This is a genomic window from Photobacterium chitinilyticum (assembly GCF_004104355.1).
In the GTDB taxonomy this organism is placed as follows: domain Bacteria; phylum Pseudomonadota; class Gammaproteobacteria; order Enterobacterales; family Vibrionaceae; genus Photobacterium; species Photobacterium chitinilyticum.
In genome coordinates this window covers 1-57,671 of sequence record NZ_RJLM01000015.1, presented here as the reverse complement: position 1 = coordinate 57,671, position 57,671 = coordinate 1, and the positions used below count along the sequence as shown (strand labels likewise).

50 protein-coding genes and 1 tRNA gene are annotated in these 57,671 nt (G+C 49.0%); 18 read left to right on the top strand and 33 right to left on the bottom strand.

Features of this window, described 5'->3' with window-relative positions:
* Window positions 1-69 precede the first annotated feature (69 nt).
* The 11 genes from lpxD to rpsB form a co-directional block, all read right to left on the bottom strand.
* Window positions 70-1,095: a UDP-3-O-(3-hydroxymyristoyl)glucosamine N-acyltransferase gene (gene lpxD / locus EDI28_RS22230; RefSeq protein WP_128786075.1), complete on the bottom strand. Its 1,026-nt coding sequence runs from the start codon at window positions 1,093-1,095 to the stop codon at window positions 70-72.
* A gap of 144 nt (window positions 1,096-1,239) precedes the next feature.
* Window positions 1,240-1,749, bottom strand: coding sequence for an OmpH family outer membrane protein (locus tag EDI28_RS22225; protein WP_128786074.1), 510 nt, complete (start codon window positions 1,747-1,749; stop codon window positions 1,240-1,242).
* An 18-nt stretch (window positions 1,750-1,767) separates the two neighbouring features.
* Entirely contained in the window at window positions 1,768-4,191 is a 2,424-nt protein-coding gene (bamA, locus tag EDI28_RS22220) for an outer membrane protein assembly factor BamA (protein WP_128786073.1), read from the bottom strand.
* Window positions 4,192-4,227: 36 nt separating this feature from the next.
* Window positions 4,228-5,583 carry a sigma E protease regulator RseP gene (gene rseP / locus EDI28_RS22215; protein WP_128786072.1) on the bottom strand — a complete coding sequence of 452 codons (1,356 nt, stop codon included), beginning with the start codon at window positions 5,581-5,583 and terminating at the stop codon, window positions 4,228-4,230.
* Window positions 5,580-6,776 (bottom strand): 1-deoxy-D-xylulose-5-phosphate reductoisomerase, encoded by a 1,197-nt coding sequence (ispC, locus tag EDI28_RS22210; protein WP_128786071.1) that lies wholly within the window; start codon window positions 6,774-6,776, stop codon window positions 5,580-5,582. The genes rseP and ispC overlap by 4 nt, the downstream gene beginning before the upstream one ends.
* Window positions 6,777-6,961: 185 nt before the next feature.
* Complete coding sequence (locus EDI28_RS22205) at window positions 6,962-7,810, bottom strand: phosphatidate cytidylyltransferase (RefSeq protein ID WP_128786070.1); 849 nt, start codon at window positions 7,808-7,810, stop codon at window positions 6,962-6,964.
* Window positions 7,811-7,883: 73 nt separating this feature from the next.
* A complete protein-coding gene (gene uppS, locus EDI28_RS22200; protein WP_128786069.1) occupies window positions 7,884-8,648 on the bottom strand; it encodes an undecaprenyl pyrophosphate synthase in 765 nt (254 codons plus the stop codon).
* Between the two features lie 80 nt (window positions 8,649-8,728).
* Window positions 8,729-9,286 carry a ribosome recycling factor gene (frr, locus tag EDI28_RS22195; RefSeq protein ID WP_128786068.1) on the bottom strand — a complete coding sequence of 186 codons (558 nt, stop codon included), beginning with the start codon at window positions 9,284-9,286 and terminating at the stop codon, window positions 8,729-8,731.
* Between the two features lie 70 nt (window positions 9,287-9,356).
* Entirely contained in the window at window positions 9,357-10,100 is a 744-nt protein-coding gene (gene pyrH, locus EDI28_RS22190; RefSeq protein ID WP_128786067.1) for a UMP kinase, read from the bottom strand.
* A 92-nt stretch (window positions 10,101-10,192) separates the two neighbouring features.
* Window positions 10,193-11,038 carry a translation elongation factor Ts gene (gene tsf / locus EDI28_RS22185; RefSeq protein ID WP_128786066.1) on the bottom strand — a complete coding sequence of 282 codons (846 nt, stop codon included), beginning with the start codon at window positions 11,036-11,038 and terminating at the stop codon, window positions 10,193-10,195.
* A gap of 114 nt (window positions 11,039-11,152) precedes the next feature.
* Window positions 11,153-11,884, bottom strand: a complete 732-nt coding sequence (rpsB, locus tag EDI28_RS22180; RefSeq protein WP_128786065.1) for a 30S ribosomal protein S2 — start codon at window positions 11,882-11,884, stop codon at window positions 11,153-11,155.
* Window positions 11,885-12,208: 324 nt separating this feature from the next.
* Here rpsB and map point away from each other — a divergent pair, with 324 nt between their 5' ends.
* From map to EDI28_RS22165, 3 genes are all read left to right on the top strand, one after another.
* The gene (gene map, locus EDI28_RS22175; RefSeq protein ID WP_128786064.1) at window positions 12,209-13,036 is read left to right on the top strand and encodes a type I methionyl aminopeptidase; all 828 of its coding nucleotides are present in this window, start codon (window positions 12,209-12,211) and stop codon (window positions 13,034-13,036) included.
* 97 nt (window positions 13,037-13,133) lie between these two features.
* Entirely contained in the window at window positions 13,134-15,755 is a 2,622-nt protein-coding gene (gene glnD / locus EDI28_RS22170; protein WP_128786063.1) for a bifunctional uridylyltransferase/uridylyl-removing protein GlnD, read from the top strand.
* A gap of 169 nt (window positions 15,756-15,924) precedes the next feature.
* Window positions 15,925-16,305, top strand: coding sequence for a DUF3461 family protein (locus EDI28_RS22165; protein ID WP_128786062.1), 381 nt, complete (start codon window positions 15,925-15,927; stop codon window positions 16,303-16,305).
* An 80-nt stretch (window positions 16,306-16,385) separates the two neighbouring features.
* Here EDI28_RS22165 and EDI28_RS22160 read toward each other — a convergent pair whose 3' ends face one another.
* From EDI28_RS22160 to EDI28_RS22150, 3 genes are all read right to left on the bottom strand, one after another.
* Window positions 16,386-16,862, bottom strand: a complete 477-nt coding sequence (locus EDI28_RS22160) for a flavodoxin (RefSeq protein ID WP_233353492.1) — start codon at window positions 16,860-16,862, stop codon at window positions 16,386-16,388.
* A 91-nt stretch (window positions 16,863-16,953) separates the two neighbouring features.
* On the bottom strand, window positions 16,954-17,694 hold the full coding sequence (truC, locus tag EDI28_RS22155) for a tRNA pseudouridine(65) synthase TruC (protein ID WP_128786061.1): 741 nt from the start codon (window positions 17,692-17,694) through the stop codon (window positions 16,954-16,956).
* A gap of 3 nt (window positions 17,695-17,697) precedes the next feature.
* Entirely contained in the window at window positions 17,698-18,018 is a 321-nt protein-coding gene (locus EDI28_RS22150; protein WP_128786060.1) for a YqcC family protein, read from the bottom strand.
* A 382-nt stretch (window positions 18,019-18,400) separates the two neighbouring features.
* Between EDI28_RS22150 and EDI28_RS22145 the strand changes: the two genes are divergently transcribed.
* The 4 genes from EDI28_RS22145 to EDI28_RS22130 all read left to right on the top strand — a co-directional run bounded on the left by EDI28_RS22145 (window position 18,401) and on the right by EDI28_RS22130 (window position 22,635).
* On the top strand, window positions 18,401-19,444 hold the full coding sequence (locus EDI28_RS22145) for a DUF3549 family protein (protein WP_164918610.1): 1,044 nt from the start codon (window positions 18,401-18,403) through the stop codon (window positions 19,442-19,444).
* Window positions 19,445-19,476: 32 nt separating this feature from the next.
* Entirely contained in the window at window positions 19,477-19,779 is a 303-nt protein-coding gene (locus EDI28_RS22140) for a DUF3301 domain-containing protein (protein ID WP_128786058.1), read from the top strand.
* A 2,319-nt stretch (window positions 19,780-22,098) separates the two neighbouring features.
* Window positions 22,099-22,329: a DUF2789 domain-containing protein gene (locus tag EDI28_RS22135; RefSeq protein WP_128786057.1), complete on the top strand. Its 231-nt coding sequence runs from the start codon at window positions 22,099-22,101 to the stop codon at window positions 22,327-22,329.
* A gap of 33 nt (window positions 22,330-22,362) precedes the next feature.
* A complete protein-coding gene (locus tag EDI28_RS22130; RefSeq protein ID WP_128786056.1) occupies window positions 22,363-22,635 on the top strand; it encodes a hypothetical protein in 273 nt (90 codons plus the stop codon).
* Window positions 22,636-22,691: 56 nt separating this feature from the next.
* Here the strand turns inward: EDI28_RS22130 and EDI28_RS22125 are convergent, their stop codons facing one another.
* Complete coding sequence (locus EDI28_RS22125; protein ID WP_128786055.1) at window positions 22,692-23,465, bottom strand: Zn-ribbon-containing protein; 774 nt, start codon at window positions 23,463-23,465, stop codon at window positions 22,692-22,694.
* 3 nt (window positions 23,466-23,468) lie between these two features.
* Complete coding sequence (gene syd / locus EDI28_RS22120; RefSeq protein WP_128786054.1) at window positions 23,469-24,023, bottom strand: SecY-interacting protein; 555 nt, start codon at window positions 24,021-24,023, stop codon at window positions 23,469-23,471.
* Window positions 24,024-24,086: 63 nt separating this feature from the next.
* Here syd and queF point away from each other — a divergent pair, with 63 nt between their 5' ends.
* The 5 genes from queF to xni all read left to right on the top strand — a co-directional run bounded on the left by queF (window position 24,087) and on the right by xni (window position 31,500).
* Window positions 24,087-24,932 carry an NADPH-dependent 7-cyano-7-deazaguanine reductase QueF gene (queF, locus tag EDI28_RS22115; protein WP_128786053.1) on the top strand — a complete coding sequence of 282 codons (846 nt, stop codon included), beginning with the start codon at window positions 24,087-24,089 and terminating at the stop codon, window positions 24,930-24,932.
* 106 nt (window positions 24,933-25,038) lie between these two features.
* Complete coding sequence (locus tag EDI28_RS22110; RefSeq protein ID WP_128786052.1) at window positions 25,039-27,318, top strand: tetratricopeptide repeat-containing diguanylate cyclase; 2,280 nt, start codon at window positions 25,039-25,041, stop codon at window positions 27,316-27,318.
* A 132-nt stretch (window positions 27,319-27,450) separates the two neighbouring features.
* Window positions 27,451-29,010, top strand: coding sequence for a GGDEF domain-containing protein (locus EDI28_RS22105; protein WP_128786051.1), 1,560 nt, complete (start codon window positions 27,451-27,453; stop codon window positions 29,008-29,010).
* Between the two features lie 233 nt (window positions 29,011-29,243).
* Window positions 29,244-30,617 (top strand): nucleotide 5'-monophosphate nucleosidase PpnN, encoded by a 1,374-nt coding sequence (gene ppnN / locus EDI28_RS22100; RefSeq protein ID WP_128786050.1) that lies wholly within the window; start codon window positions 29,244-29,246, stop codon window positions 30,615-30,617.
* 109 nt (window positions 30,618-30,726) lie between these two features.
* On the top strand, window positions 30,727-31,500 hold the full coding sequence (gene xni / locus EDI28_RS22095; protein ID WP_128786049.1) for a flap endonuclease Xni: 774 nt from the start codon (window positions 30,727-30,729) through the stop codon (window positions 31,498-31,500).
* 85 nt (window positions 31,501-31,585) lie between these two features.
* On the opposite strand, the gene rlmM is transcribed toward xni, so the two are convergent.
* The 5 genes from rlmM to EDI28_RS22070 all read right to left on the bottom strand — a co-directional run bounded on the left by rlmM (window position 31,586) and on the right by EDI28_RS22070 (window position 35,003).
* Window positions 31,586-32,668 carry a 23S rRNA (cytidine(2498)-2'-O)-methyltransferase RlmM gene (rlmM, locus tag EDI28_RS22090; protein WP_128786048.1) on the bottom strand — a complete coding sequence of 361 codons (1,083 nt, stop codon included), beginning with the start codon at window positions 32,666-32,668 and terminating at the stop codon, window positions 31,586-31,588.
* A 9-nt stretch (window positions 32,669-32,677) separates the two neighbouring features.
* Window positions 32,678-33,067, bottom strand: a complete 390-nt coding sequence (locus EDI28_RS22085) for a DUF423 domain-containing protein (RefSeq protein WP_128786047.1) — start codon at window positions 33,065-33,067, stop codon at window positions 32,678-32,680.
* Window positions 33,057-33,743 carry an alpha/beta fold hydrolase gene (locus EDI28_RS22080; protein ID WP_128786046.1) on the bottom strand — a complete coding sequence of 229 codons (687 nt, stop codon included), beginning with the start codon at window positions 33,741-33,743 and terminating at the stop codon, window positions 33,057-33,059. Before EDI28_RS22080 ends, EDI28_RS22085 begins: the two co-directional genes overlap by 11 nt.
* Complete coding sequence (locus tag EDI28_RS22075; RefSeq protein ID WP_128786045.1) at window positions 33,736-34,644, bottom strand: transcriptional regulator GcvA; 909 nt, start codon at window positions 34,642-34,644, stop codon at window positions 33,736-33,738. Before EDI28_RS22075 ends, EDI28_RS22080 begins: the two co-directional genes overlap by 8 nt.
* Before the next feature lie 134 nt (window positions 34,645-34,778).
* On the bottom strand, window positions 34,779-35,003 hold the full coding sequence (locus EDI28_RS22070) for a hypothetical protein (RefSeq protein ID WP_128786044.1): 225 nt from the start codon (window positions 35,001-35,003) through the stop codon (window positions 34,779-34,781).
* 34 nt (window positions 35,004-35,037) lie between these two features.
* Between EDI28_RS22070 and csdA the strand changes: the two genes are divergently transcribed.
* Complete coding sequence (gene csdA, locus EDI28_RS22065; RefSeq protein WP_128786043.1) at window positions 35,038-36,258, top strand: cysteine desulfurase CsdA; 1,221 nt, start codon at window positions 35,038-35,040, stop codon at window positions 36,256-36,258.
* 273 nt (window positions 36,259-36,531) lie between these two features.
* On the top strand, window positions 36,532-36,957 hold the full coding sequence (csdE, locus tag EDI28_RS22060; RefSeq protein WP_128786042.1) for a cysteine desulfurase sulfur acceptor subunit CsdE: 426 nt from the start codon (window positions 36,532-36,534) through the stop codon (window positions 36,955-36,957).
* Between the two features lie 50 nt (window positions 36,958-37,007).
* Here csdE and tcdA read toward each other — a convergent pair whose 3' ends face one another.
* From tcdA to EDI28_RS22045, 3 genes are all read right to left on the bottom strand, one after another.
* Window positions 37,008-37,817: a tRNA cyclic N6-threonylcarbamoyladenosine(37) synthase TcdA gene (gene tcdA / locus EDI28_RS22055; protein WP_128786041.1), complete on the bottom strand. Its 810-nt coding sequence runs from the start codon at window positions 37,815-37,817 to the stop codon at window positions 37,008-37,010.
* Between the two features lie 78 nt (window positions 37,818-37,895).
* A complete protein-coding gene (gene mltA, locus EDI28_RS22050) occupies window positions 37,896-38,990 on the bottom strand; it encodes a murein transglycosylase A (RefSeq protein ID WP_128786040.1) in 1,095 nt (364 codons plus the stop codon).
* Window positions 38,991-39,163: 173 nt separating this feature from the next.
* Window positions 39,164-39,565 carry a DUF2850 domain-containing protein gene (locus EDI28_RS22045; RefSeq protein ID WP_128786039.1) on the bottom strand — a complete coding sequence of 134 codons (402 nt, stop codon included), beginning with the start codon at window positions 39,563-39,565 and terminating at the stop codon, window positions 39,164-39,166.
* A 251-nt stretch (window positions 39,566-39,816) separates the two neighbouring features.
* Between EDI28_RS22045 and argA the strand changes: the two genes are divergently transcribed.
* A complete protein-coding gene (gene argA, locus EDI28_RS22040) occupies window positions 39,817-41,142 on the top strand; it encodes an amino-acid N-acetyltransferase (RefSeq protein ID WP_128786038.1) in 1,326 nt (441 codons plus the stop codon).
* Window positions 41,143-41,210: 68 nt separating this feature from the next.
* Here the strand turns inward: argA and recD are convergent, their stop codons facing one another.
* The 4 genes from recD to EDI28_RS22020 all read right to left on the bottom strand — a co-directional run bounded on the left by recD (window position 41,211) and on the right by EDI28_RS22020 (window position 51,786).
* Window positions 41,211-43,325 carry an exodeoxyribonuclease V subunit alpha gene (recD, locus tag EDI28_RS22035; protein ID WP_128786037.1) on the bottom strand — a complete coding sequence of 705 codons (2,115 nt, stop codon included), beginning with the start codon at window positions 43,323-43,325 and terminating at the stop codon, window positions 41,211-41,213.
* Window positions 43,318-46,920 carry an exodeoxyribonuclease V subunit beta gene (gene recB / locus EDI28_RS22030; RefSeq protein ID WP_128786036.1) on the bottom strand — a complete coding sequence of 1,201 codons (3,603 nt, stop codon included), beginning with the start codon at window positions 46,918-46,920 and terminating at the stop codon, window positions 43,318-43,320. The genes recD and recB overlap by 8 nt, the downstream gene beginning before the upstream one ends.
* A 326-nt stretch (window positions 46,921-47,246) precedes the next feature.
* Entirely contained in the window at window positions 47,247-50,693 is a 3,447-nt protein-coding gene (gene recC, locus EDI28_RS22025; protein WP_128786035.1) for an exodeoxyribonuclease V subunit gamma, read from the bottom strand.
* A 115-nt stretch (window positions 50,694-50,808) separates the two neighbouring features.
* Complete coding sequence (locus EDI28_RS22020) at window positions 50,809-51,786, bottom strand: TDT family transporter (RefSeq protein WP_128786105.1); 978 nt, start codon at window positions 51,784-51,786, stop codon at window positions 50,809-50,811.
* A gap of 178 nt (window positions 51,787-51,964) precedes the next feature.
* On the opposite strand from EDI28_RS22020, the gene EDI28_RS22015 reads away from it, so the two are divergent.
* A complete protein-coding gene (locus EDI28_RS22015) occupies window positions 51,965-52,870 on the top strand; it encodes a LysR substrate-binding domain-containing protein (RefSeq protein ID WP_128786034.1) in 906 nt (301 codons plus the stop codon).
* Here EDI28_RS22015 and EDI28_RS22010 read toward each other — a convergent pair.
* A complete protein-coding gene (locus tag EDI28_RS22010) occupies window positions 52,845-53,531 on the bottom strand; it encodes a DNA-3-methyladenine glycosylase I (RefSeq protein WP_128786104.1) in 687 nt (228 codons plus the stop codon). The two genes, EDI28_RS22015 and EDI28_RS22010, sit on opposite strands and share 26 nt — an antisense overlap.
* 83 nt (window positions 53,532-53,614) lie before the next feature.
* Between EDI28_RS22010 and EDI28_RS22005 the strand changes: the two genes are divergently transcribed.
* Window positions 53,615-53,914, top strand: coding sequence for a YebG family protein (locus tag EDI28_RS22005; RefSeq protein WP_128786033.1), 300 nt, complete (start codon window positions 53,615-53,617; stop codon window positions 53,912-53,914).
* A gap of 229 nt (window positions 53,915-54,143) precedes the next feature.
* Window positions 54,144-55,175, top strand: a complete 1,032-nt coding sequence (gene dapD, locus EDI28_RS22000; RefSeq protein WP_128786032.1) for a 2,3,4,5-tetrahydropyridine-2,6-dicarboxylate N-succinyltransferase — start codon at window positions 54,144-54,146, stop codon at window positions 55,173-55,175.
* A gap of 87 nt (window positions 55,176-55,262) precedes the next feature.
* On the opposite strand, the gene EDI28_RS21995 is transcribed toward dapD, so the two are convergent.
* The 4 genes from EDI28_RS21995 to EDI28_RS21980 all read right to left on the bottom strand — a co-directional run bounded on the left by EDI28_RS21995 (window position 55,263) and on the right by EDI28_RS21980 (window position 57,604).
* A complete protein-coding gene (locus EDI28_RS21995; protein WP_128786031.1) occupies window positions 55,263-55,589 on the bottom strand; it encodes a DUF2799 domain-containing protein in 327 nt (108 codons plus the stop codon).
* Between the two features lie 70 nt (window positions 55,590-55,659).
* The gene (locus EDI28_RS21990) at window positions 55,660-56,856 is read right to left on the bottom strand and encodes an MFS transporter (protein ID WP_128786030.1); all 1,197 of its coding nucleotides are present in this window, start codon (window positions 56,854-56,856) and stop codon (window positions 55,660-55,662) included.
* A gap of 185 nt (window positions 56,857-57,041) precedes the next feature.
* On the bottom strand, window positions 57,042-57,341 hold the full coding sequence (locus EDI28_RS21985; RefSeq protein WP_128786029.1) for a hypothetical protein: 300 nt from the start codon (window positions 57,339-57,341) through the stop codon (window positions 57,042-57,044).
* A 186-nt stretch (window positions 57,342-57,527) separates the two neighbouring features.
* Window positions 57,528-57,604: transfer RNA gene (locus tag EDI28_RS21980), tRNA-Asp, on the bottom strand.
* Window positions 57,605-57,671: the final 67 nt, after the last annotated feature.

The following is a 57,671-nucleotide window of genomic DNA, read 5'->3' as shown; positions in this document are numbered from 1 at the left end:
CGGTATGATTTTAACGCAAAACGGCCTACACGGTGTGCAGGCCTGTTTCAGCGATGAAATTGGCAGCAATTAGCTGTTTTCTTCCAATTTCTTTTCAACGGTTTTAAGACGCTTGTTCATCTCGTCTATTTTCATTACCCGAGCAGCCGTTTTGCGCCACTCGCGGTTTGGCTGTAATGGGATACCGGAGGAGAACATACCTTTCTCCTCGATGCTACGCATCACCATTCCCATACCAGTAATCGTTACGCCATCAGCTATCTCTATGTGGCCATTGAGCACTGATGCGCCGCCGATAATACAGTACTTACCAATCTTGGTACTACCTGCAACAATAGTACCACCCGCCATCGCTGTACCATATCCGATTTGTACATTATGGGCGATTTGCATTTGGTTATCGATGATCACATTGTCTTCGATAATCGTATCGTCCAATGCGCCGCGGTCAATTGTAGTACACGCGCCGATCTCAACGCGGTTACCGATTCGAACAGATCCTAGTTGTGGGATCTTCACCCACTCACCTTTGTCATTCGCATATCCGAATCCGTCAGCACCAATAACAGTACTGGATTGAACCAAACACTGCTCACCCAGCACGACATTGTGGTAAATGGTAACGTTGGCCCATAATTTAGTATCGGCACCAATAACCGCATTTTTGCCAATAAAGCAGCCAGCGCCAATTTGCACGTTATCGCCCAGCTGAGCGCCGGATTCAATCACTGCATTATGGCCGATAGCGACCCCCTCACCGATAACCGCATCGTCGGCAATATACGCCGATGGTGCAATGTCAGTAGCTGCTACAGGGGTGGTATCTAATAACTGAGCGATCAGCGCATAACCCAAGTACGGGTCTTGCATTACCAGTGTATTGCCTTCAAAGAAAGACACATCGCCCTCTTTCAGCATCACGGCCGATGCCTTGCACTGTGCAAGATGCTTGCGATATTTACTGCTAGACAAGAACGTGATCTGTCCTTCCCCAGCCTGCTCCATACCAGCAATAGACTCAATAACTACAGTGCCATCTCCGCGTAGCTCTGCACCCAGTTTAGCTGCTATTTCAGCAAGAGTAATTCCAGCCATTATTTACCTTATTTCTTTGTAGTTGTTCAGCATCAAGTACCAGCGCTATACAGCAAGACGAAAGTGCAGACTGCAACAAAGTCAATCATACACCTTCGACTCGGCCTAGCTAGATAGGTACCAGCAAAGCTGAATAATTACCGTTTATTTAACTGCAGAGATCACCTTGGAGGACAAGTCATCTTTCGGGCTAGCATGAAGTACAGCGTTCGCATCTAGGATAATGTCATAGCCTTCGCGCTTAGCGACGTCCTGGATAGCCTTACGAATTTTTTGCACCAGCTTTTGCTCTTCTTCTGCACCACGACGGCGTTGATCTTCCTGCAAAGCTTTAGCTTTCAGTTTGTAATTTGACTCTAGTGAAGCCATCTCACGCTGTAGCTTAGTGCGATCGCTTGAGCTCATCAGCTCACCATCACGCTTCATCTTGTCCACTTTGGTTTTCATGCGACTTTCAATACCGCGAAGTTCGTCAATGCGATCTTTAAATTCACCACGCAGTTTTTCGGCCACATTATACCGTTTTGCCAGCTGAGCCATAGCCTGACCAGTTGCGACATAGCCAACTTTTTGTGCTGCTTCCGCGGCATTCGCATACATCGATGAAGAAAGAATCACCAGGCTAAGACTTGCCGCTTTAATCCACTGTTTCAAAAAGTATCTCCTCAAATTTTAGAATGTTCGTCCAATAGTGAAGGTAAAGAACTCTTCATCATCACCATCGTATTTCTTGATCGGACGAGCAACCGAGAATACGAGCGGCCCCATCGGTGACATCCACTGTAGGGCGGCACCATATGACGCACGGATCAATGACGGATCGGAATAGTCATTCAAGTACCTGCCGTCACCACTGGTTACATCATATTCCGTATCCCACACTGTACCGGCATCAACAAAGATGCTGGTTCGAATTTGGTTACGGACTTCATCCGAAGCAAACGGCGTCGGAACAATCAGCTCAGCACTAGCCAAGGCTGTAGCATTACCACCGGCGGCGTCATCAGTACCTGTAGCACAGTCGTTATTGCCACCACCACCGATCCCGCCAGCTTCACAGCCTCCGACATACACGGCTTTCGGACCAACGGTATTGGAGCGGAAACCACGCAGGGTCGAGAAGCCACCAGCATAGAAGTTTTCATAGAACGGCAGCAACTGATCACTGCCGTTGTCTGTTGTGCCATAGCCATTACCGTAACCCAGCTTACCGCGGAGCAATAGGCTGAAGTCATGCCCTTCGTTGAGCGGGAAGTACTGACGGACATCATACTGCGCCTTGAAATACTGGGCATCCGAACCAGGGATCGTCATCCGGAACGAGGCGCGCTGATGATTACCTGCCGTCGGGAAGTAACCACGGTTAAGGTTATTACGGGTCCAAGATACCGACCAGTCGAAATCATCAAGTTCAATCACGTTGTCGCCGCGGTCAAAACCATGAATCGCCTTGAACTTCTCAATCTGAGCATATTCCTGGGTATTTGAGATCTTATTATGATCATAACCTAGGCCAAACTCGAAAAAGTTAAGTTCATCGAACGGGAAACCCCATGTCAGGCTGGTCCCGTAGCTCTGGTTGGTATAATCAGAGATGTTAGCATCCGAGGCTTCGAACTCGTTGTAGTAGATCTTACCGCCGAGGCTGATGCCATCGAGAGTAAAGTACGGGTCGCGGTACTCCAGGCTGACGTTCTTCTGGTAGTCATTCATCATCGCATTGATACCAAAGCGATTGCCGGTACCGAGGAAGTTATCCTGCTGGATCCCAGCCTGGAAGCTAATACCGGATTCCGTACCATAGCCCACACCGAAATTAATGTTGCCGGCATTGGCCTCTTTGACGTTGTACTTAATATCTACCTGATCATCAGTGCCCGGAACTCGTACTGTCTGGACATCGACGTTTTCAAAGAAACCGGTACGGTTTAGACGCTCTTTGCCACGCTCGATTGATTTCGAGTTTAGCCAGCCGCCTTCCATTTGACGCATCTCACGGCGCAGCACTTCGTCTTTAGTCGAGGTATTGCCTGAGAACGAAATATTTCGCACATAGATACGCTTGCCCGGATCCACATTGACAGTCAATGCCACCTGCTGGTTTTCATCATCAAAATCAGGAATCGTGGTTACTTGCGGGTAGGCATAACCGAGTTCACCCAGCTTACGCTTAACCGCTTCTTCCAACGCCGTGACTTTTGCACCGTTGTAGACTTCACCGGCACTGATTGTAACCAAACTCTCCAGATCATCGACCTTGCCGACCAGCTCACCGCGGAACTTCACGTCCTTCACGCTGTACTGCTCACCTTCATCGACTTTCAGTGTGATATACACGCCTTTCTTGTCCGGCGAAATAGCTACCTGGGTCGCATCAAGCTTGTACTTGAGGTAACCGCTGTTCAAATACTTGGAGCGCAGCGTTTCCAAATCACCAGCAAGCACCTGCTTCTGATACTTTTCATCAGCCAGGAAATTCCACCAAGGTACTTCCGCCTGCAGGTTGAATTTATCTTGAAGCTCTTCATCGGAAAAAACGTCATTACCGATAAAGTTGATTTGCTGGATTTTGGCCGAGACACCCTCGGTAAAGACAAACTTCAGGTCAGCACGATTTCGCGGCAGCGGAGTAACAACCGCCTTTACCGTCGCATTATATTTACCGACGCTATAATAGAAGTCTTCAAGCCCTTTTTCTATCTTGCTCAGAGTCGTACGATCTAATGCTTCACCAATACTGATCCGCGAAGCATCAAGATTTTCTTTAAGCTGCTCTTCCTTGATAGCTTTGTTGCCAGAGAAGGTGATATTGGCAATAGTCGGACGCTCAAGGACTTTAATTAACAGCGTATTTCTATCACGGTAGACTTTAATATCTTCAAAATTTCCAGAAGCAAAAAGCGCCTGAATCATTTCCGAAACATCACGCTCATCAACATCGTCACCCACTCGGACCGGCATTTTCAACAATGCCGCACCCAGCGTAACGCGCTGCAAGCCTTCGAAACGAATATCATCAACTACAAATTGTTCCGCGCTCTGCGCAACACTACTACCGAGTAAAAGTGATGCGACCAACAGTTTTTTCATCGCCATTAGTGTTCTGATTATTCCTTGCTAAAAACGCACTTATTAAAGGCGGGTAAAATCATTGAATAGCGCTACGGCCATTAACGCAACCAAAATGGCTGATCCCACTCTGTAGCCTATATCCTGAACACGTTCAGAAACAGGACGACGAGTTACCGCTTCAATGGCGAAGAACATCAAGTGTCCACCATCTAGCACTGGCAGCGGTAACAAATTAACAATACCTAAGTTCACACTGATCAAGGCCAGAAAGCCTAGGAAATACACCACCCCATAATCGGCGGTCATCCCAGCACCTTTAGCTATCGAGATCGGGCCACTTAGATTTTTGATTGCAACATCACCCGTAACCAACTTAGTTACCATATCAAACGTTAGAGTAACCAGCTGCCACGTTTTTTCTGCAGCCTTGCCAACAGCTTCAACGGGGCCATATTGCAAATTAATCCGGTATGATTCCGGCCAAGGCTCAACCTTCGGCGCAAAACCGGCGTAGCCGATAACGTCACCGTCACGCTGTGTTTTCGACTCTGGCGTGAGCGTAAGCAATACCATCTCCCCCTCACGTAGCACTTCCATGCCAAGAGCCTGAGAAGGATGGGAACGTATCGCATCAACGACCTGCTGCCACTCAGTTACCGGAGTAGCATTGATTGCTACAATTTCGTCATTTAACCTCAAACCGGCCGCTATTGCTGCGCCATCATCAACAAGTTGTGAGATCACGAGTGTAATTGCCGGTGAGTAAGGTGCAATGCCCAAAGATGTCAGTACCCGCTCTTCGTCCGGGTCAAACGACCAGTTCGTTAGATCAAGTATACGCTGCACTTCGTACTCAGTATCAGGCTCGGTGACAGTGACGACCATCTCTTCGTCACCGATATGAGAAATCATCGCCATATTAACGGATTCCCAATCAGCGATTTGGATTCCTGAAATAGATTTTAGTTCCATCCCATTGCTAATTCCTGCTTCTGCAGCAATAGATTGCGGAGCAATGTCACCAATCACCGGGCGCACAGCCGGTACCCCAATCAAGTAGACAACCCAATAGGCAAAGACTGCAAAAAGGAAGTTAGCAAACGGACCAGCTGCTACAATGGCACTGCGCTGCCATAGCGCCTTGTTGTTGAAGGCCTGATTCTTTTTCTCTTCAGGTACATCATCAACACGTTCATCGAGCATTTTGACATAACCGCCCAACGGGATCATAGCCAACGTATATTCGGTACCGTCCTTACCCACCTTACGCCATAAGGCCTTGCCGAAACCAATCGAAAAACGTTCGACAAATACTCCGCAACGACGGGCTACCCAGAAGTGACCAAACTCATGAACGGCAATTAATATCCCCAGAGCGAGTAAAAATGCCCCTAGGTTCCACAATATTCCCATCATACAGATACCTTTCTAATCACTTCCTGCGCTAAAAAACGAGCCATTCTATCCAGCTCAATGACACTTTCCAAGTCAGTCGGCTCGGTCATTTGCGCTAGATCGAGAACCTGGGTAGTCACTTGTGCGATATCGGTAAACCTTAGCTGATTATTCAAAAAAGCAGCCACTGCTTCTTCATTGGCTGCATTTAAGGCCGTCGTTGCAGCCTGTCCGGCATAACACGCTTCCATAGCCAGTTTCAGGCAAGGATACCGCTTAAAATCAGGCTGCAAGAAAGTAAACTCACCCACTTTGCTAAAATCTAGCGGTGCCACACCAGCATCTACTCTTTCAGGATAGGACATCGCGCAGGCAATAGGCGTTCTCATATCAGGCAGCCCCATCTGCGCCAGCACCGAGCCATCTTTGTATTGAACCATAGAGTGGATAACTGACTGCGGGTGGATGATCACGTCCATTTGCTCGCGAGAGGCATTGAATAGCCAACGTGCCTCGATATACTCCAGCCCCTTATTCATCATTGTGGCTGAATCAACGGAAATCTTTGGCCCCATCGACCAGTTTGGGTGGGCAATGGCCATTTCAGGTGTCACTGCGGCAAGCTCAGCCACATCGCTATAACGAAACGGGCCACCAGAACCTGTTAGTAAAATCTTTCTGATCCCGTGCTTTTCCAGATCACAATGGCCCATCGCGCGCTGGATCTCTGCAGGCAGACTCTGAAATATAGCATTGTGCTCACTGTCTACCGGCAATAGTTCGGCACCATACTGCTGACAGGCGTCTATGAACATCTGCCCAGACATAACCAGGGCTTCCTTGTTTGCCAGCAAAATGCGCTTGCCCGCTTTTACCGCAGCCATGGTAGGCAGCAAACCAGCCGCACCGACAATGGCAGCCATGACAGTATCAACTTCATCAAGAGCTGCTATCTGACTCATTCCAGAGGCACCAGCAAGAACCTCTGTCGGAATATTATGCTGCTTCAGTACTACACTTAGCTCTGCTGCCGCTGATTCAGACGCCATTGCGACATACTTCGGCTTCCATTGCAGGCATAACTCGAACATTTTTTGGCTATTCGAACCTGCGGCCAGTGCAACTACTTCGAACAAATGCGGACTTTGTGCCGCAACCGCCAACGTACTGCTCCCGATAGAGCCCGTCGCACCAAGAATCGCTAACTTACGCATAAAATCACTTTCTTCAGCCGTGAAGAGCCGCCCATAATTGGCAGCTCAGTAAAACAGGGATCCGCTAAGATCTTATTTGCCCTGTTGGACAAGTTTGCTCGTTTGTTAACCATTGCCAAGCGGCTCATACGATGAGTAAGCACTCTTTCATTATGGCTGACATCACACAGCAAAAACTGGCTATATCATACTAGCCAGAGGTAGAGCAAAGCAAAAACAGGAAGGGCGGCCGTCAAGCTGTCAATACGGTCAAGAATCCCGCCGTGTCCGGGGAGGATACTACCGCTGTCTTTAATGCCAGAGGCGCGCTTGAACATACTCTCAACCAAGTCACCAAGTACAGAAGCAACCACCGTAACTATTGCAATCACCAACAAGCTACCCAGGCTGACAAAAGGAATGTCCATCAGGGCTGCGCCCCCCCAGGTAACTAATACAGCCAGCACAGCACCACCGACAAGGCCTTCGATCGTCTTGTTCGGACTCACGGCCGGTGCCATCTTATGCTTGCCGAAGCGTTTGCCTGAGAAATAAGCGCCCGTATCAGCCGACCATACCAAGAAGCAAACCAGCATCACCAGCTGGGCACCATGATAAGGCGATTCGGTATAATTGACGGCGCGGAGCATCAAGATACTCCAGAAGAAGGGGATCAGGGTCAGTAGGCCAAAAAGATATTTCAAAGATGTGGATTTGGACCAGAGCGCTGAACTAGAAGGGTAAGTCACTGCTAACATAGAAGCGACCAGCCACCAGATCCCGCCAACCAGCAACATATACTGATGCGACGGAGCCAGAACGGACAAGGTTGCCACATCCGTCGGCATAATGATAATTGATGCCCCCAAAGCAATAGCGGGTACCAACATCGCGCCTAAGCGCGACTTCGTATCAACAAATTGTGTCCATTCCCAAAAACCGACCATGGTAATCGCGGCTACAGCGAAAACAAAAGCAGGGAAAGGTAAAAAAAAGATCCCTGCTATTACTAACGGCGCGAGGATTAGTGCGGTAATAATACGTTGCTTAAGCAAGCTGCGTCCTCTCGTTTTTCATTATATGTTAGTAACGACTTAGCATTTCTATGTTGCTGTCTGTCTATTGCTACTATTGTTGTAATAAAGCCTGCACCTGCTCGCCAGTGCATCCAAAGCGGCGCTCACGGTTGACATACCATGCAACGGCATTCGCCAGGCTTTGCTCGTCAAAATCAGGCCAGTGCTGCTCGGTAAAGTACAGCTCGGCATACGCCATCTGCCATAACATGAAGTTACTGATGCGGCATTCGCCACTGGTACGGATCAGCAGGTCTACTTCAGGTAAACCTGACGTCGACAAACCTTGCGCCAGCATATCTTCGGTAATATCCTCGGCCGTCAGCCCCTGCTCGGCAACTTGATGGGCCAGGCGCTTAGTCGCCTGCAAAATATCCCACTGGCCACCATAGTTAGCTGCGATATTCAGCACCATACCGGTATTACTGGCAGTCAGCGACTCAGCTTCAGTTATTTTCTTCTGCAACCGTTGGCTGAAACGGGTAGTATCGCCAATGATCCGTAACCGTATATTGTTCTTGTGCAGACGTTTCACTTCGCGACCTAACACCGTCATGAAGAGCTCCATCAACAATGACACCTCATCTTCCGGGCGACGCCAGTTTTCGCTACTGAAGGCGAAAAGTGTCACCACCTGAATACCGAGGCGACTTGCCGTCGAGACAGTCTTACGTACGGCTTCTACGCCAGCCTTATGGCCAAACACTCGAGCTTTGCCCTTTGCTTTAGCCCAGCGACCATTGCCATCCATGATGACAGCAATATGCTTAGGCAAACTATCAGCAGAAAGTGCAGTTTCGATTGTATGCTCTGCCATACATCTCCCTCAAAAAAAAAGCGCCGTGCTGCACGCACAGCGCCTCAAACCTGGTAAAGCTAATATAGGCACTTAGCGCCTTATACTTCCATTAGCTCTTTTTCTTTCACTTCAAGAACAGCATCAATATTTTTAACCGCTGCATCTGTAAGCTTTTGAATTTCATCTTGCGCGCGACGATCGTCATCTTCTGAAATTTCTTTCTCTTTCAGCAACGCTTTAACATCAGCGTTCGCATCACGACGAATGTTACGGATAGCAACGCGGCCCTGCTCAGCTTCTGCACGAACAATCTTAACCAGATCGCGACGACGCTCTTCCGTCAGCGGCGGCAATGGAACACGGATAACCGTACCCGCAGACATTGGGTTTAGGCCCAAGTCAGACATCATGATCGCTTTTTCGACTTTCTGCGTCAGCTCTTTATCAAACACTGTGATTGCCAGTGTACGTGAGTCTTCAGCAACAACGTTTGCCAGCTGCTTAAGCGGCGTGTTGGCACCGTAATACTCTACGTAGATAGTATCAAGCAAGCTCGGATGAGCACGACCCGTACGTACTTTAGCCAATTGGTTTTTCAGCGCTTCAACGCTTTTGCCCATGCGCTCTTGCGCATCTTGTTTAATTGCATCAATCACGATTAATACCCTTAATGATTCGGTAATCGCGGGAGCGCCTACGCTCCCGTTCGGAATGAGTCGACAGAACTTACTTGATAGAAGCTTGGCCGTTCGAGATCAAGGTGCCTTCTTGCTCACCCATTACCACACGGCGCAGTGAGCCTGGCTTATTCATGTTAAAGACACGAATTGGCATGCCGTGGTCACGAGCAAGTGTAAATGCCGCTAAGTCCATCACTTTCAGTTCTTTATCAAGAACGTCATTGTAACCAAGCTTATCATAAAGAACAGCTTCTGGGTTTTTAACTGGATCATCTGTGAATACACCGTCAACTTTTGTCGCTTTCAGTACCACGTCAGCTTCGATTTCGATACCGCGAAGGCAAGCTGCAGAATCAGTAGTAAAGAACGGGTTACCCGTACCAGCGGAGAAAATGACTACGCGGCCCTGGCGTAGCTGGCTGATCGCATCAGCCCAGTTGTAGTTGTCACACACGCCGTTTAGCGGAATTGCAGACATCACTCGAGCGTTCACATAGGCACGGTGCAACGCATCACGCATCGCCAGGCCATTCATCACAGTTGCTAGCATACCCATGTGATCGCCCACAACTCGGTTCATACCTGCTTCTGCAAGGCCAGCACCACGGAATAGGTTACCACCACCGATAACCAGGCCAACTTGCACACCTAGCTCAATAAGTTCTTTGATTTCCTGAGCCATACGGTCAAGAACTTGCGCATCAATACCAAAACCTTCGTCGCCCTGCAGTGCTTCACCACTGAGTTTCAGCAAAATTCGTTGATAGGTCGGTTTAGGATTTGTGGTCATTAGGTTTACCTTCCAGGCTTACAAATAGAGATATGGAGTTGTAAAAAGACCGCAGCCTTGGCTACGGTCTTTGGAGTTCGTTTCAAGAAGGATTAACCCTTCTGAACAGCTGCAACTTCTTCAGCGAAGCTCATTTCTTGAGCTTTCTCGATACCTTCACCCACTTCTAGGCGAATGAAGTTAGTTACTGTTGCGCCTTTAGCTTTAAGCATTGCGCCAACAGTTTGAGAAGGGTCCATGATGAACGCCTGGCCAGTTAGAGAAACTTCGCCAGTGAACTTCTTCATGCGACCAACAACCATTTTCTCTGCAATCTCTTGTGGCTTGCCAGATTCAACAGCGATAGCAACTTGAATTGCTTTTTCTTTCTCAACTACGTCTGCTGGTACGTCTTCTGGGTTAACGAACTCAGGCTTAGACGCTGCAACGTGCATTGCAACGTGCTTAATAGTTTCTTCGTCTGCTTCACCAGCAACAACAACACCGATACGGTCGCCGTGACGGTAAGAACCAACTTTAGCGCCTTCGATGAACTCAACACGACGGATGCTGATGTTCTCACCGATTTTAGCAACTAGAGCGATACGAGTCTCTTCAAACTTAGCTTGAAGAGCAGCAATATCTAGACGCTCTGCAAGTGCAGCGTCAAGAACTTGGTTAGCAAATGCTAGGAAGCCCGCATCTTTTGCTACGAAGTCAGTTTGGCAGTTAACTTCAAGAAGAGCAGCAACACCGTCTGCATCTTTGATTAGGATCGTGCCTTCAGCAGCAACGTTACCTGCTTTTTTAGCAGCCTTAGCAGCGCCACTCTTACGCATGTTTTCGATCGCTAGCTCAATGTCAGCGTTCGCTTCAACAAGCGCTTTTTTACATTCCATCATGCCTGCGGCAGTACGCTCACGCAGTTCTTTAACTAGGGCAGCTGTAACTGTTGCCATTGTTATATCCTCAGTTTTGAATACTTGGTATAAAAATCAGGGGCCGATATAGGCCCCTGGTAACCATACTTAGCTTACACAAGGTAACTTAAGATGCTCTAAAGGAGCTGGCTATTATTCAGCTTCAGCTACGAAACCATCTTGCTCAGCTTGAACAACGATGTCTTGGTTACGTGCTTCAGTTACAGTTTGTGCTACAGCACCAGTGTAAAGCTGAATAGAACGGATTGCATCATCGTTACCAGGAACAATGAAATCAACGCCGTCTGGGTTAGAGTTAGTATCTACTACTGCAAATACTGGGATACCCAGGTTGTTAGCTTCTTTAATAGCAATGTGCTCGTGATCAGCATCGATTACGAACATTGCGTCTGGAAGGCCACCCATGTTCTTGATACCGCCAAGTGACTTCTCAAGCTTCTCCATTTCACGAGTACGCATTAGCGCTTCTTTCTTGGTTAGCTTGTCGAAAGTACCGTCAGTAGACTGAACTTCTAGGTCTTTTAGACGCTTGATTGACTGGCGAACAGTTTTCCAGTTAGTCAACATGCCGCCCAACCAGCGGTTGTTCACGTAGAACTGATCACAGTTAATCGCAGCTTCTTTAATTGATTCGCTGGCTGCACGCTTAGTACCAACAAAAAGAACTTTACCCTTGCGAGCAGAAATCTTGTTGATTTCAGCAAGAGCGTCGTTGAACATTGGTACAGTTTTCTCAAGGTTGATGATATGTACCTTGTTACGAGCACCAAAAATGAATGGCTTCATTTTTGGGTTCCAGTAACGAGTTTGGTGACCGAAGTGAACACCAGCCTTAAGCATGTCGCGCATTGATACAGTTGCCATTGAATATTCCTCTATGGGGTTAGGCGTCCACATATCCCATTCTACCGACCCATGATTTGCATTACTGCAAACCTGCAGCCTCGCGAAAGACTGATGAGCACCCCGGAGAACGTGCCGATATGTGTGAGTGATTAATATAAAGTATGTGTAATTTAAACCAGCAGGGTCGAAACACAAGTTAGCTAATTACGGCGCGCTTTATACCATATTTTACCAACCAAAATCTAGCCTAATTATAGTTGAGGCTGCCAAACTTGGTTTCCATCCAGCGTCCTCACTGTTAACATATAACCAATAGAAAACAGTCAACGTAGAGAAGATTGGATGAGCATCAAGATAAAAACGGCTGATGAAATTGAAAAAATGCGCATTGCTGGCCGTTTGGCTGCCGATGTGCTGGAAATGATCGAACAGCACGTAAAAGCCGGTGTGACGACCGAAGAGCTGGATCGTCTCTGTCATGAGTATATTACCAACGAGCAAGGTGCCGTTCCCGCACCGCTCAATTATCATGGTTTCCCAAAATCAATCTGTACATCTATCAACCATGTAATCTGCCATGGTATCCCTGCCGAGCAGGACGAGGCCGTTAACGGTAAGTACAATAAGCCAGCAATTCTGAAAGACGGAGATATCATCAATATTGATATCACTGTCATCAAAGACGGCTACCACGGTGACACCTCCAAGATGTTCGAAATCGGCGAGGTATCGCTGGAAGACAAGCGTCTATGCCGCGTCGCGCAAGAGAGCCTTTATCATGCAATGAAAAAGGTAAAACCTGGTGCCAAATTGGGCGAAATCGGTACAACTATCCAGAAATTCATCAAAAACGGCAACAGCCGCTTCTCGATAGTGAAAGATTTCTGCGGTCACGGTATTGGTAACGAGTTCCACGAGGAACCGCAGGTCGTTCACTACAAAAACAACGACCGAACTGTCCTGAAGGCGGGTATGTGCTTCACTATCGAACCAATGATCAATGCCGGCAAGTTTGGCTGTGATGTCGATGATAACGATGGCTGGACAGTTTACACGGTAGACGGCAAGAAATCGGCCCAATGGGAGCACACCCTACTGGTCACCGATACTGGCTGCGAAGTGCTGACCCTGCGCAAGGAAGAGAGTATTCCTCGCCATATGCACAACTAACATCAGATAACCTTGAAAAACCGGCCATCAGGTCGGTTTTTTGTTCCGTTGCGGTTATAGTAGTAGAAATACGACTCATAACATAGCACGGACTGCGATGATAGATACTTCCTCAGCCTCTGAACAAATCCCCCCTGAGCCCCTCTCACAAGAAGCCTTGCGCAGTGAGCTTGAGCAATTTACTACACAGCAGAAACAGCTGTTCGCCAATCACACGCCAATCACCGAACTGGTAGAATCCCGTGCTGGTTTTATCGATAGTCTGTTACAGCGATTATGGCTGCATTACAGCCTCGATAAACACCGCGAGCTAGCACTGATTGCCGTAGGCGGATATGGCCGGGGCGAGCTCCATCCGCTTTCCGATGTCGATATTTTGCTACTCAGCGAGCATCGGCTGGACGAGTCGACAGGCAGGACGGTCAGCGAATTCCTTACTTTCCTGTGGGATCTCAAGCTGGAGGTGGGCCATAGCGTTCGTACCATTGACGACTGTTTTGAAATCGGTCTTGAAGACTTGACAGTCGCTACCAACTTACAGGAATCACGCCTGCTGTGTGGCAATCCTGATACTTTTCAGTACCTGGAAGAAAAAATTAATTCCGGCAAGTTTTGGCCAAGTGAAGCGTTTTACCAGGCGAAGCTGGAAGAACAAAAGGTTCGCCATGCCCGCTACCACGACACCACCTATAACCTCGAACCGGATATCAAATCCAGCCCCGGCGGACTGCGCGACATCCATACTCTGAGCTGGGTTGCCCGGCGTCATTTTGGGGCCACCAGCCTGCTGGAAATGAGTCGTTTTGGCTTTTTGACCGATGCCGAATACCGTGAGCTGGTCGAATGCCAAGACTCACTGTGGCGTATTCGCTTTGCCCTGCACAGCGAGCTCCGACGTTACGATAATCGCCTGACCTTCGAGCATCAGGCCTCGGTTGCCGAAAAGCTAGGCTATACCGGCGAGGGGAACCGTCCGGTAGAGATGATGATGAAGGAGTTCTACCGGACCCTGCGCCGAGTATTGGAACTCAACAAAATGTTATTGCAACTATTTGATCAGGCCATTATTAACAAAGGACAGATCACAGATGCAATCCCCTTAGATGACGACTTTCAGCTTCGAGGCCACCTCATCGAAGCGACCAAGCCCGCCTTGTTTCAGGCTCGGCCTGAAACTATTCTCGATATGTGCCTGCATGTTGCACGAAACGCCGAGATTGAAGGAATTGCAGCCCCGACTTTGCGCCAGCTTCGAACGGCCCGACGACGCCTGAACCGTTTTTTGGTCGATATCCCCGAAGCACGGGAAAAATTCATGGAGCTGGTTCGCGAGCCCAACGCCCTGCAAAGGGCATTTCGCCTGATGCACCGACACGGTGTGTTATCTGCTTACCTTCCCCAATGGAGCCAGATCGTAGGCCAGATGCAGTTCGACCTGTTCCACGTTTATACCGTTGATGAACACAGTGTCCGGTTGCTCAAAAACCTCAACAAGTTTAGCGATCCGGACAACCGTCAACGCCATCCGATCTGCTGCGAGGTGTATCCGAGGATCGCCAAAAAAGAGATCCTGCTTCTGGCTGCGATCTTCCATGATATCGCCAAGGGACGCGGTGGCGACCACTCCGAGCTCGGCGGTATTGAAGCCTATGATTTCTGTATCCAGCATGGTCTCTCCCGTCCCGAAGCCAATTTGGTCAAATGGCTGGTCAACAAGCATCTGCTGATGTCAGTCACAGCCCAGCGCCGTGATATATACGATCCTGAAGTTGTCACTGATTTTGCCATGCAGGTGCGGGACGAGGAGCGACTTGATTATCTGATCTGCCTCACCGTTGCCGATATCTGTGCAACCAACCAGGAGCTATGGAATAGCTGGAAGCGTACCCTGCTGGCCGAGCTCTATTACTCGACGCAAAAAGCCCTTCGCCGCGGGCTGGAAAATCCGCCGGATGTCCGTGAGCGGATCCGCCATAACCAGCAAATGGCATCTGCGCTTCTGCGTAGCCAGGGTTTTGCCCCACGTGAAATCGAAGTCTTGTGGCAACGCTTCAAGGCTGATTATTTCCTGCGCCACACCCACAAGCAGATAGCCTGGCATGCCGAAGCAATCCTGACCCATGAAGATCCTGACAAGCCATTAATCTTGCTGAGCAAGAAAGCGACTCGCGGAGGTACCGAGGTCTTTGTTTATAGCAAGGACAAGACCAAGCTATTTGCGCTTGTAGTCTCGGAGCTGGACAAAAAGAACCTCAGTGTCCACGACGCCCAAATCATGAATAGCAAAGATGGCTATGCCCTCGATACCTTTATAGTACTGGATCCGACCGGCAAGGCACTGAATGAAAACCGTCATAATACCGTACGCCGGGCGCTGGTAAGTGCCTTGACCCAAATGAAGTCAGAACGCAAGAAAAAGCGCGCACCACGTAAGTTGCTTCATTTCCATGTCAAAACCAAAGTTAATTTTCTACCGACCAAAACGGGGAAGAAAACCATGATGGAATTGATTGCCCTTGATATGCCGGGCCTGCTCGCTCGTGTCGGTTCGGTTTTTGCCCGGCAAAAAGTGATCTTGCAGGCAGCTAAAATCACCACGATTGGCGAAAGGGCTGAAGACTTCTTTATCTTGGTCAACGAGGACGGGGCCCAGCTCAGTGAAGAGCAACAGCTGCAACTCAAAGATGCCCTGATTACTCGGCTCAACGCCGCTAAATAATCATTCAAATCACTCACCAGCTTTCCCCAGCTATCAAGATCCCCTAGCCACTTACCACTGGCTCGGGGGAATCTCGATCTCGCCCACACATTAAGTGCTACATCAGGACGCTGTCGTCTGTAATTGCTACATTCTTTAACACAACAGTCCATAAGAATGAGGCCCCTCTATGTACCCAAACCTCACCAGTATCGGTATTGAAAATCCGGAAACCATCGAGCGTTACAGCCTGCGCCAGGAAGCAACCAACGACATTCTGAAAGTGTATTTTGCCAAGCAAAAAGGCGAGCTCTTTGCCAAAAGTGTCAAATTCAAGTTTCCGCGCCAGCGGAAATCAGTCGTCGTTAACAGCGGCAACCGTGAATATAAAGAAATCACTGAAATCAACCGTAACCTGACCTTTGTGATTGATGAGCTTGATCAGCTAACCAATAAAAAGCATACGGACGTTGATGTTAAGAAGAAAATACTGAAAGATTTACGACACCTTGAGCAGGTCGTTACCCATAAAATTGCCGAGATCGAGGCCGATTTGGAAAAATTAAAATAATCCTGACTTGCACTCCTGACCGTAACCTCAGGAGTGCCGATGACAGGCAGAGTTAATTTTGAGGTTTATCGATTAAAAGCTTAAGCGACTCGCTCAATAAACTGCTCTAGCCAAGGCATAACAACTTCTTGCGCATCAAAGTTAACACAGGCATCAATATCCAGGCGTTCATTGACAGGCTTTGCCTGAAGTTGCACCAGCAGCTCATCAAACTGACGTCCAGCTCCACAATATCGTTCCTCGCCGTAGCTTGAGTCACCCATCGAAATCACACCGTATTCCAACCCTGTCAGCAATGGAAACTGCTCATTCAATGCTTGGTAAAGCGGCAATAAGTTATCAGGGATCTCGCCCTGCCCCGTCGTCGAGGTGATCACCAGCGCAGCATCATTTTGGTAGTCGAGAAAATCCTCTATCTGCGGTTCAAGAAACAGCTGCGCCACATGCCCCCTGACAATCAGCAGCTCTACGACTTCCTGAGCGACGTCCTCTGCCCCTCCGTATACCGATCCTACAAAAACACCTACCTTTGCCATCGCTTCCGGCCTCGCTGCCATTATGTATTCCTTCAACTAATGTGGCTGGTTGTCTGGCCTGATGCAAATAAAAGTCACTGATTACGCGATGTCGCCCATTAAATTCTGACTGTTAGGTTTTGGACGCCATCAGTGCCACAGACCAGTCAAATGCTACCATCACCCGATTCCAGGCTTCATCGGTACAGGCTCTAATATCAAGCTCCTCACCGGTAACAGGGTGCTCAAGCTGCAGGCGAGAGGCATGCAACATCAAACGACGGCACTCATAGTTGTCCCTGAACATACGGTTATGACGACCATCACCATGGTTTACATCTCCGATGATATGGTGGCTTAAATGGTGCATATGACGACGTAATTGATGCTTGCGGCCAGTTTCTGGTTTCATTTCCACCAAGCTATAGCGGCTGGTTGCATAGCGACCGACAGGAATATCGGTTTCGACAGTCGCAACGGGCTGGTATGCCGTTACTGCCTCTTGAGCCTCCTGTTCTTCCGCGGCATTTTTATCCGCAATTTTATCCAGTTCCTTTTTGAGTGGATAATCTAAAACCGCCGCTTCTTTTACCCAGCCGCGTACTACGGCATGATACGTTTTATGGATATCTCGACCGGCAAATTTTGGCATCATTAACGCAGCGATTTCGCTCGACAGCGCAAACAGCAGTACACCGGAAGTCGGGCGATCCAACCGATGCAAGGGAAAGACATGCTGTCCAATCTGGTCGCGCAATGTCTGCATGACAAAAACCGTTTCATGGCTATCTAACCAAGAGCGATGAACCAGCATTCCGGCAGGCTTGTTTACAGCAACTAGGTACTGGTCTTGATAAAGGATCTCTAATTCCATCGTTTATTTTGCTCTGAACAGGTGATCGAAATTGCGGGTAACACGATAAACCGCAGTATTATCAGATTGGCCTTTCATAGCTTCTTCTACATAGGGGGAGATTTCAAAATGTATCGGCAACGGTGCATTCAGTGCTACCAGCTGCTTCATCTGGGGAATAAAGATCCACTGTAGCCACTGACTACAGCTCAGGGTATCTATGGCAAAGGGCTCGGAGCTGGCTAAAGCAGACGGATCCGGTGACTCGCCCTCCCAGATGTCAGCTTCCCGCATGACGGTTTCAAGCCGATCCAGCAATTGTTGGGTGTGATGGTATTTATCCATCGTCATTCTCCCTAGAAGAAACTACTTATACCAAACTAAACAATAAAGCGCGCAAGGATACCATCTTAGCCGCAGAGTCCATATACCCAAGCGACCTCAAGAGGCAGAGTTCAGAGTGAATTCAGTGTGTTCAATTCAAGGAAAATAAGTGCTGGAATGGCTAGCCCTTTCAAACTTATTTGACACTGAAATGGGCACACTGATTCACTCCCTAAGGGCAAGTTTTATTGGTACCTATGCAGTGTTGCTGATTTTTAACGTAGAGCAACTATGTTTTCAAATCAGCGCCTTGCTTAGGTACCAATAAATTCTTGCTGAACAAGCATCTTGAGGTCGCTTGGGTATATAATCAGGGCATCATTTAAGAGTAAGCATAATATCCATGGATAAATTTCACACCCTGACCCAACTACTGGATAACGCTGGTTGCCAGTACAAAATCTATGATCTTGGCCGCCGCGTCAGCGAAATCGATATTGACCAATTCAAGGCTGTCGAAGAAAACCGTCAACCCTATCCATGGCCACTGCAACAGCACGCTCACCTGTCTATCTCTTTTTGGCAACAAGGCAACCCACCTTGGATTTGGTTCCTTCGCCTGCCACTTGATGAACGAGGCTTATTGAAGCAGGCCGCTGTAGGCGATTTCATCAAATATGTCATTGAAGCAATGGGGGCGACATTAAACAGTGCTCCAACAGAAGAAGAGCAGGAAAAACTAGCGGCAAACCCATATACCTTCAAGCCCAATGACGACAAAATGGCTATCTTCCATGCCCTTCTGCGCCATCAGCTTTCACTACCGGCCAGCCAGTATTATGAGCATGCCCAGCATTACCTAACGGGCGATACCGGTTGGGAGCAATGGCAAGGCGTAGGCCTTCAAGGCCTGGCGGACGTTTGCGCCCGTATAAAGCAAGAAAACAACAGTACTTTGCTGCGAAAAGCACTCATGAACCTGCCAATGCCCCCTCTGTATGCTCTGCTAGGTTGCCTTGAACACTGCACTCTCCCCGAAAACCTCAGCCAGCGTATCGCGGAACGCCTTGAAAACGAGACCGACCAACCAGAGCCTGACCTATTCCTGATTTCAGCCCTGATCCGCGCACTATCGGGCAGTGACAGTATCCTGCTAAGCCAGCAGTTAAAACAGTTACTTGCTGTTCAGAAACTATGTCACCCTGAGGTTCTAGTGGCTATCGCCGGTCGCTGCTGGAACGGCCTCGCTGATACCGACCTTGCCAGCCAATTTCTGCTACGCCTGGCAGAAACCGAAGACCAGGCCTTGTTCAACCAGCTCTTTGCCGATTTAGTTATGCAGCCGATTCTTCGTGGGATCATGCTTCAGGTACTGCACGGTCAGGCAGATCCAGCCTTGGTTGAGGCCATTACCAAGCTGCAGCAACATGCCCGTGGGCAAGTCTGATCAAATAATTAATCAAAAGGGATAAGTAGGAAATGGATAACTTACTGGGCATCTTAACGCTCGCTTTGTTAGGCTACCTGTTCTGGCAACAGCGCCGTCAGACTGAATTTGCCCAGCGTTTTATCGAGCAACGCTGCGATAACCTGGGGCTACAACTGCTAACCATTGCCCGGGGCTCACACAAGCTAAAAGATAAACAAGGGCACTGGGGCTGGCACACCGTATACTGGTTTGAATTTTCTGCAAGCGGACAAGATGCCTATCAGGGGTATGTAGTAATGAAGGGCTTTCACGCGATGCATTTCCATGTCCCGCCACATCATATGCCGGAATAGTAACAATAGTGATAAATGGGGTTCAAAGAATTGCTTATTAAAAATGGCTTAAGTTAAGCAGGAATGAGTTAATACTTATACTGGTTGGTATGGATAGCCAAAAAAGAACGGGCGCGACTTGCGTCGCGCCCTTAGGTCTTACATGCAGCATTCCCGCTACTATGGTGCTCCCTGCATCATTCCTTTGAATTGCTGTAATCCGTCAGCATATTCCTTTTATTCTTCGTCCTGAAGTGATCCTTCGGTCTCCTGACCCGTCAGTACTTCCTGTCCTGACTCTCTTCATCCATCCTGGAGGTGTCCCTGACTTCATCCTGAAGTGGTCCTTGTGTCATCCTGACCAGCAACCATCCTGCCTGCTGTTAACCGAATCCTTCGGCTGTTCCCTTCACAGTCCATGTTCGATATATCATCCTGATACACCGGTCTCTTCCTGAGACTGCCAAACTCCGTGGCTTTTTCCTGTTCCGTTCCGTCAGTTCCTTCCGACACCATTAAGATTACGCTAACCCGGTAAGAAATGAACTACAGCAGAAGATAATATTCTTAAAATGAAAACATCCTGCGACTACAACCATCAAAATTAAACAAAAAAATCAACAATATAGACAAAGAGAAGAGTCATCAGCCAATACATTTCTCCCTTTTATCCCACAGCTTTGTAAGAGATCTCGCACAAAGAAGTGGGGGAATAGAGGTAATAGATTAAGATGCGAGATGCGAGATGCGAGATGCGAGATGCGAGATATTTTCGCTGGGGCCTACAGTGCTGTAAACCTGATCTTCAGCGTAGAGCACACATAAAAGAACGGGCGTGACTTTCGTCACGCCCTTAGGTCTTACATGCAGCAATCCAGCTACTGAGGTGCTCCCTGCATCCATCCTTGAAAATGCTATATCCTTTAACAGTAATCCCTACTCTCATCCCAGAGTTGTCCTTCGGTAGTTCCTTGACCCGTCGAAGCATCCTGTTCCGACTCTCTCTTCCTTACCTGGAGGTGTCCCTAACTTCGTCCCGAAGTAAATCCTTAAAGCCTCTATCCTAGAGGTGTCCCTAACTTCATCCTGAAGTGAGTCCTTTGTGTCATCCTGACCAGCAGATGTCCCATCTACTGTCGCAATCCTTGTCGTGTCCAATACCGTCCTGGCGAGCGAGCTATCCGCGCTGGCTCTCCTCATCCTAAGGTAAGCCACATCCTGCAGCTTCTTCTAGTCCGTTATGCCGTTTCCCTTCGACAGAGGAAATATTACTCGGTTTACGTTTCCAAACAACATGGTGAAAATTACATTTTTGCTCAAAAAAATGAAATACCAATATGCAACAAGTCTAAACTATTGAATTGTAATAACTTAATTATCACCGTACAGTTATATGAGATAGAGGCAAACCACCTTTTCCCACACCTATGTAAGAGATCTCTCACAAGCATAGTAGGCCATATCCAGTAACCGATTTCATCAGAGGAATAGTTTGCCTAAATTACCATCAGCAAACTAATAATCGGCTGAAGTAAGATTCACGTTATGAATAGCGTGTATTTTGCAAAGCAACTCAATCGTAGATGAACATTTTCTGGAGAGGGAAATAGCTAGATATTTATTGAGATTGACACGTTTAGACAGGGTTCACGGCGAAGAGTACACATAAAAGAACGGGCGCGACTTGCGTCGCGCCCTTAGGTCTTGCATGCAGCATTCCCGCTACTATGGTGCTCCCTGCATCATTCCTTTGAATTGCTGTAATCCGTCAGCATATTCCTTTTATTCTTCGTCCTGAAGAGGTCCTTCGGTCTCCTGACCCGTCAGCACTTCCTGTCCTGACTCTCTCATCCATCCTGGAGGTGTCCCTGACTTCATCCTGAAGTGGTCCTTGTGTCATCCTGACCAGCAAACATCCTGCCTGCTGTTAACCGAATCCTTCGGCCGTTCCCTTCACTGTCCATGTTCGATATATCATCCTGATACACCGGTCTCTTCCTGAGACAGCCAAACTCCGTGGCTTTTTCCTGTTCCGTTCCGTCAGTTCCTTCCGACAGGGTTAATATTACGCTTTCCTTGCAGCAGAACAACGCAGTCAAACAGAAATTATCAGCCTTCCACTCTCTCCCCAATCGACAAAAACAACATTAAACACCTAAAAAACAACAATTTAAAAGGATTTACATCAGTATTCCCGCAACATAATCTCAGGTATCTCCTACGCCTTTGTAAGAGATCTCGCACAAGAGCAGCAGATATGTGGAGGAAATTATTCTCTATACTTATCTCAGGCAAGTGGAAGTAAACGAGTAATAACACTATTTTTCGATGGAGTGAGCGATGGAAACCTTTAATCACAACCTGTCTAGCCTCTTTAGCCAGCTAGGCTTGAATAGTTCTAACGAGTTTATTGAATCTTTTTTGAACGATCATCATCTCGAACAACACGAACAGCTATCAGAAGCCAACTTTTGGCAGCCATCTCAAAAACGTTTTATCAAAGAATCACAAGATCAGGATGCCGATTGGTGTGAAGTGATTGATCAACTCGATGCTTTGCTACGAAAATAAGCACATGTCTCTCTACCAACGTCAGGAAGCGTTATGTCGTCAGAAATCACCCGGGCCCTGGAACAAGCTATTGCGTCGCTGATCGCAGAAGGAAAAGAGCCGTCGGTGGCCCTTATCAAATCTCGTCTAGCTGAGCCGTTACCCATGCCGCTCATTATCAAGGCGCTGCAAGCCTGGAAGAAAAATGCAAAAGTTCCGCAAATTGAAAAAAGTGCTCCCCCGTTAAATCAGGAAGAACGTATCAAACAACTCGAAGCTCAAGTGGCGGCACTGACAACAAGATTAGAACTGTTGGAACAACGATAGTCTTAGGGCAATTCAGGACATCTCGATGCCCTGAATTGCTTTATATGGCATTCTGCTTACTGAAAATCCCAGGAAAGATTGGAAACAATCCGGCATTCATCGCATCTAAAATGAAAGATCCCGTGCAGGGGCTCCTCAACATGCCATTCCCCGCCACATTGAGGACACGGACGCGCTTTTTCGGCCTCCAAGCTCTGCCCTCCGACCTGATACTGATAATAATAGGTCGGAATTTTAGTGATATATTCAATACGGCCACGCAAGTCCCACCCACGCCGGAATAAGTCGCTGTCCACATCGCGTATCTCATGCAGCGCAGCATGTTCAGCCTGACAACCACCCGCCATCTGAATTTCATCACAGGCCTGCCACTCGGTCTGCCACTTCACCACAGCTTTGTGATCGCCATTGAGTGTCGGGGCAATCCGGTACAACGGGATTGGCATCAGCGTTTCACCGCACCTTAGCGGTGAACAGGTATGAACATAAGTAGTATAAATAACCTGCCATGACGGCGAGAAGTTTTCAGCTGCAGCTTCAGAATTAATATCCCGCCCCAACACTTTTATTTTCGGCGCGAGCAAGCTTGCCTGGCTCAGGCGCTTAATACACGCCTTAACATGATCACTATGAAACTGGGAATGCAAACTGTCTTGCTCCGGACACACGACCCGTACCCGAAACACTCCGTCATCCATCACGATCGGAAACTCACGTCCAAGCACCTGACCATTGTAACGCAACGCATCCAGCAGGCCGTTCACCGCCATATCAACAGCTGATACGGTCGTATTGTCAAAACACTCGAATTGCAGCTCAACAACAAACATAAATCAGCACTCTCTTACAACCGGTTCCAACTGCTGTAGGAACGTTTCGACATCTGCCGCCAATACATCACGCCTATCCTTACCCAAGGTTTCCAAGATCACCTGTCCCGTCAGATTGCAGATGGAAACCACCTGTTCCTCGGCTTTCATTACACCAATAAAAACAGTGGGTTTCAGCTTCAACCGTCTCTGCATAACCAAGTGGCCCAAGATGTTTTCTTGCAACCGCAAGCCGTCGTCTGCGCTAAACACCTGGAGCAAGTCAAACTCCAGTTCACGAAACCTGGCTGCCATATCACCACTGAACTGCGCACCATAAAAAACGGTGATATCTTCATGCAGCCGTAATTCTATTCCTTTTTCCACCCCTGACAGATCGCCCATCGGTTCACGCGCAACCGGTTTCCAAGTCACTTCATAACCAGAATCTGTTTCAACACATGGTGACTCTAGCCCAACCAAGTCTTCGCTCCTGGGAAAACCTTGACCGGCATCACACCAAGCCTGCAAGAAACGGGACGAAAAGTCAGATAAAGCAACCGCAACAGGATGATTCATTCGCAACCTCATTAAAGATTAAGTACACTTCGCATATTCTAATCCAAGTGTGTCCAGGACAGTATGAGCAAATATAAAGACGCTAAAGAATTAGCAGGGTTAACTCTCGGGCAGAGCACCGAATATAAAGATCAGTATGACCCATCACTACTTCAGCCGGTACCTCGTAGCCTCAACCGCGACGATTTAGCATTGGGAGACAGCCTGCCATTTACCGGTTACGACATCTGGACACTGTATGAGTTGTCTTGGCTCAATAGCAAAGGCTTGCCGCAAGTGGCCATCGGCGAAGTACGCCTGCCGGCATCCAGCCCTAACCTAATCGAATCCAAGTCATTCAAGCTCTACCTCAACAGCTTTAACCAAACCCGATTTGCCAGCTGGCAAGAAATCGCCGATACGCTGCAAAAAGATTTGTCCGCCTGCGCCGGTGCTGATGTTGATGTTACGGTTCAGCCACTGGAAGATTTCGATAATCAGCCGATTGTGAACTTCACAGGCAAGTGTATCGATAATCAGGATATCGAGATTTCAGATTATGAGTTCAATCCAGCCTACCTTGAAGGTGCGGCTGAGGGCGACATCATCACCGAAGAGCTAAACAGCCACCTACTTAAGTCCAACTGCCTGATCACCAGCCAACCGGACTGGGGCAGTGTTAAAATTTCGTATACAGGCAAAAAGATCAATCGAGAAAAACTACTCCGTTATCTGATCTCTTTCCGTAACCATAACGAATTTCACGAACAGTGTGTCGAGCGTATCTTCACCGATTTGCAAAAATTCTGCCAACCAGAACTGCTCACTGTTTACGCCCGCTATACCCGTCGGGGTGGCCTGGATATCAACCCATACCGCACCAATCAGGGCAAAACACCGAGCGATAACTTCCGCCTAGCTCGCCAATAATCCTACCTTGGTAGAATAAGTCCAGCAAAAACGAGTACTTTGCTGGACTTGATTCCCTAAGCCAGTAATATTAAGACCTACTGTTTTTTTAGGTTTAAGAATAAGTATGTGTCTGAGCCGTTGGCTGGTAAGTATGCTGGTGATCCTAGCAACGTCCTTTACTGCAAATGCAAAAATCTATACCACGCCAATTCTGGCTGATGCCAATGAGCTGCTCCAGACCAGACCAGACAAATCACTTGAGATGACCACACGCTATCTCGAGCAGCGCCGCCTAAGCGATCCCAAAGAGCTGTCCCGGGTTCATGTCAATGACGAAACCGATCACACCATCCGTACTCCGCTGAATACTATTAATGCCTTGCAAATCAAAGCCAGAGCTTTCTCTCTTCTCAGCCAGCCTGAAGAAGCGATCAGCACCGTCAAAACAGCAGAGCAGCTGGCTACCGAAAACGATCTGTCTTTTACTACCCTTGAAACTCGCCTGATCCATGCCCGTATTTACTGGGATAACCTGAAAAACAGTGCCACAGCGCTGAGCATGCTCGATCAAGTCGATAAAGAGATTGAGCAATCAAAGGCGCTTCAGCTTACCAAGCAAATAAAAGTGCTGCAGTATCAATCTCTGCTGCAACGAGCAGTCATCGAATCGCATCTCGACAACGAGAATAAGGCCGAAAAGCTATTTATCAAAGCCAAACGCTATCTGATGAACCTCGATGACGGCAACGAGGTCATTAACTATCAGCTAACTATCGGGCACCATTACCTGCAGCACCGCCATTTTGACCTAGCGCTAGATCGCTTGCTCGGGGGCTACTGGCTGGCTGTCGAACAAGAAAACAATGCCAAGGTCGCTCTGGCCAATTTCGAGCTTGCCAATCTATTTGAACAGCGCAAAGTCTTTGACAAAGCGCTAGAGCATGCAACCCAGGCCGGTGAGTTCTTCGAGCACTTTAACCAAACACTTCCGTTAGCCAAAACGCTGGCATTAATCGCTTCGATTTACGAGCAGCAAGGACGCTTCAATCTTGCCCTTGTCCATTACTTCAACGCCTTGGATCAGGAGAATCAACTCAGACATGATATTCGATCGGCTCGGCTGCGCCTCAATATCGCCCGAATATATTTACAGCTCTATAACTATCCCAAGGCTGAGCAGTACCTGCAACATACCCGCCAACTTGCGACGCAGAGCAACAACGAGGCGATTCAGGCTGAAGCCCTGCTCCTACAGGGTAAGCTGGAACTGGCGGAAGGACTGACAGAAAAAGCAGTTTCGACCCTTCAGTCAGGCTTGATTGCTGCCAGCCGGATTGGCGACTTGGATCTGCAGTTAATGGGCGAGACCGAACTTTCGGCCGCATTCGAGCAGAAAAATGACTACTACAACGCCCTACTCAGCCAACGCCGTTATGAGCAGTTATTCTCGAGTAAGCAAGAAGATCAGGTCAAAAGCAATGTGGAAGTATTCAAGCAACAGCAGCGGATGCTGGAGCGATCGCTACAATTAGAAGAAATGGAAAGGCAGCAGTTTGAAAGTGAAAAAGCCTTGTATAAGCAGAAGAATGTCACCATTTTTCTGCTCAGCGTTATTTTGGTTACCCTAATTGTCCTGCTGCGCCGCCACCGCATTGCCAAACAGCTCCAAACGCGTTTGTTGCGCCTACGGACTGAATTTTATACCCACCCACGGAGTGGGTTACGTAATTTGCGTATGCTTACAGCCCGCCTGCCAAACTCCCTGCAGCAAAGCAGTGCCAACTTCGAGCAATGGCACTTGGGCGAAATCATCAATGAACCGCTCAGCGATAGATTGCGTTTTGCCTTGTTTGAAATCCCTTTCCTCAAGCAGATTTATCTTGAGCATGGCTATCAAAGAGGCCTGGAAATAGAACGTCAGTTCGGTGAGTACCTCAAGCAGCAGGTTTGTGATCCGGCTCGCCTGTATCACTTCTCGGATGCAATGTTTCTCTATATCGAACCAAACTCGCGTCTGGATACCGATCCGGAGCAGCTCGCCGGTTCAATCCAGCAATTAGTTGATAGCTTCCTGGAGAAGCGCCAAATTGATAACCGAGTACGCATCGGTATGGCTGAGTATCCTTTCTTGCCTCGGGCTTATACCGCAATTAATGATCACGAGCTGCTGGATATCTTGCTCATGGCAGCCAATGCCGCCCGCCTCATCAGTAAAAAAGAACCCGGAAGTCAATGGGTACACCTCAGTGCGATTGACGCAGCGCCTGCGGCCAGTTTTGCCAGCGATAATATCCGCAAGGCCTGTACCCAGGGTATTGACAATGGGTTAGTCAAAGTACAGAGTTCGTCGACCGACGACATCATCTGGAATAATGATCACGATTCTGACACAAATGTCATTTAGACTGCTGCAGTTATCAGCCAAATCGCCGATAACAATGAATTGTTCGACCAATTTTGCTAGCATGTCTAGTCGCCCGCAGACTAACGTGCTGATAAGAAAGGGTCCACTTCTGTAAGGTAATTTTTCGACAACGTGACTGATATTAACGCCGTAGCTTCTGAAGTGAGTAAGTTGAGGCTACGTTTAGACCAAGCTCAATTATCGTATCGCGATGCTTCTTTGAAGTCTCGTCGGGAAATTGTGATACTTAAGCGTTTGATCAGCCGTTTATCTGTTGCCTGTCGTGGGCTAGATGGAGAGCTGGATCAAAAACTTGACGAGCTACGTACCGAGCTGGAACGGCATAAGGATGTCAGTAAACTTATTCCGCGCCTGGCTATCATTGAACGCCTGGTCACTCGGCAAGCCAACTTTACCGAAAAAGAAAACCACCGACTAGAACAGCAGGTTGCTCAAAGTAGTGAAACCCTGAAACGGGTTCACGGCTTACCGGCACAGTTAAAGCGGGAACTGCGCAACTTGCTTGGCCAGCCCTCAGATACCCTGGCTCAGACCCACAAGCAAATCATCCGAATTCTGGAATTATACGAGCGCGCCCTAAAATTAATGGCCGTCTCCAGTGACGCCATGGCGATGAAAGATAGCCTGGATCACGATCTACTGCTTCAGCTGACCAGTGAATTACAGCGATTGATCACCGAGCTCGACTTTGATGGAGAGTCTGGTGACAAATTACTGAGCATCCGTAGCCAGCTCCTTATCGGTGTAACACCACAAACCCTGATTGAGCTGTCACTGGAAATACTGCGTCTGGTCCTTGATGGTACACGTCAGGAACGCCGTTCATCTCAACAGTTTCTCGACAGTGTAAACAGTGATTTGGCGACCCTGCAGAAAACGACCAATCAAAGTGTCGGCCAAAGCTCTGCACTGTATGAACACCGCAGCGAGATGACCTCTGAACTTGCCGATTTGGCCACTTCAATTCGACAAGGCCTCAACGATCAGAAGAACCTCGAGCACTGGCGACCGACGCTTACCGAGCTCACCAAGGAGTTGCTGGTACTTGCCGAGCGTAATAAAGCCCTCGAGAAACGCGAAAGAGCCTTGGTTGAACAGCTGGGCTATAACGAAAATAAGATCCATAGCCTATTTGAACAAACCCAGGACTTCCGCCGCCGGCTTAATGACCAAGAACGAAAAATGTTCCTCGATAATCTGACCCGGGTATACAATCGCGCGGCCTTAACTGATCGCCTCGAACATGAATACCGCCGTTGGCTACGCTACCAGCACCCAGTCTGCGTAGCGATGATCGATATCGACAGTTTCAAAGAGATCAACGACAGCTATGGCCATCTTGCCGGTGATAAGGTATTGAAAATTATTGCTCGGACTATCCGCCAAACCCTAAGTGATACCGACTTTATCGCCCGTTTCGGTGACGATGAGTTTATGATCATTCTCCCTGATACCAACGAGGAAGAGCGCAACAAGTGCCTTGGAAAAATCCGTGAAACAGTCACTCAGCTCCCCTTCCGTTTCCGAGAGCAAAACGTTTCTATCAGCGTCTCGATTGGCGCGACCCTGTTTGACGGTAACGACACCCCTGGTGATATTATCGAGCGTACCGATAAAGCTCTGTTCAGTGCCAAGAGCACCGGCCGTAACCGTATATTATGGATCTCCTAGCTCCGCCCTCTCATAATTCTATTCGAGTCATCATCTGGCACATCAATTTCTGGTCAAATTACACATCCGTGTGTATGGTGAAATAACAGACTGATTTTTAAGGAACATACGCAATAATGTGAGTACCTTAAAAACACCTCTGAGATTTTCTCTCTCCGGCTCTGCTTACTTACTCTTCAAAAAAATCAGAACAGCGTGAGTAAAGCCGTTTCATCGTGACCAGGGAGGTAACCATGATTACTCATATCAGTCCTGTAGGGGCAATGGATCTACTGTCGCAATTAGAAGTGGACCGCCTGAAGGCAACAGCATCCAGTGATTTGTACCGCTTATATCGCAACTGTTCACTGGCTGTGCTTAATTCAGGCAGCCATACCGACAACTCCAAAGAGCTACTGGAAAAGAACAAAAGCTTTGATGTCAACGTGATGCGCAGAGAGCGAGGGATCAAGCTCGAGCTAATGAATCCCCCTGAGCATGCTTTCGTCGATGGTAGGATCATCCGTGGCATTCAGGAGCATATGTTCGCAGTGCTGCGGGATATCGTCTATGTCAATATGCACGTAAAGCAGCGCAACGATATCAACCTGACCAGCGCACCGCATATTACCAACTTTGTATTCAGCGTATTGCGCAACGCCAAGACAGTACGTTCTGGCGAGGATCCCAATATTGTCGTCTGCTGGGGTGGCCACTCCATCAACCCGGTTGAATACCAGTACACCCGCGAAGTCGGCCATGAACTAGGACTTCGCGAGCTAAACATCTGTACCGGCTGTGGGCCGGGAGCCATGGAAGGGCCGATGAAAGGTGCGGCCATCGGCCATGCCAAACAACGCTATCCACAAAGCCGCTTTATCGGCCTGACAGAACCATCAATCATTGCTGCCGAGCCACCGAATCCGATTGTGAATGAGCTGGTGATCCTGCCGGATATCGAAAAACGACTAGAGGCCTTTGTCCGTGCCGGTCATGGTATTGTGATTTTCCCGGGTGGTGCAGGTACGGCCGAGGAGCTGCTCTATATTCTGGGAATTCTGATGCACCCGGAAAATGCCAGCCAGCCGATGCCTCTGGTGCTGACCGGTCCCAAAGAGAGCGAACCGTATTTCCGAACTCTTGATAGTTTTATCCAAGATACCCTGGGTGAGGCAGCAACCAAACACTATGAAATCATCATCGATGATCCGGCAAAAGTAGCACGGGTCATGAAAGCAGCGATGCCGCTCATCAAAGAGCAGCGGCTTGCAACCGGCGATGCCTATAGCTACAACTGGGCGCTGAAAATTCCGCCGGAGTTCCAACTGCCGTTCGAGCCTACCCACGAATCAATGGCGAGCCTCGACCTGCATATGAATCAGCGTCCGGAACATCTGGCCGCTCATTTACGCAGGGCGTTTTCGGGGATCGTTGCCGGCAATGTCAAAGAAGAAGGCATTAGGGAAATTGAACGCAAGGGGCCATTCCAAATTAATGGCGACATCGCCCTGATGAAGAGAATGGATAAGCTATTGAGAAGCTTTGTTGAACAACAGAGAATGAAACTACCAGGCACGAGTTATGTGCCATGCTACGAAATCATCACAAACTCTGGCAACGGTAAATAACACCATGAAATTATCCGTTATTCTGCTATCAGCGGTTACACTCTAACAACGCAATGCGTACAATAAAGGGCCTGTACTGGCCCTTTTTTGATCGACGTTAATCACCATTATGACTATCCATCTTGTTATTATTGATGCCCTAAACCTTATTCGGCGCGTCCATGCAGCCCAACCCGGCGAGCCAGATGTTCAAAATACGGCACGTGTATGCTGCCAGGCGCTGGGCAAGATCATCGACAGTAGCAAGCCGACCCATATTGTCGCGGTATTCGATCATCACGGTGAAGACCGCGGCTGGCGGGCCGAGCTTCTGCCGCACTACAAAGAAGGGCGCAAACCTATGCCTTCTGAGCTGCTGGCAGGCATGGATGTGATTCAGGATGCCTTTATGGCTATCGGAATAGACTCACTGCTTTCTGATGGCGACGAGGCCGATGATTTAGTGGCAACACTGGCACTGAAAGTCGCGGATCGCGGCCAGCAGGTCACAATCGTGTCAACCGACAAAGGCTATTGCCAGCTGTTACAGCCAACGCTGCGGATCCGGGATTATTTTCAACAACGCTGGCTAGACAGCCCGTTTATCGAAAAAGAATACGGCGTAAAACCCGAGCAGTTACCAGACTATTGGGGACTCGCCGGGATCAGCTCCAGTAAAATACCCGGGATCCCGGGCGTCGGGCCAAAAGCTGCCGTTGAATTACTATCTTTATACCCCAATCTTGAAACAATTCTCGCCGCCGAGGATTTACCAGCCAAATGGCAGAAAAAAGTGGATGGGCAGCAAGAAACGGCCATTGCCAGCAAACAGGTCGCTTCGCTGAAAACCGATCTCCAGCTGGGGTTTAATCTGCAAGATATTCGCTATCAGACACCAAGCTAAGCACCCGTAGCCCCTTCTGAAAACACAAAAAACGCCATCAGCTATGATGGCGTTTTTTACTCAGCACTAACCAATACTGCCACGATTAATGCGGCGAGCGGTTATCCAAACGCTGAATGTGGACAGTGATCTCTTCACGGTCATGATACAAGTGCTTAGCCTGTAGCTTGAATTTCACACCATTCTGTATCATGTACTCTTTCAGGTTTTCGATATCCTGCAGTACTTCGTCGTAACGACCTTTCATTGGCAGCTTGAGGTTAAAAATCGCCTCTTTTGCCCACGCCTTGATCATCCAGTCACCCATCAAATGCGCAACTCGAGCCGGCTTCTCAATCATGTCACACACGATCCAGGTAACGTTCTTACGTGCCGGTTCGAACTTGAAACCATCGACTTCATGATGTTTCACCTGACCGGTATCCATCAGGCTCTGCGCCATCTGGCCGTTATCAATCGAATGAACAAACATCGACCGCTTAACCAGTTGATAGGTCCAGCCACCAGGACAAGCTCCTAGGTCAACACCCCACATACCAGAAGCCAGACGTTCATCCCACTCATCGCGGGGGATAAAGACATGGAACGCTTCTTCCAGCTTCAGTGTTGAACGGCTTGGCGCATCGGACGGGAACTTCAGGCGCGGGATCCCCATGAAAAACTGTGAATTATTGTTCGATAGCGAATAGCCGACATAACAACAGCCCGGTGCAATAAAGCAAATATGAAGCACCGGTTTCCATGCATTGTCTTTTGCATACAGGATGTCCTTTTTACGCATTACCTGACGCAAGGGCACCGTAAACTTACGGCAGAACTTCAACAGCTCTTTTGCCTCATTGGTATCCGGCGTTTCAACTCGAAGCTCACCGCAACGGGGGAAGCCTTCAACCGCCTCGAGGATCGGTGAGATACGATCGTCCTGCGGTAAATCCGTCAAGAGTGATACCGCTGCAAACATCTGGCGGGCAAAAATCAACGAAGAGAATGGTTGTAGCTTAGTGAATTTCTCGGCATCACCCTGCTGATAAAATTCAAATACAACATAACCGGTATTGCTTTTCGCCCGAGGAAAACCATACAACTCCAGTTTGTTTGCTTTGTCCTGAACTTCACCGGCACATTCTTTTTCAAAGCCTGGACGACAGTACAATATAACGTGATTCACTTTGAACCCTCAAGCTGAGCGCCAGGCAGACACTGCAAGCGCTACCCAGCCAATAATAAAACATATGCCCCCCATTGGCGTGACGGGGCCGAACCATTTTATTCCCGTCAACGCCAGCGCATACAGGCTACCGCTGAAGAGCAAAATACCCACTGCAAAAAACAGGGCTGCGTATAATACCGCTTTTGTCGGCATAATGCGTGCCCAGATTCCACAACCAAGCAAAGCCAGGCTGTGCCAGGCCTGATACTGGACACCGGTTTTGAACACATCCAGCAAGTACGGGGCCAGCTGCGCTTTTAAACCATGAGCGGCAAATGCCCCCAGCGCAACGGCAATAGCACCACTTAACGTCGCAAAAAGTAAGATAATCCTTGGCCACTGGTGATCAGATTGCACCTACACACTCCTTGATAAAGGCTGCCAGCAACGCAACGGTTTGATCTCGGTTCTGCTGTTCGGTATAGCCCGAGGCTTTCCTTGGTTTAAGGCTATGGTCGCCGTCGGGTAAAAATTTAACCGACACCGAGTCCGCATATTCCCAGCCTTCCACTTCAGAGCGAGTGCCAAACGTGTCGCGCTCTCCCTGCAAAATAAGTGTCGGCAAGGCTGCTACTTTCAGGTGTTCGCCACGGAAGTTTTCGGGCTTGCCCGGCGGATGAAAAGGGAAGCCCAAACATGCCACGCCCTGTACTTTCGCCGTACAATTTTCGACATCCTGCAACTGAGCGGCAGTATCACTCACCATGATACTGGCCATCCGCCCGCCCATGGACTTGCCGCCAATTACCAGCTTGCCATCGGCAAAGGCATCGATATGACGCTGAAAGTCGAGCAGCAACTTGGGCTGACGGTCCGGTGGCCGTTTCTTACCATCTTCCCGACGTTTGACCATATACGGGAAATCAAACCGCACCACCCGGATCCCACGCCTGCCCAGACCTTGGGCAATCGCCGTCATAAACTCATGATCCATTCCCGCCCCGGCACCATGAGCAAACAAAAACGTGGCAATAGCATCCCCGGCTTCTGGCCCGTCAACTAAGTATTCAGATACGGCCTTTCGATCAGACATCCGGCATATCCTCCTGTTCACGGGCAGCTTTAGCTAGTACCCAGTCTCGGAAGATCTGGATACGGCCAGTTTCGGCCTGCTTCTCCTGACACACCAGATAAAACGCATTCTTGCTCATCAATACTTCGTCAAACGGGCACACCAGACGTCCGGCTTCCAGCTCGGGCTGTGCCAGTACGTTATTGCCAAGCGCAATCCCCTGACCGTGCACAGCGGCCTGCAATACCATGGTCGAATGACTGAAAATAGGCCCCTGATTCACATTGGTCCCTACTATTTCATGGTGGCGGACAAAGTTTTTCCACTCTTTGCGCGAAGTGTCATGCAGCAGAGTATGATACTGAAGATCACTCAACGTGCGCAGCGGCTTGGATCCCGCGAGCAACATCGGCGAACACACCGGCAGTAAGAATTCCTGATAAAGCTTGTCGGCACGGAGCCCCTGCCAGTTGCCGCGACCATAATATATTGCGACATCGACATCATCGGTCAGGGATCCTTCATCCAGATCAACAGCCTTGATCCGAACATCTATATCCGGATGCTGCCCATTAAAATCGGCCAGTCTCGGCACCAGCCATTGAATAGCGAAACTAGGAGGTAAACTAATGGTTAAGGCCCCTTTAGCGCCGCGTTCCAAAACCTTATCAGTGGCATCTGAGATTGCAGAAAAGATGTCTTTTATGTCGAGAAAGTAACTTTGCCCTTCTTCTGTCAGTAGTAATGACCGATTTCTCCGGCGAAATAATTTGAGCCCTAAAAATTCTTCAAGAGCTTTAATTTGGTGGCTTACAGCAGCTTGTGTGACAAATAATTCTTCTGCTGCGCGGGTAAAACTCAGGTGTCTTGCCGCAGCTTCGAACACTTTCAGTGAGTTTAGTGGCGGTAAACGTCTCGACATACTCTTCCTGCATTAGTTTTTTTTATGCTAAACATTATAAATTGTCCATTGTTCAAGTGCTACATAAACCATATGATTTGCTACGCAACGGTGAGGGAGGTTCAGTTTTTAGCTCTCAGGCAATGAACTCTCATTCATTGTTGCGATGTTGTGTTTGCATATTGTCCGGGTTGTGCCGGACAGGTAGTCAATCTACCAATTTTACTTCCTGTATTTTTGACCTGTCTGTCAAAGTTTATTGTTAGCACTGCGCCCCAACGCAGTGCTTTTTTTTCCTGTCTTTCTGACGATATACCCCTCACCTTCGCTGCACCATTATAATTAAGCTTAATCCTTGCTCTTGTGGCAAATAATGGCATGATCGCCTCCTTCTATATTGCAATGTGACTCACCATGACTGCCCAATTTGATATCAACCAAATTCGCCAACAGTTCCCGGCACTGGCCCAAGACTGTAATGGTCAGCCTCTTGTCTACCTAGACAGCGCGGCAACTACACAGAAACCCAAAATTGTTATCGAGGCGATTCAGCAGTATTACAGCGGTCACAACGCCAATGTCCATCGAGGCAGCCATACCCTCACAGCAACCGCGACCGCCCAGTTCGAGCAGGCCCGAGCGACCGTACAACAGTTCATCAACGCCAAACACAATAAAGAAATTATCTGGACCCGTGGTGCCACCGAGGCCCTGAACCTGATAGCCCAGACCTATGCCCGCCAGAACCTGAAACCGGGCGATGAAATCCTGGTCAGCGAGCTGGAACATCATGCCAACATCGTGCCCTGGCAAATAGTCGCCGAGCAAACCGGGGCCAAGATCGTCAAGATCCCGATGACCACTGACTGTACCCTTGATATGACAGCTTTCCACCAGCGCCTCGGCAGCCGAACCAAAATCGTTGCCGTGGCCCATATCACCAATGTCACCGGTACCCGTAACCCAGTAGAGGAGATCATTGCTGCCGCCCACCAGCAGGGAACGGTTACCGTGGTCGATGGTGCACAGGCAGTTGCTCATGAGACAGTCGATGTTCAGGCCCTCAATGCTGACTTTTATGTTTTTTCTGGTCATAAGATTTTTGCCCCGGCAGGCATTGGCGTACTGTACGGGAAAAAAGAACTGCTCGAGGCTATGCCTCCCTGGCACGGCGGTGGCAAAATGGTGGAAAAGGTATCATTCGAGGGAACGACTTTCTCGGCCCTTCCTGGCAAGTTTGAAGCCGGGACTCCCAATGTCGCTGGAAGCCTAGCTCTGGCGGCTGCGATAAACTGGCTGGACGAGCTGGATCGCAAGGCTGCTGAACACCATATCCATCAGCTCCGCCAGCAGGCTTTGGATGGGATTAAAGATATCGAAGATCTGAGAATAATCGGGCTTCAGCCCAATGCCAGCCTATTTTCCTTTGTCGTCGATGGGGTTCACCATCAAGACATTGCCACCCTGCTAGACCAACAAGGTATCGCGTTGCGGGCCGGCCATCACTGTGCCCATCCAATGCTGGATGCCCTGGGATTAACGGGTACCCTGCGGGTATCGTTGGCTCTGTACAATACCGAACAAGACGTTGAACGCTTTATTGCTGCGCTGCACAAAGCCTGCAGCATGCTCTAGGGTCTGTTGACCTTTCATCGCCTTTCCTGCTGAAGGCGATTTTTTACGATAACAAGGCGGAGGTATTCAATCATAGCCATCTATATTGATATTCCGACAACGCAGCTAGCGGGAAAAATAGCCCCAGCCCTTGGGTAGAGGCTAAAATGGCTTCATTCTGCGTTACTCAGAACTTATTTAGCGAACTAAACCGCATTCTTCGTGCCTTGCCTGAAGACATTTTAGTCTCTACAGGTGTGGCGCTGAAAGATCAACAGGCCCTTGGAGAGACAAATGACACTACCCGCCCACCCTTTCGGCACTGATATCACGCCAGAAGCCATCGTTGCCCAAATGCAGGCAGCAAACGGCTGGGAAGACAGATACCGCAATGTCATCCAACTCGGCAAGAAACTTCCCGCACTACCGGAAGCGCTCAAGCAAGACCAACTAAAAGTCAGTGGATGTGAAAGCCAAGTCTGGTTGGCTCATCAGGTTGAAGGCGAGATCTTCCATTTCGCCGCCGATTCCGATGCGCGAATCGTGCGCGGCCTGATCACATTGGTGCTAGCGGCTTATGAGGGAAAAACGGCCGCAGAAATTCGGGAGTTTGATGTCGATAGCTATTTTGACAGTCTGGGACTCATTGCCCACCTCAGCCCGTCACGCGGCAATGGCCTGAAGGCAATTGTTGAGCAGATAAAAGAGTTAGCGAGTTAAACAAGTATCGAGTATCGAGCGTCTAGAAACTCGATACTCTTCCCTTTACGCTATTTCGAATGTTTTTCTATCAGCTTTTGTAGAATACGCGACACCGCAACAAAACCAAAGGTAGCTGTCACCATTGTTGCAGCACCAAAACCACTGGCGCAGTCCATACGTTTCGGGCCTTCTGCCGTTGCTTTGACATTACACACCGAGCCGTCAGCCTGCGGGTACTTCAGTTGTTCGGTCGAGAACACACAGTCGATACCAAATTTGCGCTTTGGATTCTTCGGGAAGTTATGGTGACGGCGCAGAGTATCACGCAATTTCTTCGCCAATGGATCTTGAATAGTTTTGGTCAGATCCGTGATTTGAATCTGAGTCGGATCGATCTGGCCCCCCGCCCCACCGGTGGTAATAACTTTGAATTTATTGCTCTTACAATACGCCAGCAATGCCGCCTTGGGTTTCATGCTATCAATCGCATCAAGGATGTAATCAAAGCGGCTATCAATATACTCAGGGATATTGTCCGGAGTAATAAAATCATCGATCAGATTGATCTTGCACTCCGGGTTAATCAGCTTAATCCGCTCAGCCATCACTTCAATTTTGCTCTGACCGACTGTGCCTGTCATCGCATGGATCTGGCGGTTGATATTGGTAACACAGACATCATCCATATCAATCAGTGTCAGCTCGCCAACACCTGAACGTGCTAGCGCTTCGGCAGCCCATGAACCAACACCACCAATACCAATGACACACACATGGGCAGCACGCAGTATGTCCACTTCGCTATTGCCATATAAACGACGGGTGCCGCCAAAACGCTGGTTGTAATTGTCAGAAGCCGGGGTATCTAATTCACGCATAAGTTGTGGGTCGTTCAGATAAAGGATGAGCGCGTTTTATACGCGCTCTGGTTGTAATTGTCCAGCCGAACGGCAGGGCTACTGCTCAGCCGTCAGGCTCGCTTGTACAGGCATACGACCCTGTAAGTCAAGCTTCCAGACTCGACCAAAGTGCTTGTAGTGGCCGGCATCTATGCCAGCTTTAGTCCCCATGCCATGGTACAAGTCGAGGTGATTTTTCTTCACCGCACCGCCGGTATCAAGCGCCAGTAATAATTTAAGCACATGCTGCCCGTTCCAGTTGCCTTCACTGTCTAGCTGCGGTACTTCCGCCAGCAGCACACTCCCCATAGGAAGATATTCGCGATCTGCGGCCACCGAGGCATGTGCCTGTAGCGGGATCCCGGCCGTTCCCATCACATCAAGGCTATCTTGAGGCAGGAAAAATACATATGACGGGTTCTGCTCAAGCAGCTCCTGCACCGTGGCCTCGTCCTGCAGCTTCGCCCAGTCCTCGATGGCTTTCAGCGACATTTTTTCCCGCGCTACTTCGCCCTGCTCAATCAGAACCTTCCCTATGCTGACATAGCAATGGCCATTCTTGCCGTTGTAGGCAAAATACTGCAACTGATCATTATCCTCATAATGGACAAAGCCGCTACCCTGGACCTCCATCATAAAGATATCCAGCATTGATGCACTATACCCCAGTTCGAGTCCCTGTCCTTGCAGGGCTCCGGCATAAATTTCAGCCCGAGTCGGACACTCATCCTCACATGTCGGCATCGCATAAACCGGATAGCGGAAGACCTCGTTCTGCTCATGGCGCAGCTCAATCACCGGAGAAAAATAACCGGTAAACATCACGTTACCGTAGCTATCCCCCCCACCCATCTGGGCAGTCTGAATACCGTAGTTACCCAACTGAGCCGGATCACCACTTTGCTCAACCCAACTCTCAATCTGGCGATACAGGGACTGATACTGACCGGTCATTGCTGGCGAACGCTCGGTCACCAACGTCATCTGCTGATTGAACTGACTGTAATCCCTCGCCTTATCGGACTCTACCGTCGGTACCTGATTAAGCACCAGATCAAAGCTGCCATCCAGATACTGCTGACCTCGGTCTGTCGGCTTGGCACATCCCACCAAGCCAATAATTATCATTGCAATTGTAGCGTTACGATACACGGTAAAGACCTATGAAATTATATGGAGCACAGTCGCCAAGTATGCCTAAAGCAACGGATGCAATAAAGAGGCGATAGTTTACAAAATATGTAGGAAGCTATGTCAGCGCTTTGTTTTTTATCACAAAGAGGAGGTAAGGAGACTATTATCTATTTACGGCAGTTATTCGACTTTTATTCATCTGTGACTTCGCGTAAAGCCTCTCGGGAGCCTTCACGGGAAAACGATGAAATATAATGGGCAGGCTGTTGTCGCACCAATTGATCGGATAAGTAGGTATAAATATACATGTCATCGCCAAAGCGATAAGTCAGCGTGCTACCGTCCCACTCATATTGAGTGTTAACCAGACGTCCATCAACAAAGACACCTTCCGGGCGAAGTTCAAAACGATCAGCCGTATAGGGAGCGACATCCTGCTCGATCCAAGTATCATTGATATTAATAACAGGCTCGGCCCCAAGCATCTCGCTACCAATGGCACCAACAGCCAGTAACGCCGAAAAAACAAGCCCGACAATAATACCCGCTATCAGCAAAGTGAACTGTATTGATTTATATTGAACTTTATTCATATTGCCATTAAGTCATTATAATTATCTATGAATATACCTCATCACCAGTGATACAAAGGCAAAAAGCTGGGCTAGAAGTATAATAACGGGATCTTGTATCCAAAAAAACAATATGACTTTAATACTGTATTTCTTGAATGTTGGCAGATATTTAGCCACTATATTTGCATAATTATTAATTAAGCCCGTCGTAATATAGATAGGGGTAGCAAATCGATAATTTCCCGAACAATAAATATGGATGCATCGCAGTGAAGCTAAGAAGTACAGATCTGGTCAAAGGATTTCGTCAATCCGCGCCTTATATGAATGCCCATAGCGGCAAAACGACTGTTATAATGCTGGGTGGTGAAGCCATTGCCCACCAAAATTTTTCCCATATCGTCAACGATATCGCTTTGTTAAACAGCCTCGGCCTGCGTATTGTCGTGGTCTATGGCGCCCGGCCGCAGATCTCCCAGCGACTCGAATCTCAGGGGGACTCGAGCCCTTACCATAAAGGGGTTCGGATAACCGATGAGCGCACGCTTGAACTGGTGAAACAGGCAGCTGGCCAGTTACAGCTCGACATCACCGCCCGTTTTTCCATGGGACTCAACAATACCCCGATGGCAGGGTCGCAGATCAATGTAGTCAGCGGAAACTTTATTATCGCCCAGCCACTCGGTATCGATGACGGCGTAGACTACCACCACAGCGGCCGGATCCGTCGCATTGATATCGAAGGTATCCACCGTCAGCTGGATCAACAGGCCATAGTATTACTCGGGCCGGTAGCCAGTTCTGTCACCGGGGAGTGCTTCAACCTCACCTCGGAAGAAGTCGCCACTCAACTGGCGATAAAATTGAAAGCCGATAAGCTGATTGGCTTTTGCTCTGAGCAAGGAGTGATCGAAGAGGACGGTTCCGTTGCCTCTGAAATGTTACCCAACGAAGCCGAGCATGCCCTGCAACAACTGATCGACCGCAATGCCGATGACAGCGGTACCGGCCGTTTTCTCCGTGGTGCCATTAGCGCCTGCCGAGCAGGTGTGCCACGCAGCCATCTGATCAGTTACAAAGAAGACGGAGCCCTGATCCAGGAGCTCTTTTCCTTTGACGGTATCGGTACGCAAATCGTCATGGCCAGCGCAGAAAAGGTCCACCGAGCAGGCATTGATGACATCGGCGGGATCCTGGAGCTTATTCGCCCGCTGGAGCATGATGGCATTCTAGTGCGTCGTTCTCGGGAGCAACTCGAGCAGGAGATCGAGCAATTTACCATCATCGAACGTGATAGCCTGATCATCGGCTGCGCAGCCTTGTATCCTTTTGTCGAGGAAAAAATGGCCGAAATGGCCTGTGTCGCGATCCACCCCGACTACCGTGATGGTGATCGGGGCGCCCTGCTACTGAACAGGCTGCGCCAGCAAGCCAAAGAGCAAGGGCTGAAGCATATCTTCGTGCTGACGACCCGCAGCCTACACTGGTTCCGTGAGCAGGGGTTCTACGAATCTAGCGTCGAACAGCTACCGATGGCCAAAAAAGCCCTGTACAACTTTCAGCGCCGCTCGAAAATTCTCGTACTCGATATATAACGCTCCCCTTCCCGACAAAAAGAGTCAGCAGCCGCTGACTCTTTCCCAGTACTATCCGGATAAAACAATTAACCTAACAAGCAAGCCAAGCCACTGGCGCGTTCCGTTCGCAAGCGCACAGACCGGTTGATCACGTCTTGCAGTGCAAACAGATAAAGTTTCTCCTTCGCCCGGGTAACACCGGTATAGATCAGCTCGCGGGTCAGTATCGGGCTAAACTCAGACGGCAGTACCATCAAGGTGTCTGCAAACTCCGAACCTTGCGATTTGTGAATAGTCATGGCGTACACCGTTTCATGCTCAGGCAAACGGCTAGGCAACACGCTACGGATCGAACCGTCAGGCATTTCAAAGAATACCCGTAAATGCGGATTTTCAGGATTAACCTTTTTATCGATCATCGCAATACCGATATCACCGTTATACAAACCTAAACCATGATCGTTGCGGGTGATCATTATCGGCCGTCCTTCATACCAGGTTTCGTCAGCTTGGCCCACCTTCCCGATCCGAACCAGCTCACGTTCAATACGGTGGTTTAAGCCAACCACCCCAAAGTCCCCCTCTCGCAATGCACACAATAAGCGCACGGCAGAAAAGGCCTTCAGTACCTCTTTCGGCTCTTTTCCCAGCTCGATCGCATCAAAATAGTCACGATAAAAGTTCACCGTCATATTAATCATGGTCTGGTAGCTTTCGGCGCTAAGGGAGTAATGATTGATATCTTTGAAGCCATGTTGGCAAACTTTCTCGACATGGTACGGGTTACCATTATTAATCGCCTTGGCCAGCTTACCAATACCCGACTCAGCGTGGAAACGATAGCTCTTCTGCAGCATGCACAGACTGTCAGCCACCGGACTAACGGCCCTCGCTCCATCAATCCCTGTAAGGTGACTGCCCGCGAGATCAAACCCCGTCAGCTGACTCAGTAATTGTTCCTGTTGTCGGCTGTAGCCCTGACTGGAAAAGGCACAAATATCACCCAATACCGCGCCAGCTTCTACCGAAGCCAACTGGTCGCGGTCACCCAACAGGATCAACTTGGCATGGGGAGGCATGGCATCGAGCAAGCGGGCCATCATCGGTAAATCGACCATCGAGGCCTCATCGACCACCAGCACATCGAGGTGAAGGGGGTTATCATGATGATGGCGGAAGTCGACCTGATTCGGCACCGAACCTAACAAACGGTGAATGGTGCTAGACTGGGTCGGAATACGCTTTCGTACCTCGGGATCAACGGGCAGTGATTGCACCGCCATACCAATGGATTCCGTCAGACGCGCCGCCGCTTTCCCCGTCGGAGCCACCAGCTTTATGGTCGGCGTAGCCACCTCCTCCCCCGTACTACCATGATCTGCCTGCATCACAAGCGCCGCGAGTAATTTGGCCACCGTTGTCGTTTTACCAGTACCTGGTCCGCCAGATATAACCGCAAACTGACGGGTAATGGCCATTGCTGCCGCCACCTTCTGCCAGTTAAGGCAAGCCGCCTGAGGAACGAGTCCATCCAGCGCTGACAGCTCTTCCGCTTTAGTGGCTGCAATCAGTATGGCATCAATCTCGTCCCAGTTGAGCAACTCGGCTCGGACAACATCCAGCTTATCGCACACTTCTTTTCGTCGGATTTCAGCAGTGTTCATCTCATTTGGGCTAGCTTGGCCGGAGTCGGCCTTTTTGAGTTGTTGCAGCGCCTGGTACAAATAGGTATAAGTACGCGGAAAGAGTTCGTTCAGCACTGACGGCATAATGGCTGCAGGTTCAACCGGCTGCGCCGTATGATGGAGCTTGCTGGCAACTAGCTGCTCGAAATGCCAATAACGGTGCAGGTATAACCGGCCGCCGTCCAAGACCAGCGGCGTTGCCTGCTGATCACCTTGTTCGATATTCGAGACAATCGGTAATCCGTTCAATTCCGCCGTCCATTGTTCCGGCTCTGGCAGGCCATCCAACAAAGCGACTGACACTCGGCTAGGCAAACCGAACAAGGACTGGGCTGATATTTTGTTAAGCATCAGGCAGACATGCCCTTTACCCAGTTCATGGCTCACCAACGCCGCGACCAAGGCCACCAGCGACGAGTGAGAATCAGGACTACGCAGAGCCACAAATTTGGCAAATTGATAATCTAACTGGCGCAGCACACCCTGCTTGGTTAGGTCCTGTAAACGCTTAAGCATCAATCTGCTCTCCATCAATTAATTGGTCTAGTTCAGCCAGTAGCGCTTCTGTCGGACGAGCATGGAAAATACCGCTGTCACTGCCGGCCTCCATTCCGCGCAGGAACAAGTAATACACCCCGCCAAAGTGGGTCTCGTAGTCATAGCCAGGGATCCGGCTGCGCAGGAAGCGTTGCAGTGCAAGGGCATAGATTTGGTACTGCAAATCGTAGCGGTGATCGCGCATTGCCTCTATTAGCTTGTCACCACGATATACACCGGGGTCGTCACCTAAATGGTTAGACTTCCAGTCGAGTACGTAGTATTTCCCCTCATGCTCAAACACCAGATCGATGAAGCCCTTGAGCATACCGCTAACCGTTGCAAAACCAAGCTCACCGGCTTTTGCCGACACGCTGTCATGCTTGGCAATCACCTTGTTCAGCATCGCTGACGATAGTAATTCAATCGGCAACAAAAACTCCATTTCAGTCAGACGCTGGGAAGAGGTTTTATCTACCAGCTTCATCCCCTTGTCGTCTAACGAACTATTGAGCACATCATGAATCAATTGCTGCAATACCGGCAGCCACACCAGATCATAGTTTTCTTTTTGCAACAGGTCGGTCAGCGTTGCCACTGTCTCGAGGCTATCAACCGGCGCGGTAAATTCGATCTCTTCGAATACGGTATGCAGGAACGTACCCGGGCGAGCACCACGCGGGAAGGTATAAATAGAGTATTCAGGTTCGAGCTCAGCAACGAGTTCCTCGCCGTCCTGCACGGTTTCCGCAGCCGACTCAATATCAAAACCCGGCAAATCCAAACTGCTGTCATGATGAGACTGATGGCCTTGCTTAACCAGACTGGAATAACTGGTCATCCACCAGTTACGCTCAATACTGATCGTGAACTGGCTAGGGGCGAGCGAAAGCTCTTCTTGTTCAGCCTGCTGCCATTTGGTCTCAGGCAGTACTGGCGGCTCGGCTATCGTTATCGACGGCTGGCTTTCTGCCAGCCTGGCTAACGCAAGCTCTAAGGCAGCAATACCGCCCTCCTGACCATTTTGTACCAGGTGTCCCATCGCAGAGTGGTGCAAGCCCGTCGGCTCTTTGGTACTGCGCCCGTTACGGATCGGTGCCATCCCGACGTAACAGCCATAAACCGCACGCGTCAGTGCCACGTAGATAAGACGTAAATCTTCCGCCAAGCGTTCTTTATCGGCCTTTTCAATCGAGTCTGCCTGCTTGGAGATATCCAGCACAGTGAGATTAGCCAGCTCATCGTGGTACTTCACCTCGCCTTTGCTATCGACTTCGCGATAGCTACAGACAAACGGCATAAAGACCAAATCGTATTCAAGGCCTTTTGATTTGTGGATGGTGACGATTTGCACCAGATTACGCTCTGACTCCAGGCGCAAAACCTGATCTTCGGCATTGCCGTTGGGCTCTGCTACATGTTCAGCCAGCCAGCGCAATAAACCGTAATCACTGTCTAAAGTCTGGCTCGCCTCCTGCAGCAACTCACCAATGTGCAGCAAATCGGTCAGGCGTCGCTCCCCGCCCTCTTCGGCCAATAAACGCTCTGCGATTTTGCACTTTGCCATCACGCTTCGCAGCATCGGCATCACACCTCGGGTGAGCCACTGCCTGCGATACTCTTTGAAGCTATTTACCGCAATTTCCCACTCATTTTCATCATTATTGAGCTTATCTAGCTCAACGGCGGTCAACGCAAACAGGCTCGATGCCAATGCTGCTCGCAGCGCACGTTCATCTTCAGGCGTCAGTACCGCTTGTAACAAACGCTGAATATCTGCCGCTTCTGCGGTTGAAAACACGCTATCGCGGTTAGACAGATACACACTGGCGATGCCTTGCTCGGATAATGCCTTACGGACGAGCTTGCCCTCGTTACCGGTACGAACCAGCACCGCGATATCGCCGGCCTGAATCGACGTCTTGTGGTCTTTATCTTGGAAAAATGCGTTACCTTGCTCCGACTGGGTCAAAACGTTCTGGATTTGTGCCGCTGTCGCTTCCGCCATCGTCTGCTGGTAACAGCCTTTGGTCACAGGCTTACCGTCCACACTGTCCTGATGCCAGAACGTCAGGGCATGCTGGGGCTGGTTGTCTAGCCACCAGCTGCGATCAGGCGCTTTCGGGCTATGGTTAACCGACAGAAACTGAATGTCCTGATCATAAATAAACGGACTGTCAGGCAGCTCAAACACAGTATTGACCGAGACGATCATATCGGCAGTCGAGCGCCAGTTGGTATCTAGCGTGTAATGATCAAGTACCTGACGGCGGGCCTGAATATAGGTGAAGATATCCGCCCCACGGAATGCATAAATAGCCTGCTTCGGATCCCCGATCATAAACAGGCCACACTCTGGCTGGCTAGTGTAAATATTACTGAAGATACTGTATTGCAGCGGATCGGTATCTTGAAATTCATCGATCATCGCCACCGGGTACTGGCTGCGAATGCGCTCTGCCAGCAGATCATCTTGATCATTGTCGATCGCCGCAGAAAGCTGGGTCAGTAAATCATCAAACGATAACCAGCCTTTACGATCTTTGGCCTTGGCCAGTAAATCTCGGCATTGCTCAATGGCATGGGCCATTAGCGGATCATGCAAGTTGACCGGGTTATCCAGCAAATCAGCAATCGCAACAAACACCGCATGCTCGGGTACTTCGCCCTTGGCCGTTTTTTCAATCAATGTCTGCTGGTGAAAGCGATCCAGTTTATCGGGCAAGTCATAACTGACTGTAGGCACTGCGGCCCACTGACTCACCTGGGCCAGCCAGGTCGGCAGGCTCTTTTTGGTATAGCTGCGTTTGTTAACACCGGAATTGGCAATCAGTGCCTCAAGATCGGCTTCACTGTCACGCCATCGTGCTTTGACGTCATCAATACGCTGCATATTCTGCTGGTGCAACTCGGCCAGCGAGTCACTCATGGCCTCGACACTGAGCTTTACGGGGGCCCCGGTTAAGCTGCCGCCAATGTCTTTCAGCAATGCTGCCGGTGAAGACCACACATTACGCACTTCGCTCGCCAGTGCATGCGGCAGATGATAGAAATTACGACGCCAATAGTCCGCCGCCACCAAGCTTTTGAGCTGGCTCTCATCGGTCACAAATTCATTATTGAAACGGCTGCCGGATTCGAAGGCATTTTGCGTCAGCATCCGCTGACAAAAACCGTGGATGGTATAGATGGCGGCTTCATCCATCTGGCGTTCGGCTTGCAGCAAAATACTCGCCGCCGTTTTATGATCGCTAATTTCCTCTAGCAACGGCTGGATAACCGGATCATGGCTGACGCCACGACTAAACGCCAAGCGGGCATCATGAATTCGCGCCCGAATACGATCCCTCAGTTCCGCAGTGGCCGCTTCGGTAAAAGTTACAACCAGTATTTTATCGACGGTCAGTTCTGACGCATGACGAGTTTCAGCACTGCCGTGCCCCAATAACAAACGTAAATATAAACTCGCAATGGTGAAGGTTTTCCCCGTCCCCGCAGAAGCTTCGATTAAACGCGCCCCGTGCAGAGGAAAAGTCATAGGCTGCAGCTTCGTGGCTGCATGTGAATGATCCATTGATTGTATTTCCGAGTCTGGTTGCAAATTAAAATAACAACGAAGGGGTTCACTACGGTTACGATACCGTGAACACCCGCTTCTGCTTAAGTGATAAAGATCACATGAGCAATGTGATCAATCACTTATAAAGATTTTTTAACTTGTAGAATCATATTTCATTCTACTAATGTGAGAACTTACTCACGGTTTACCCTATGGGGTTTAGTTAGTATCAGCGCCAGAAATTTGGTCTACCTCTGGACCTGTGGTCGTACAGCGGACACCCTACAAATAAGAATGATTTGCTGGCGGCCACACTACATCTCCTCCCTAAACCACTCCCACTAGTCTTCTACCGTTTCACTGTTTAAGATCGCAGCCTGTAATACTCGTGAAGCCAACTGTGATACTTCAACTGCCAGTTCGTCATTCCACTGTGGCCAAACGCGGGCGATGTAACTGTCGGCCCCCTCGCCCGGGAACAAATATCCGTCATTAAAGCAGTCCGCCATTTTCTTCAATGACTTTTCGATGGTCTCTGCATCATCTTTCCAGTTACCGTCACGGCCGATACACGCCTGAATTCCTGCTTGGGCTGTTTTCGGAAAATAAGGCAGCGGCTGGTTCAAACCGTGGTAATACAACTCAATGACATCTTGTAAATAAATCAAGGCCTGTTCGGCGTCGATCGTCAGTAATACCAGATGCTTATCGGTACCGATCAAGTGTGTCGGCTGACCACGGCCGCTGGCAGCCAGACACAAATGATCAAACCAGCTCGTTAACTGATCTTGGGCACGAATCTTACCACTGCGGTAGCGCACCAGACCGGACTGATAGCGTTGCTTCAGCCAGCCCTGTAATCGGACTTCATGGCCATCAACGAGAAAAGTGATATCCACTTCATGATCATCAAGCGGGCGATTCACTAAGGGTAAAATCGTATCGGCCAACGACACGACTTCCACCCGCGTTGCTTCGAGATCTAGTTCGCCAAAGGCGGCCACGGGTAAGTTACCGGCCGCTTTCTGTTCGGCAGCAAACGATGCAAATACCTCATCTTCACTGCGATGATTCACTTTCGCATCAAGCAATAGCGCCAAAAGCTCGTCACGCATCAAATAGTTTTCCAGACCATTTAGCACAAATGGCTCATCATCTTCTATCACCCCCATCGGCGGTTCAAAGAACACTTTTAAACGACGGTTAAAGAAGTAGCGTACCGGCAAGCGCCAGAATCGTTGCAGCTCAGCCAGTTCTAAGATCAGGCTTTGTCCCGCTTCCAACGGCTCGGCATCTAGTGCCGTCAGCTGGAATTCATTGCTTGCCTCACCTTCCCGAGCTGCAGCCGGCAGCCATTCAGCCGCATAGCTGGCATTCGCGCCACAAAAGGCAGTCGGGCTAAAAGGCACTAACGGGTTGTGATAAATCAAGTGCTGCTTGATACGAACAGCCGATTCATCAACAGGCAGAGCTTCGTCACCGGCCATGCAATAGCCCTGCTGGCAATATTCCACCAGCTCGCTGACCAATACTGATGGGACTTTCTCGGCGTTATCCTGAATCGAGCGCCCGACATAGCTGATATACAAAACTTCTTGGGCCGATTGAATCGCCTCGAGGAAAAGATAGCGGTCATCATCACGACGGGAGCGATCACCCGGCTTAGTGCGGCCATTCATAAGATCAAACCCTTCAGGGGCAATATTACGCGGGTAAGAACCGTCATTCATACCCAACAAACACACAACCTTAAACGGGATCGAGCGCATCGGCATCAAGGTACAGAAGTTAACCTGACCGGCAAGGAAACGCTGGCTTACTCGCTCACCCGACAGCTTGTCTTGCAGATACTGGGTCAGAACCGTAGGGGTGATTAAGGTTTGATAGCCAGCATCTTCCAGCTGTTCATGCAGACGATGTAGGTTATCGCGGATCGATTTAAGAACCAGCTCTCCTTCCACCTCAACCGAAAAGAAATCATCCAGCAGCTGATTAAGGATATCGGTCCAGGCAGCCACGGTTTGCGGTTGCGCCAATTGCTCACGGTATGCAATTAGACAATCGATGAATCCAGCCAATTGACCAGCTAATTCCGCATCTAAGCCTTGTACTTGTTCATAGGCAGAAATACCATCGAACAAGCCCGCACTGTGAGGCATGGCATAACCCAGCAGCATGCGCTGGATACCAAACAGCCAGGTATTCTGATCCTGCTTGGGCAGTTCAAACTGACACGCCGTTTGCGCATCAAGGCCCCATCGAACACCGGCATCTTCAATCCAGCGTTTGATTTTCTCGAAGCTATCGCTATCAAAATCAAACTTGTTCATCACTGCCGGCACTTCCAGTAGTTCCAGCAGTTCAGAGGCATTGCAACGACTTTCAGGCAAGGTCAGCAGACGCAGGAAAGCCAACAGGATCGGATTTTCCTGATCCGCGGTTCGATCCGAAATAGAGAACGGTATATACCTGTTACCCGGCGCATTACCGAAAACGGCCTGGATCGCAGGGCTATAGGCATTGATATCAGCCACCATCACGATCACATCTCGAGGCTTGAGACCCTTCTCTTTTTCTGCCTCGAACATCGCTAGCAACTTGTCATGCAGAACTTCTACCTCACGCATTGGGCTGTGGCAGGCATGGATCGACAATGACGTATCATCATCGCTGATCGGGAGCTTATGGTAGCTGGAATCCAAGACCTCATCGTTCTGGCGATCTTCCAGATTCAAGATATCAGCCTGAATTGCATGCAGTAGCGTGTCAGGTTCTATGTCGACAAAGCCTGCATCCACTTCATTAACCTGCATTTCAGACAGCAAATACATGTTGTCGCGGCCTAATTTGCCCATCGATGCAAGAAGGCTGTTACCCACGACATCGTTGTGCATGTCGACATCGTAATGACTTTCATCGCTATCCTTAAGCTGTTCGATATATTCGCTAGCGTCACTGCTATCTTGCAGCGAGCGTAAAATCACTCGTTGGTTGGCCGCCAAGCGCGCCAAATGTTTACGGTCACGAATATCCCCCCAGTAATAGCGACACGGGTTAGTAAACATTAGGTGGACGTCAATGTGCTCACCTAATGCCGCCAGCGCATCCAAATAACGTGGAGGCAACGAAGAAATGCCGAATACGAACAAACGCTTAGGTAATTCAGCTGAAAATGTTCCGCTACTGGCGTAGTTTTCCAATGTCTCGATGAAGTGCTCATAAAGGTTGGCACGGTGATAGGGCGACTGCTCTAACTCTAACGTGTAATCATAAAGCGCCTGCCATAAAATAGGCTGCCAAGGGTGTTCATCGCCTAATTCAGCGACCGTTTCACCAGCTTCCCATTGCTGAATCCACTCGGGGCGATATACCAAATATTGGTCGAAGATATCTGCTATTTTCTCGGCCAACTGATAAATTTTGAGGTTATCAGGGTCATTGTCCAAATAACGCTTTAATGGTTCAAACTCAGCGATTTCTAACTGCTGCGGTAATACCTGCATCAACTTCCACGTCATTGCCTCTTTGTTGAATGCACTGCGCTCCGGCACATCATCCAACACCTGGGTGAACATTTTCCAGATGTAGGTTGCAGGCAGCGGAAATTCAAGGTTGGCCGCCACACCGAATGACTTCGCCAGCTCCATCTTCAGCCATTGCGACATCCCAGGGCTTTGCACCAAAATTTGCTCGGATTCAAACGGATTATCAAGAGGGTTTAGACGGATCAACTCAACCAGTAATGATTTGAGGAGATCCAGTTGATTGGAGTGATAAACAGTAAACACGCAGATATCTCACAAAAAGAGAAAGTTACACTGATTGTCTACCATGATCTTGTTAGCTGCAAACCTAAATTACATCTACAAGAAAGCCCGGTATAACCGGGCAAACCACACTACATTACAAGCTCTGTGGAACAGGACTAAAGAGTCGTGAAATCGGACGATAATAAGCTAAATAACGTAGCACAACATAAGATACAACCACCGTTGATACATACAGTTCGACATTCGCCAGTAGGGATACCTGATTGACATATTCCTGTGCCACGCCATTTGCCGCCATCCATGCTGCAGTTTTGAACAGCGCTGTCGCCCCGATAACCATCGGAAAGGTAAAAGCAGCATAACCCGGACTAAAATCGAGACGCAGTAGCCGAAAGAATGCCACGTAGATAACAAAAGTCATCAGTACCGCAATCCCAGCCAACAGAGCAATGATCACCGGAGAGGGGCTCTGCTCTACGGTGAGATACCCAGCTAGGGAAAGGCTCGCAGGGGCTGCCATTATCGCAATCGTCGGTTTCGCGGCATCAGGAATTTCATGGCTGAAGATCAATCGATAAACCATAATTGGCAGCATCACGGCGTACACGCCCATACCAAAAACCAATAGACCCTCAGCGAGCGGACGCAGCGCCCCGCCAGGAAAGGCAACATCTGCCACAATAATACCAATAGGCGGAACAAACCAACTTGGCACCATATGGTGGAGCTTGAATTCAATCGCACGATGATAGACAAACAGCACCAAAAATATCATGTGAAGTATTACAGCAGATAACCACATAGCCTGTGCCAAATAGGGGGCATAAATCCCCACCGCTTTTGATACCACCATTAACGCCATTGCAAACGTCGGCACCACACTGCCCACAACATGGTGAGTCAGATCGTTCCACAAAGATTTCGGGTGGAATACAAATTTTATAATCAGGATCAGCAGTATTGCTGATGCAATTGCGGCACCGGCGACTTGGCCTGTACCGTTTAGGTCCGCGGCATTTTCCCAGCACCAGCCAAGACTCGCAATGCCCAGTGCGAGACCAGCCATTGGCGTTGGTGCTCCCGCAACTTTATTTATCGTCGTTCTCATCATGATATTTTCTCCGCATTCACCCCAAACCTCATGGATTTCGATATCACCGCTTTGGGCTGAAAACATTGCTCTCTGAACACGGAGAGATTGTATAGAATTTGATTCGTTTATAATAACTGAATATATTTAATACCTGTTTAAATTATATTGAACATCGAATAACGAACATGGAGAGAAGATGAATATTGCCCTCAAGCAGCTTAGGGTGTTTGTCACCGTCGCCCAGGAACGAACGATCACTGCGGCAGCCGAGAAACTCTTTCTCTCCAAGCCTGCAGTCAGCATGGCGCTGTCCGAACTGGAAAAGCATCTTGGACACAAGCTATTTGATCGCAATAACAATCGCCTGATCATCAACGAACAGGGAAAACGCCTACTTCCTTTAGCAGATGAACTGCTGGCACGCAGCAATGACATTGAGCAGATGTTCAATTATGCCGGGCCGATTAGCGGAAAACTAAAAATTGGTTCGAGCGATACTGTCGGCAACCAAGTCACCCCCTTTTTGCTCCGTGATTTTCGCCGCGACAGCAAGCATGATAATCAATCTCTATTTATTTCCAATACGGCCCAAATCTGTCATATGCTGAGTGAGTTCGAGCTCGATGTGGGTTTGGTCGAAGGTAAAGTGCAGCAATCCGATCTCGTGGTTCAGCCCTGGCTAGACGATGAAATGGTGGTAGCATGCCATCCCGATCACCCCCTGACCAAAATTGACAACTTAACCTTGTCTGATCTGGAGCATTCACAGTGGATTTTACGTGAGCCGGGATCGGGAACACGGGAGTTTTTTCTCAACCGCATCGCCCCTAGACTGGAAGAGTGGCAGCAGGCATTCGAGCTTAATACCACCGAGGCAATTATAAACTGCGCGACGGCCGGACTGGGGATCACCTGCCTGTCACGCCTGGCAGTCGAACATGCCGTCAAGGACAACCGGCTAGTTACCCTCAGCTTGCCGCTGGATACACATCGCCAGTACTGGCTGCTCTACCACAAAGAAAAATACCAGAGCCCACTACTTAAGCTGTTTCTGGATTTTTGCCAACACTGGACGCCTAGAAACGATTATCACCTTGGCTAAATGCAATGATCTGGCTGATCTGACACAACGGGCGACCAGTTTCCTGTTGCCAGTCGCTAAACGCCTGCTGAGTTGCGAGCAAAGATTTCCGGGTATCACGGCCACCGTCTATTACTCCCGTATTACGCAGGTAGGCTTCGACATCGTGGCTAAGAATAAAGGTATCTTTACCCATAATCCGTAATGTATACGGTCCGGTATTGCCACCAAGGCGCTTACCGTATGTTTTTAGATAACGCCATAAGCCCGTAATATCCTCTGCCGGCCAATCGGCCACCATTGTCGAAAATGATCCATGCTCCAGTGCTGCATCATGGATCATATGGGCATTTTCCGGAATCGTCATCACCTTGCCTAGATGGCGGATGATTGCCGGATCAGTCGCTTTACGCTCCCACATTTCAGTTGGCATCAGCAGCATTTTTTCGATGTCAAAACCGAAAAAGACTTCTTCAAAGTTAGGCCATTTATTACGGACAACTTTCCAGCTCATTCCAGACTGAAATACCTTCTGGGAGAATGCTGCCAACCAACGATCATCAGGAATAGCCTTTAGCTTCTTTGCACTTAAAGGAGTAGCCAGCAGACTTTCCAGCTCGGTATCTCCACCTTTCCTTTCGGCTGCTCGGGCATAAATATGGGTAAATTTTTCTCGCACCATCACATTAACACGCTTATCACTGGACATAGCCCTTTATGCTACTGTATAAACAGCCAGTAAATCAATTTCGGGAGAGGGTGACCATGGCTGTTATCGTCAAATATGTGGTTGAGCGCAACGGAGAAGAAAAGATGACTTTCACCTCTAAGTCCGAAGCCGACGCATACGACAAGATGCTGGATATGGCTGACGAGATGTTTACTTTGCTAGGCGAAAGTGAACTGTTCGAAGATGAGGCCAAGCAAGAAGAGCTATCGCTGTTCTTAGCGCAGAAACGTGAAGAAGTACTGATTGCACTGGGTGCCAAAAAGAAAGCGGCACCAAAAAAGAAAGTAGCGAAACCTGAAGCTGTTGCTGAACAGCCACAGGATGATGCGGCTTAATTTCTGCTGTCGACAACTTCAACATGAATAAACCTCCATACTGGAGGTTTTTTTATGCAAAAAAATACACGTAAGCACTGTTAATAGCCTTGCTTTGGCAATAATTTCGTCATTTTTCACTGATTATCTGCTCCCCCCTTCAATATCATGCCAACTGTCATTATGATGGTTTCATCTGCCTGCATTGCAACGCAGAGCTCAAAACTTTTGACATGGAGAACGATCACTAATGGCCAGCTTTTCACTTGCCCTAGGTACAGCGACTAAAAACCGTGACGGTAAAATCATCGAAGCTTTCTTCCCAACCCCAGCGCTTAACCCATCAGATGAGCTGATCGCTGCTGTAGCGGCTGTTGTAGGCTATAAAGAAGGTAACCAGGCTATTGAGGTCACTCCTGCTCAATGTGCAGATCTCGCTTCGGCATTCACCGCTGCAGGTGAAGAGAAAAGTGCCCAATTTGCATCTAAGGCTGCGCAGTCAACTCAGCCATTGGTTATTGTGGTTCTGGCAACTGATGAAGCACCAACCTCCGTTGCTGAAGGCTTCTTGAAGCTGCAACTGATCTCTAACCGCCTAGCTAAGCCACACGGCATTGTCCTGGATGGTATCTTCGGCCTGCTGCACAACATTGCCTGGACGAGCCAGGGACCAATTGATCTGCCAGAGCTGGCCGATCGCCAGATCGAAGCTCGCCTGAACGGCGAAGTACTGACAGTAGACTGTGTCGATAAATTCCCGAAAATGGTCGATTACGTGGTTCCTGCAGGCGTACGTATTGCAGATACCTCGCGCGTTCGCCTTGGTGCGCACGTGGGTGAAGGTACAACCGTTATGCACGAAGGGTTCATCAACTTCAATGCCGGAACTACGGGCGTAAGCATGGTCGAGGGTCGTATTTCTGCGGGTGTCATGGTTGGCGAAGGTTCCGATATCGGTGGCGGAGCCTCTATCATGGGTACCCTAAGCGGTGGTGGCAAAGTGGTTGTTTCAATTGGTGAAAACAGCCTACTAGGTGCGAATGCAGGGCTTGGCTTCCCTCTGGGTGACCGCTGTACGATTGAATCAGGCCTATATGTAACTGCCGGGTCTAAGGTCCGTATGCTGGATTCAACAGGCAAAGAAGTTGAAGTGGCTAAGGCCCGCGAACTTGCCGGTAAGTCAGACCTTCTTTTCCGCCGCAACTCGGTAACCGGCCAGATTGAGTGCCTCACCAACAAAACAGCCGTTGAGCTAAACAGCGAACTGCACAGCAACAACTAATACTTGCAGTTAGTTACTCAAGATAAAAAAGGCTGCCTCGGCAGCCTTTCCACTCTCTAATCAACTATCTAGACTACCAGCCCAATACTAGTAACCTCGATCAATCAGGCCATAACTGTTTGGGTTATTGCCACATTCATCCGGGTAACCCTGATTTACTACCGTGTTGACGGTTTTCTTCTGGCTGCAGTATTCAAACCGCCCCTGCAGGTAACCTGCACGATATTTTTCGTACTCGGTTTCAGTCATGGCTCCCTGCTTGCTAAGACGATTTTCATCCCACTCACGATAGCCTTGTGTGCCATGATAAGCCCCCAGTTGTTCCCACTCTTTATTTTGTGATAGCTCAACTTCATGCTGGCTAACACATGCCGTCAGGGCAATAACAACAGTCAGAAAAATCAATCTCACCATACTATTCTGCCTCAATGAAGTATCCACTCTGCTGATAAGTATGGTCTATACTCCGGCTATCTCGCCGAGATTAATTTAGTGCCGCTACCGCATCTCTACCACTTTTACTGCGCGAGCCATGATATACCAATATCAGACCAACACCGGCAGCAACTAGCATCACACATCCAAGGTGCCATGCCTGACTAATCCCTAATTTGAGCAAAAGGCTACTCAGCAACGAAGCTGATACCATCTGGAAGGCACCAGACAGCGCCGATACGGTACCCGCTTTATTACCATATGGAACCAGCAACAATGACTGCGCGCATGGGAAGGCCATCCCATTGGCCATGGCTAACAAGAAGTGACCGCTACTCATCCAGATTGGTTCAACCGGCGCAATGATCAATACGCTACCGGCAAAGAAATGAAGTAAGGGTGCAAGCTGCAGCATCTTCTGTGTACCTAATACAGGGCGAAGCCGCTGGCATAAAATACCGCCGCTCAGCAGACCAAAAGCAGGAACCATCGCCCAAAATGCATACTCATCAGAAGACATTCCGATCTGAACCTGCATAATAAACGGCATCAGAGAAATCGAAAGCACTACAAGCGCAAAGTTAACCCAGCCAAGACCGGCAAAAATGAGAAAGTGCCGTTCTCGCATCAGAGAAAAATACGAAACGACCAGTTTACTGACAGACTGTGGTGCTGACGTTACCTCAAGCGTCTCTTTGAATGTCAGCAGCAACACCAGCCAAACTACCGCGATATAACCCAGCAATAAGATAAATACGGCTAACCAGCCAGAGTAGTGGTTCACCAGACCGCCAATAACAGGAGCAACAATAGGTGTAAAGGCAGCAACAATTGCAACCCAGGTCATCGCCTTAACTAAGTGATGGCTCAGGTAACTATCACGAATCGTAGCCCTTGCAAGCACTGCAACACTCCCAGCTCCAAGGCCCTGAATAAAACGACCTGCAAGCAACCAGTTAAACGAATCAGCATGCGTAACAGCTAACACTAACCCAAGTAAAGCGATGAGCAATCCGGACAACAAGACAGGTCGGCGGCCAAAAACATCTGACATTGGACCATAAATAAGCTGGGAGGGACCAAAACCAAGCAAATAACCAGAAACCAATAGCTGCGCCTGCCCTGAACTCACACCCAAATCTTGTGCAATCCACGGTAGAGAAGGGAAAATCAACCCTAGACTAAGTTGACCAATACTGACAATCAGACATGCCAGCAGCAGCGGCTTCCAGTTAAATTTACTCATAGATATCCTCATTTAAAGCACACACTACATTCCTGACAATTTTATCAGGGTGCGATTACTATTATGCACGTTACAGAAAAAACTATTAGCAGCGAGGAATTAAGGCATTATTTCCTGAAGGGACACAATGACAACCGCTCAGTTAGCTTCTGAGCAGCCAGTCACGGTAAGATAATAGAATGAAGTTACTTATTGATGATGTATGTGAATTGATTGGTAAAAGAGAACTTACTGCCACTGGTGCTGACTCGCCCTTGCTTCATCGCTACGATCACCTCTTTCTGAACTCGGATGAGTGAAAAGAAACGGATAACCATAAAGACTATAAACACCGGCATAATTATCTGGGTTATAGCCGCTGCCTGCAGCACCAAATCACTCACCAACCAAGCTGCCAGCATCAGCAACATGGCATATAGCGAATGCGGTTTCAGTACTATCGTTACCTTATCGGTAGTCTCCGTCCGCTCAAAGAAAAATGTCATCGTTATCTCTCATCAGTAAAGAATGTCGCTAACTCTCTCATAGGATCCGGCTCAATGACAAGTATTGGCCCATGAGTTCGCTCGATGAGTTGTAAACGAGTATGTCTGAACTACCGCGCCACTTAGATATTTACCAAATTCCAAACGTAAAAAAGCCCGAGTCTTTCGACTCGGGCTTAGTATAAGTGGCGGAGCGGACGGGACTCGAACCCGCGACCCCCGGCGTGACAGGCCGGTATTCTAACCAACTGAACTACCGCTCCACACGGTGATAAACAGCTTACTGTTTATCCGATATCCATCGTTCAACATGAATATCTAAATTTGAAG

Excerpts from the sequence above, each read along its gene's own strand:
- lpxD (WP_128786075.1), bottom strand. The coding sequence starts at position 1,095 with ATGGCTGGAATTACTCTTGCTGAAATAGCAGCTAAACTGGGTGCAGAG.
- bamA (WP_128786073.1), bottom strand. The coding sequence starts at position 4,191 with ATGGCGATGAAAAAACTGTTGGTCGCATCACTTTTACTCGGTAGTAGT.
- rseP (WP_128786072.1), bottom strand. The coding sequence starts at position 5,583 with ATGATGGGAATATTGTGGAACCTAGGGGCATTTTTACTCGCTCTGGGG.
- ispC (WP_128786071.1), bottom strand. The coding sequence starts at position 6,776 with ATGCGTAAGTTAGCGATTCTTGGTGCGACGGGCTCTATCGGGAGCAGT.
- uppS (WP_128786069.1), bottom strand. The coding sequence starts at position 8,648 with ATGGCAGAGCATACAATCGAAACTGCACTTTCTGCTGATAGTTTGCCT.
- pyrH (WP_128786067.1), bottom strand. The coding sequence starts at position 10,100 with ATGACCACAAATCCTAAACCGACCTATCAACGAATTTTGCTGAAACTC.
- tsf (WP_128786066.1), bottom strand. The coding sequence starts at position 11,038 with ATGGCAACAGTTACAGCTGCCCTAGTTAAAGAACTGCGTGAGCGTACT.
- rpsB (WP_128786065.1), bottom strand. The coding sequence starts at position 11,884 with ATGGCAACTGTATCAATGCGCGACATGCTTAAGGCTGGTGTTCACTTC.
- map (WP_128786064.1), top strand. The coding sequence starts at position 12,209 with ATGAGCATCAAGATAAAAACGGCTGATGAAATTGAAAAAATGCGCATT.
- glnD (WP_128786063.1), top strand. The coding sequence starts at position 13,134 with ATGATAGATACTTCCTCAGCCTCTGAACAAATCCCCCCTGAGCCCCTC.
- EDI28_RS22165 (WP_128786062.1), top strand. The coding sequence starts at position 15,925 with ATGTACCCAAACCTCACCAGTATCGGTATTGAAAATCCGGAAACCATC.
- EDI28_RS22160 (WP_233353492.1), bottom strand. The coding sequence starts at position 16,862 with ATGGCAGCGAGGCCGGAAGCGATGGCAAAGGTAGGTGTTTTTGTAGGA.
- truC (WP_128786061.1), bottom strand. The coding sequence starts at position 17,694 with ATGGAATTAGAGATCCTTTATCAAGACCAGTACCTAGTTGCTGTAAAC.
- EDI28_RS22150 (WP_128786060.1), bottom strand. The coding sequence starts at position 18,018 with ATGGATAAATACCATCACACCCAACAATTGCTGGATCGGCTTGAAACC.
- EDI28_RS22145 (WP_164918610.1), top strand. The coding sequence starts at position 18,401 with ATGGATAAATTTCACACCCTGACCCAACTACTGGATAACGCTGGTTGC.
- EDI28_RS22140 (WP_128786058.1), top strand. The coding sequence starts at position 19,477 with ATGGATAACTTACTGGGCATCTTAACGCTCGCTTTGTTAGGCTACCTG.
- EDI28_RS22135 (WP_128786057.1), top strand. The coding sequence starts at position 22,099 with ATGGAAACCTTTAATCACAACCTGTCTAGCCTCTTTAGCCAGCTAGGC.
- EDI28_RS22130 (WP_128786056.1), top strand. The coding sequence starts at position 22,363 with ATGTCGTCAGAAATCACCCGGGCCCTGGAACAAGCTATTGCGTCGCTG.
- EDI28_RS22125 (WP_128786055.1), bottom strand. The coding sequence starts at position 23,465 with ATGTTTGTTGTTGAGCTGCAATTCGAGTGTTTTGACAATACGACCGTA.
- syd (WP_128786054.1), bottom strand. The coding sequence starts at position 24,023 with ATGAATCATCCTGTTGCGGTTGCTTTATCTGACTTTTCGTCCCGTTTC.
- queF (WP_128786053.1), top strand. The coding sequence starts at position 24,087 with ATGAGCAAATATAAAGACGCTAAAGAATTAGCAGGGTTAACTCTCGGG.
- EDI28_RS22110 (WP_128786052.1), top strand. The coding sequence starts at position 25,039 with ATGTGTCTGAGCCGTTGGCTGGTAAGTATGCTGGTGATCCTAGCAACG.
- ppnN (WP_128786050.1), top strand. The coding sequence starts at position 29,244 with ATGATTACTCATATCAGTCCTGTAGGGGCAATGGATCTACTGTCGCAA.
- xni (WP_128786049.1), top strand. The coding sequence starts at position 30,727 with ATGACTATCCATCTTGTTATTATTGATGCCCTAAACCTTATTCGGCGC.
- EDI28_RS22080 (WP_128786046.1), bottom strand. The coding sequence starts at position 33,743 with ATGTCTGATCGAAAGGCCGTATCTGAATACTTAGTTGACGGGCCAGAA.
- EDI28_RS22075 (WP_128786045.1), bottom strand. The coding sequence starts at position 34,644 with ATGTCGAGACGTTTACCGCCACTAAACTCACTGAAAGTGTTCGAAGCT.
- EDI28_RS22070 (WP_128786044.1), bottom strand. The coding sequence starts at position 35,003 with ATGCCATTATTTGCCACAAGAGCAAGGATTAAGCTTAATTATAATGGT.
- csdA (WP_128786043.1), top strand. The coding sequence starts at position 35,038 with ATGACTGCCCAATTTGATATCAACCAAATTCGCCAACAGTTCCCGGCA.
- csdE (WP_128786042.1), top strand. The coding sequence starts at position 36,532 with ATGACACTACCCGCCCACCCTTTCGGCACTGATATCACGCCAGAAGCC.
- tcdA (WP_128786041.1), bottom strand. The coding sequence starts at position 37,817 with ATGCGTGAATTAGATACCCCGGCTTCTGACAATTACAACCAGCGTTTT.
- EDI28_RS22045 (WP_128786039.1), bottom strand. The coding sequence starts at position 39,565 with ATGAATAAAGTTCAATATAAATCAATACAGTTCACTTTGCTGATAGCG.
- recD (WP_128786037.1), bottom strand. The coding sequence starts at position 43,325 with ATGCTTAAGCGTTTACAGGACCTAACCAAGCAGGGTGTGCTGCGCCAG.
- recB (WP_128786036.1), bottom strand. The coding sequence starts at position 46,920 with ATGGATCATTCACATGCAGCCACGAAGCTGCAGCCTATGACTTTTCCT.
- EDI28_RS22020 (WP_128786105.1), bottom strand. The coding sequence starts at position 51,786 with ATGATGAGAACGACGATAAATAAAGTTGCGGGAGCACCAACGCCAATG.
- EDI28_RS22015 (WP_128786034.1), top strand. The coding sequence starts at position 51,965 with ATGAATATTGCCCTCAAGCAGCTTAGGGTGTTTGTCACCGTCGCCCAG.
- EDI28_RS22010 (WP_128786104.1), bottom strand. The coding sequence starts at position 53,531 with ATGGTGCGAGAAAAATTTACCCATATTTATGCCCGAGCAGCCGAAAGG.
- EDI28_RS22005 (WP_128786033.1), top strand. The coding sequence starts at position 53,615 with ATGGCTGTTATCGTCAAATATGTGGTTGAGCGCAACGGAGAAGAAAAG.
- dapD (WP_128786032.1), top strand. The coding sequence starts at position 54,144 with ATGGCCAGCTTTTCACTTGCCCTAGGTACAGCGACTAAAAACCGTGAC.
- EDI28_RS21995 (WP_128786031.1), bottom strand. The coding sequence starts at position 55,589 with ATGGTGAGATTGATTTTTCTGACTGTTGTTATTGCCCTGACGGCATGT.
- EDI28_RS21990 (WP_128786030.1), bottom strand. The coding sequence starts at position 56,856 with ATGAGTAAATTTAACTGGAAGCCGCTGCTGCTGGCATGTCTGATTGTC.
- EDI28_RS21985 (WP_128786029.1), bottom strand. The coding sequence starts at position 57,341 with ATGACATTTTTCTTTGAGCGGACGGAGACTACCGATAAGGTAACGATA.